The 57,671-nt window shown below is 42.0% G+C and carries 46 protein-coding genes (2 of these 46 only partly in view); 22 read left to right on the plus strand and 24 right to left on the minus strand.

What is annotated here, in order from left to right; translation table 11 throughout:
• From AK825_RS06765 to AK825_RS06780, 4 genes are all read right to left on the minus strand, one after another.
• A protein-coding gene (locus AK825_RS06765; RefSeq protein ID WP_068035684.1) for an aldehyde dehydrogenase crosses the window boundary here: on the minus strand, positions 1–667 show its 5' end (the start). 845 nt of this gene lie to the left of the window's left edge; the window shows 667 of its 1,512 coding nt (coding positions 1–667); the start codon lies at positions 665–667; the stop codon falls past the left edge of the window.
• Positions 668–778: 111 nt separating this feature from the next.
• The gene (gene dapA / locus AK825_RS06770; protein ID WP_068035686.1) at positions 779–1,645 is read right to left on the minus strand and encodes a 4-hydroxy-tetrahydrodipicolinate synthase; all 867 of its coding nucleotides are present in this window, start codon (positions 1,643–1,645) and stop codon (positions 779–781) included.
• Between the two features lie 103 nt (positions 1,646–1,748).
• On the minus strand, positions 1,749–2,996 hold the full coding sequence (locus tag AK825_RS06775; RefSeq protein ID WP_068035688.1) for an FAD-dependent oxidoreductase: 1,248 nt from the start codon (positions 2,994–2,996) through the stop codon (positions 1,749–1,751).
• Positions 2,997–3,109: 113 nt separating this feature from the next.
• Complete coding sequence (locus tag AK825_RS06780) at positions 3,110–4,132, minus strand: proline racemase family protein (RefSeq protein WP_068035689.1); 1,023 nt, start codon at positions 4,130–4,132, stop codon at positions 3,110–3,112.
• 447 nt (positions 4,133–4,579) lie between these two features.
• Between AK825_RS06780 and AK825_RS06785 the strand changes: the two genes are divergently transcribed.
• On the plus strand, positions 4,580–5,392 hold the full coding sequence (locus AK825_RS06785) for an AraC family transcriptional regulator (protein WP_227514130.1): 813 nt from the start codon (positions 4,580–4,582) through the stop codon (positions 5,390–5,392).
• A gap of 39 nt (positions 5,393–5,431) precedes the next feature.
• Here the strand turns inward: AK825_RS06785 and glcF are convergent, their stop codons facing one another.
• The 5 genes from glcF to AK825_RS06810 all read right to left on the minus strand — a co-directional run bounded on the left by glcF (position 5,432) and on the right by AK825_RS06810 (position 12,114).
• Positions 5,432–6,643: a glycolate oxidase subunit GlcF gene (gene glcF, locus AK825_RS06790; protein ID WP_068035691.1), complete on the minus strand. Its 1,212-nt coding sequence runs from the start codon at positions 6,641–6,643 to the stop codon at positions 5,432–5,434.
• Positions 6,644–6,655: 12 nt separating this feature from the next.
• Entirely contained in the window at positions 6,656–7,714 is a 1,059-nt protein-coding gene (gene glcE, locus AK825_RS06795; RefSeq protein ID WP_068035693.1) for a glycolate oxidase subunit GlcE, read from the minus strand.
• Entirely contained in the window at positions 7,711–9,192 is a 1,482-nt protein-coding gene (locus AK825_RS06800; RefSeq protein WP_068035695.1) for an FAD-linked oxidase C-terminal domain-containing protein, read from the minus strand. Before AK825_RS06800 ends, glcE begins: the two co-directional genes overlap by 4 nt.
• A 52-nt stretch (positions 9,193–9,244) precedes the next feature.
• A complete protein-coding gene (ggt, locus tag AK825_RS06805) occupies positions 9,245–11,173 on the minus strand; it encodes a gamma-glutamyltransferase (RefSeq protein WP_068039138.1) in 1,929 nt (642 codons plus the stop codon).
• Between the two features lie 398 nt (positions 11,174–11,571).
• Positions 11,572–12,114 carry a Spy/CpxP family protein refolding chaperone gene (locus AK825_RS06810; RefSeq protein ID WP_068035696.1) on the minus strand — a complete coding sequence of 181 codons (543 nt, stop codon included), beginning with the start codon at positions 12,112–12,114 and terminating at the stop codon, positions 11,572–11,574.
• A 266-nt stretch (positions 12,115–12,380) separates the two neighbouring features.
• On the opposite strand from AK825_RS06810, the gene AK825_RS06815 reads away from it, so the two are divergent.
• Together AK825_RS06815 and AK825_RS06820 are read left to right on the plus strand one after the other, a co-directional pair.
• On the plus strand, positions 12,381–13,067 hold the full coding sequence (locus AK825_RS06815; RefSeq protein WP_068035698.1) for a response regulator transcription factor: 687 nt from the start codon (positions 12,381–12,383) through the stop codon (positions 13,065–13,067).
• The gene (locus AK825_RS06820; protein ID WP_068035700.1) at positions 13,067–14,770 is read left to right on the plus strand and encodes an ATP-binding protein; all 1,704 of its coding nucleotides are present in this window, start codon (positions 13,067–13,069) and stop codon (positions 14,768–14,770) included. The genes AK825_RS06815 and AK825_RS06820 overlap by 1 nt, the downstream gene beginning before the upstream one ends.
• Positions 14,771–14,871: 101 nt before the next feature.
• Here the strand turns inward: AK825_RS06820 and AK825_RS06825 are convergent, their stop codons facing one another.
• On the minus strand, positions 14,872–15,528 hold the full coding sequence (locus AK825_RS06825) for a hypothetical protein (protein ID WP_068035702.1): 657 nt from the start codon (positions 15,526–15,528) through the stop codon (positions 14,872–14,874).
• Positions 15,529–15,871: 343 nt separating this feature from the next.
• Here AK825_RS06825 and AK825_RS06830 point away from each other — a divergent pair, with 343 nt between their 5' ends.
• From AK825_RS06830 to ppc, 11 genes are all read left to right on the plus strand, one after another.
• Positions 15,872–17,023 (plus strand): acyl-CoA dehydrogenase family protein, encoded by a 1,152-nt coding sequence (locus tag AK825_RS06830; RefSeq protein WP_068035704.1) that lies wholly within the window; start codon positions 15,872–15,874, stop codon positions 17,021–17,023.
• Positions 17,024–17,092: 69 nt separating this feature from the next.
• Positions 17,093–18,298, plus strand: a complete 1,206-nt coding sequence (locus AK825_RS06835; RefSeq protein ID WP_264753654.1) for an acetyl-CoA C-acetyltransferase — start codon at positions 17,093–17,095, stop codon at positions 18,296–18,298.
• Between the two features lie 57 nt (positions 18,299–18,355).
• Positions 18,356–20,542 (plus strand): 3-hydroxyacyl-CoA dehydrogenase NAD-binding domain-containing protein, encoded by a 2,187-nt coding sequence (locus tag AK825_RS06840; protein WP_068035709.1) that lies wholly within the window; start codon positions 18,356–18,358, stop codon positions 20,540–20,542.
• On the plus strand, positions 20,535–21,647 hold the full coding sequence (locus tag AK825_RS06845; RefSeq protein ID WP_227514131.1) for a CaiB/BaiF CoA-transferase family protein: 1,113 nt from the start codon (positions 20,535–20,537) through the stop codon (positions 21,645–21,647). Before AK825_RS06840 ends, AK825_RS06845 begins: the two co-directional genes overlap by 8 nt.
• A gap of 457 nt (positions 21,648–22,104) precedes the next feature.
• The gene (locus AK825_RS06850) at positions 22,105–23,130 is read left to right on the plus strand and encodes a histone deacetylase family protein (protein WP_068035711.1); all 1,026 of its coding nucleotides are present in this window, start codon (positions 22,105–22,107) and stop codon (positions 23,128–23,130) included.
• Between the two features lie 87 nt (positions 23,131–23,217).
• A complete protein-coding gene (locus AK825_RS06855) occupies positions 23,218–24,645 on the plus strand; it encodes a sodium:solute symporter family protein (protein WP_068035714.1) in 1,428 nt (475 codons plus the stop codon).
• A 175-nt stretch (positions 24,646–24,820) separates the two neighbouring features.
• Positions 24,821–26,095, plus strand: coding sequence for a divalent metal cation transporter (locus AK825_RS06860; RefSeq protein WP_068035716.1), 1,275 nt, complete (start codon positions 24,821–24,823; stop codon positions 26,093–26,095).
• A 64-nt stretch (positions 26,096–26,159) separates the two neighbouring features.
• Complete coding sequence (locus tag AK825_RS06865; RefSeq protein ID WP_203226497.1) at positions 26,160–27,812, plus strand: thiamine pyrophosphate-dependent enzyme; 1,653 nt, start codon at positions 26,160–26,162, stop codon at positions 27,810–27,812.
• A gap of 181 nt (positions 27,813–27,993) precedes the next feature.
• Entirely contained in the window at positions 27,994–28,917 is a 924-nt protein-coding gene (locus tag AK825_RS06870; protein WP_068035719.1) for a LysR family transcriptional regulator, read from the plus strand.
• 161 nt (positions 28,918–29,078) lie between these two features.
• Positions 29,079–30,146, plus strand: coding sequence for a maleylacetate reductase (locus tag AK825_RS06875; RefSeq protein ID WP_068035721.1), 1,068 nt, complete (start codon positions 29,079–29,081; stop codon positions 30,144–30,146).
• 380 nt (positions 30,147–30,526) lie between these two features.
• Positions 30,527–33,307 carry a phosphoenolpyruvate carboxylase gene (ppc, locus tag AK825_RS06880; RefSeq protein WP_068035724.1) on the plus strand — a complete coding sequence of 927 codons (2,781 nt, stop codon included), beginning with the start codon at positions 30,527–30,529 and terminating at the stop codon, positions 33,305–33,307.
• Positions 33,308–33,489: 182 nt separating this feature from the next.
• On the opposite strand, the gene AK825_RS06885 is transcribed toward ppc, so the two are convergent.
• From AK825_RS06885 to AK825_RS06895, 3 genes are all read right to left on the minus strand, one after another.
• Positions 33,490–34,335, minus strand: coding sequence for an IclR family transcriptional regulator (locus AK825_RS06885; protein WP_068035725.1), 846 nt, complete (start codon positions 34,333–34,335; stop codon positions 33,490–33,492).
• A 213-nt stretch (positions 34,336–34,548) separates the two neighbouring features.
• Positions 34,549–35,814 carry an MFS transporter gene (locus tag AK825_RS06890; RefSeq protein WP_068035728.1) on the minus strand — a complete coding sequence of 422 codons (1,266 nt, stop codon included), beginning with the start codon at positions 35,812–35,814 and terminating at the stop codon, positions 34,549–34,551.
• A 147-nt stretch (positions 35,815–35,961) separates the two neighbouring features.
• Entirely contained in the window at positions 35,962–37,116 is a 1,155-nt protein-coding gene (locus AK825_RS06895) for an acyl-CoA dehydrogenase family protein (protein WP_068035729.1), read from the minus strand.
• Between the two features lie 304 nt (positions 37,117–37,420).
• Between AK825_RS06895 and AK825_RS06900 the strand changes: the two genes are divergently transcribed.
• The 6 genes from AK825_RS06900 to AK825_RS06925 all read left to right on the plus strand — a co-directional run bounded on the left by AK825_RS06900 (position 37,421) and on the right by AK825_RS06925 (position 44,862).
• On the plus strand, positions 37,421–38,197 hold the full coding sequence (locus AK825_RS06900) for an enoyl-CoA hydratase (RefSeq protein WP_068035731.1): 777 nt from the start codon (positions 37,421–37,423) through the stop codon (positions 38,195–38,197).
• Positions 38,198–38,286: 89 nt separating this feature from the next.
• A complete protein-coding gene (locus AK825_RS06905; protein ID WP_149038753.1) occupies positions 38,287–39,900 on the plus strand; it encodes a 3-hydroxyacyl-CoA dehydrogenase in 1,614 nt (537 codons plus the stop codon).
• An 83-nt stretch (positions 39,901–39,983) separates the two neighbouring features.
• Complete coding sequence (locus AK825_RS06910; protein WP_068035734.1) at positions 39,984–41,186, plus strand: 3-oxoadipyl-CoA thiolase; 1,203 nt, start codon at positions 39,984–39,986, stop codon at positions 41,184–41,186.
• Between the two features lie 153 nt (positions 41,187–41,339).
• Complete coding sequence (locus tag AK825_RS06915; RefSeq protein WP_068035736.1) at positions 41,340–43,124, plus strand: fatty acid--CoA ligase; 1,785 nt, start codon at positions 41,340–41,342, stop codon at positions 43,122–43,124.
• A gap of 109 nt (positions 43,125–43,233) precedes the next feature.
• The gene (locus AK825_RS06920; RefSeq protein WP_068035738.1) at positions 43,234–43,704 is read left to right on the plus strand and encodes a thioesterase family protein; all 471 of its coding nucleotides are present in this window, start codon (positions 43,234–43,236) and stop codon (positions 43,702–43,704) included.
• A 156-nt stretch (positions 43,705–43,860) separates the two neighbouring features.
• Positions 43,861–44,862, plus strand: coding sequence for a hypothetical protein (locus AK825_RS06925; RefSeq protein ID WP_227514132.1), 1,002 nt, complete (start codon positions 43,861–43,863; stop codon positions 44,860–44,862).
• 189 nt (positions 44,863–45,051) lie between these two features.
• On the opposite strand, the gene AK825_RS06930 is transcribed toward AK825_RS06925, so the two are convergent.
• The 8 genes from AK825_RS06930 to AK825_RS15025 all read right to left on the minus strand — a co-directional run bounded on the left by AK825_RS06930 (position 45,052) and on the right by AK825_RS15025 (position 51,760).
• Positions 45,052–45,852 (minus strand): hypothetical protein, encoded by an 801-nt coding sequence (locus AK825_RS06930; protein ID WP_068035740.1) that lies wholly within the window; start codon positions 45,850–45,852, stop codon positions 45,052–45,054.
• Positions 45,853–45,991: 139 nt separating this feature from the next.
• Positions 45,992–47,686: a HAMP domain-containing sensor histidine kinase gene (locus tag AK825_RS06935; protein ID WP_068035741.1), complete on the minus strand. Its 1,695-nt coding sequence runs from the start codon at positions 47,684–47,686 to the stop codon at positions 45,992–45,994.
• Positions 47,649–48,308 (minus strand): response regulator, encoded by a 660-nt coding sequence (locus AK825_RS06940; protein ID WP_068035743.1) that lies wholly within the window; start codon positions 48,306–48,308, stop codon positions 47,649–47,651. Before AK825_RS06940 ends, AK825_RS06935 begins: the two co-directional genes overlap by 38 nt.
• A gap of 295 nt (positions 48,309–48,603) precedes the next feature.
• Positions 48,604–49,371: a PAP2 family lipid A phosphatase gene (locus tag AK825_RS06945; RefSeq protein ID WP_068035744.1), complete on the minus strand. Its 768-nt coding sequence runs from the start codon at positions 49,369–49,371 to the stop codon at positions 48,604–48,606.
• 47 nt (positions 49,372–49,418) lie between these two features.
• On the minus strand, positions 49,419–49,811 hold the full coding sequence (locus AK825_RS06950) for a diacylglycerol kinase (RefSeq protein ID WP_227514149.1): 393 nt from the start codon (positions 49,809–49,811) through the stop codon (positions 49,419–49,421).
• A gap of 464 nt (positions 49,812–50,275) precedes the next feature.
• On the minus strand, positions 50,276–50,872 hold the full coding sequence (locus AK825_RS06955) for a PepSY domain-containing protein (protein WP_068035746.1): 597 nt from the start codon (positions 50,870–50,872) through the stop codon (positions 50,276–50,278).
• Between the two features lie 364 nt (positions 50,873–51,236).
• The gene (locus AK825_RS15020) at positions 51,237–51,527 is read right to left on the minus strand and encodes a cytochrome b/b6 domain-containing protein (RefSeq protein ID WP_346243088.1); all 291 of its coding nucleotides are present in this window, start codon (positions 51,525–51,527) and stop codon (positions 51,237–51,239) included.
• Positions 51,503–51,760 carry a cytochrome b/b6 domain-containing protein gene (locus tag AK825_RS15025; protein ID WP_346243089.1) on the minus strand — a complete coding sequence of 86 codons (258 nt, stop codon included), beginning with the start codon at positions 51,758–51,760 and terminating at the stop codon, positions 51,503–51,505. Before AK825_RS15025 ends, AK825_RS15020 begins: the two co-directional genes overlap by 25 nt.
• 300 nt (positions 51,761–52,060) lie before the next feature.
• Between AK825_RS15025 and AK825_RS06965 the strand changes: the two genes are divergently transcribed.
• Entirely contained in the window at positions 52,061–53,041 is a 981-nt protein-coding gene (locus AK825_RS06965; RefSeq protein WP_068035747.1) for a CorA family divalent cation transporter, read from the plus strand.
• Between the two features lie 84 nt (positions 53,042–53,125).
• Positions 53,126–53,809: a DUF1345 domain-containing protein gene (locus AK825_RS06970; protein WP_158511267.1), complete on the plus strand. Its 684-nt coding sequence runs from the start codon at positions 53,126–53,128 to the stop codon at positions 53,807–53,809.
• Between the two features lie 37 nt (positions 53,810–53,846).
• Here the strand turns inward: AK825_RS06970 and AK825_RS06975 are convergent, their stop codons facing one another.
• From AK825_RS06975 to AK825_RS06985, 3 genes are all read right to left on the minus strand, one after another.
• A complete protein-coding gene (locus AK825_RS06975) occupies positions 53,847–55,193 on the minus strand; it encodes a HAMP domain-containing sensor histidine kinase (protein ID WP_068035751.1) in 1,347 nt (448 codons plus the stop codon).
• Positions 55,194–55,292: 99 nt separating this feature from the next.
• Positions 55,293–55,979: a response regulator transcription factor gene (locus tag AK825_RS06980; RefSeq protein ID WP_068035754.1), complete on the minus strand. Its 687-nt coding sequence runs from the start codon at positions 55,977–55,979 to the stop codon at positions 55,293–55,295.
• A gap of 44 nt (positions 55,980–56,023) precedes the next feature.
• Positions 56,024–57,671: the 3' portion of a phosphoethanolamine--lipid A transferase gene (locus AK825_RS06985; protein WP_068035756.1), read on the minus strand. The gene runs 50 nt beyond the window's last position; the window shows 1,648 of its 1,698 coding nt (coding positions 51–1,698); its start codon lies off the right edge, out of view; its stop codon occupies positions 56,024–56,026.

Genomic DNA, 57,671 nt, shown 5'->3' on the forward strand with positions numbered 1-57,671 from the left:
GCAGCGCTTCTCTGGGCACGCCAGCTTCATAGGCAAGCTCGGTTAAACGGTAGGCAGATAAAGAGGTCAGCTCAGCGGGTTTAACAATGACGGAGTTGCCCATAATAAGAGCAGGGGCGACTTTCCAAGCGTACATTTGGGCTGGAAAGTTCCAAGGTAATACCGCACCAACGACACCAATTGGCTCTTGCACAATAAGTCCTAAAGCTGCGTTACCTGTCGGCGCGACTTTACCAAATACCTTATCAGCTGCTTCGGCATACCATTCAAAAGTCTCAATAGTCGCTGGCATGTCAGTGTTTAAGCATTCGGTAATCGGCTTGCCCGCATCCACACAATCTAATGCTGCCAGCTCTTCGAAATGCTCATGCATTAGTGCACACCAGCGCTGCATAACAGCCTTACGCTCAGCTGGAGCCAGACGACGCCATTCACCACTTTCAAAACTATCGCGGGCGATTTGCACGGCAGTATCGACATCATCGCTAGTACCCGAGGCAATCTGACCGATAACACTATTATCAATAGGCGTGTAATTGTCTAAAGTCGCTTCTGATAAATTATCAGCCGCTATTAAATGTCCAGCCCACAGCTGTTGCTGTTTTGCTTTCTCAAATACTTGCTCTTTAGTGGTTTGTTGTTTAGTAGCTTGTTCTTTAGTGCTCATTTTTCTAATCCTTGTCTGCTAAGTTTGATGCCATCGATTCGAATTTTGAATACGGCATCAAATTTAGCGTTGGTTATCCTTAACTTTGTTTTTACTAAGCTGAGCTGAGTGCTATTTAGACAGTAGGGCTAAAAACTCTGCTTTTTCGTCTTCTGGCATGTCAGTTAATGGCACGCGCACTGAACCGACATCCATGGTGCCGTTTAAGCAGCCCGCTTTGGCCTTTTGGTTGTAGTTGCCAGATTCCATAGAATGAATAGCAGGATAAATCTCGCTCATAATTTGCTTGGCTTTATCCCAGTCGCCTTGCTGGGTGGCGTTAAATAATGCAACTTGCTCTGCTGGGAACACGTTCGCTGCGCCCGCAATCCAGCTTTTTGCACCCCAAAAGAAGAAATCAACGGGCTGATCATCACAGCCACAAACCACCTCAAAGTCATCAAAATTAGCTTGCAGCATGCGTAGCGCATGACTAAAGTCGCCGCTACTTTCTTTTACGCCGACGATGTTAGGGTGCTTAGCTAGATGAGCAACAGTATCAAATTCAATGGCAACGCCGACACGATCTGGGAAGTTGTACATAATAATCGGCAGCTCACTGGCATCCGCGACTTTTTCGAAGTGAGCGATGACACCATCTTGTTCGGGTAGGCTATAAGGAGGTGCAGATAGCATAAGGCCGTCATAACCTAGTGCTTTGGCTTGTGCGGCAAGCTCAATAGAGTGGTCAGTCGATAAACTATTGATACCAGCGATGAGGGTGACCTTATCCTTTGCGGCTTCGGCGATAGTGGTCAACACCAGCTCACGCTCTGCTGCCGAAAACGTGTAATATTCACCCGTGGTACCGCAAGCAACGATACCGGCTACGCCTTTTTCAATAAAGGCTTCGACCAGTGTCGTTAATTTTTGCGCATCAACGTTGCCGTTATTGTCAAAAGGGGTGACGATTGGGACTAAAATTCCATTTATGTTCATGAGACTATCCTTATTGGTGTTGATATTGTTGGTGATTTAATGGTTAATGGTTAATGATGAATCGGTTGATTTTTGCTTGGTTCATAACCGTTTAATAAATAGCTTATTTAAAGCGGGCCAGTTGATACGGTTTTGGATCGATAGTATGGTCTTCATCAAAATAGTATTCGGCAATCATTTGCGCACTAATGACGGCTTGCGTTAAACCTAAATGCTGATGACCAAAGCTTAAAAACACACGCTCGATTTTGTCGATGACGGGTAAGGAGTCTGCGGTTGATGGACGAAAACCCATCCATGACACGCTATCGCTAGCATCTAATGGAGCTTTTAACATAGGCTGCGCATGTTGTAGAAGTATTTGTGCTCGCTGCATATTGGCAGGTGCGTCAAGTCCTGCGTACTCCACCGTACCCGCCAAACGTAGTCCTTCTTGCATCGGGGTCATGACGAAGCGCCGATCCAAACTCGATACGGGAATCTGTAAGCGCGCGCTTTCATGAGGTAGCATCAAGTGATAACCACGTTCGGTATCTAAAGGGATGTTGACGCCTGTTAGTTGCTTGGCCAAGGCTTTAGAGTGGGCGCCTGCTGATAGCATCACTTTGGACGCTGTCATATCACCTTGACTGGTCGTTAAATGAATACCCTCTGCATCACTGGTCGCAGCAAGGACGAGGCAATGTTCAATGACATGACCGCCTAACTGTCTAAAGGTATTATGAAGCTGATTAATGACGGCTTTTAAATTGGTGATATGTCCTGTATTTGGGAAAAATAACGCTGCTAACTGGTTATCCTGTAAAGCAGGTTCACGCTCTAATAAAGCCTCTTTGCTCAGCAGCTCATTGCTCACATCAATGTCATTGAGACGCTTACCGTGTGCTGTTAATAGCTCAAGACTACTAGGCTTTTCAACCGTTAATAACGAACCTTTCACTTCAATCCAGTTATTCAGCTGCCACTGCGTCGCAAAGTCTTGCCACGCTTGCAGGCTGTTTTGATTTAAGCTTAGCAATGCTTGATGAATCCGCTCAAATGGCTCAGGGCGCATATTCATCAGCAGCTGCATTGCCCACGGCATCAAACGAGGCAGATAGCGCCAGTCTATGCGCAGCGGTCCAGTCGGATTCAATAACATGGCGGGTACATGACGGAGCATGCTGGCATCAGCAATGGGGAATACTTGCTCGGTAGCGATATGACCGGCGTTACCTAATGATGCGCCTTGCCCCACTTCATTGGCGTCCAGCAGTGCAACCTTTACGCCTCGCGCTTGCAACGTCACCGCAGCCGCTAGACCGATAATGCCGCCTCCAATGATATGTAAGTCGAAGTTTGAGGTAGTCATAATTTTTCTCGATTACGTTCTTCTGATTAAGCACTCTTAATAGTGTTTACGCGTTTATCAATATATATGTCACTAATAAATCATTTCGCTTAATAAATAATGCTACGAATCAGCTAAGATCGAATTCCCCATTTAAAGGGATCATTTTCTTGCACAATGAGTGTGGTCTCAGCACAAACATAAGCATGACCACAAATCGTTGGGATAATGGTCTGTTCAGGATAAGCTATGCCAACTGCATTATTGAGTTTAGTACTAAGATCAGTATTGAGCTCAGTATTAAGTTCAGTTGCATACTGATAACTGCCAGTAAATACGCTGCCGACTACGCCTTGTTGCTGCCAAAGTTGTTCAGGTGCTAGACGGTTGTCAGCAGCTAGGCAAGCAAGTTTGGCGCTAGTACCGGTACCACAAGGAGAGCGATCGTAAGCTGAACCTGGGCATAAAACGAAGTTTTTACTATCGACTTGCGTATCATCGCTATCGGCAAATAACTCGATATGGTCAATCTCGCCGCCGTTTTTGCCAGTGATATTAGCAGTGATTAATGCTTGCTTAATTTGCATGGTTACTTGAGTCAGTTTTTCGACATTATTTGCTTGAATGTCTTGTCCATGCTCACTGACTAAAAAGAACCAGTTGCCACCCCAAGCGATATCACCACGGATAAGGCCTAATTCAGGAACTTGAACCTCAACTTGTTTTTTATAACGATAAGAAGGTACGTTTTGTACACTGCAGCTGCCATCATCATGTAAGGTTGCTTTAACCAGACCTACAGGAGTCTCTAGCCAGTGCACTCCTGCCGATATCTTCTGTTGATAAGCTAATGAAACAATAACGCCAATCGTACCGTGCCCGCACATGCCCAAATAACCAGCATTGTTAAAAAAGATAACGCTCGCTGTGGCTTTAGGGTCAGTTGCAGGAAAGAGTAGCGCACCGACAAGGACATCATTGCCGCGTGGCTCTAAGATGATACTTTGACGCAGATGGTCAAAGTTCTGCTTGAAGGATTGCAGCTTATCTTGAATAGTATCGCCGACGAGGTCAGGAAATCCGTCATAGACCATACGAGTAGGCTCACCGCCCGTATGCGAATCAATAATTTTAAAATTAAATAATGTAGAAGACATGACCGACGCCCTAATTCATCCGTGAAAAAGTTACATTCCGTTTTTTATGCATGAGACCTAATGGTTTTAACTTAACAGCCAATAGTTGGCTCTTATTTGTTAAGGTCTATGTATAGAGTGGACTTTTTTAGAGAGAGCGTCTTGCTGTTTTTTCATGGATAAATGCGTATTTCTGCATAGTGGCTCAGTGTACACTAGAGAAGTCTGTGCCTATAAACTGGTAGTAAAATAGTCAGTTCGAAATAAAGTCGATACGTTAATAGCCAAGTGCTGCTGCGATAAATTTTTTGCAGCCTCTGTCACGCTTGCGAACAGCACGCAAGAAAAATTTACCGCATCAGCACTGTATCGGTTTTAAAGTGGATCAACTATAGATATACGTAAAATAGTCTGCGAGTTATTAATGTTTGGCTGAGTGTAAAATTAATATGACAAGGATGACATACGATGACAGATGTAATAACAGATGTAATAGAAGATACAGCGCTTGCTATGCTTACCACGTCATTGCAGCAGAATATGACTGCTTACTATCCCGACAGTAGCGAGGCTTTTATTGGTAATGTCTCATTATTGCTGCCGCTGCTGAATACTTTGACCAATGTGGTGTTTTTTGTGAAAGATGACCAGGCACGTTATCAGCTGGCAAACAAAACTTTGTTAAAACGCTGTCAGTTGAGTCAGCACGAAGATATCGTAGGGTTTACCACAGAGGAGGTGTTTTCGCATCGACAGAGTAGGGATTATATTTTGCAAGATATGAAGGTATTACGAGAAGGCAAGTCTATCGTTGATAACTTAGAGCTGCACAGTTATGCGTCTGGTCAGTTAGGTTGGTGTATTACCAATAAACTGCCCATTTATAATAAGAGTCAACAAATAATCGCGATGGTTGGTATTTCGGTCGATATTGATGAAGATAACGAGCGCGTTTTGCGTAAACACGCTCGCTTGGCTGAAGTGTCTCAGTTTGTACGAGGGCATCTTGATCAGAAAATCAATATCGCCCAATTGGCTGACTTGGCTAATTTGAGTGTATCGCAGCTAGAGCGTACCTTTAAGGCTGTACTGAATATGTCGCCATTACAGTTTGTGCAAAAGCTGCGCTTAGAATATGCGATTAAGCTCTTGGCGATGCCTGAGATGTCAGTTACTCAGATATCGTTGAACTGCGGTTATAGTGATCATAGTGCTTTTAGCCGCCAGTTCAAACAGTTCACGGGAATGTCGCCTACTCAGTTTCGCCAAACTTACCTATAATTAAAAAACTAACTTAATAACTTATTACTTTGGATCTAATTACTGCGGATCCAACAATTCAATCCAGTGCTTCACTGGTATGCTTGATCGGCTACTTAGATGTAGTTGGCAACCTATGTTAGCGGTCACTATCTGCTCTGGATGACCAATCGTCAAGTCCGCAAGCTTATTAGTTAGTAATTGCTCACTCAGCTTAGGCTGCAGTATCGAGTAGGTTCCAGCAGAGCCGCAGCATAAATGTTTGTCTTTAGTAGGCGTGAGCTCAACACCTGCCTGTTGCAAAATCTGTTCAACTAAGCCGCTCAACTGCTGAGCATGTTGCAATGAGCAAGGACAATGTACGGCTGTTTTGCGCTCTTTATCTTGCAATTGTAGCTGACTCAAATCTTCCTTAACTAATATTTCCCCAAGATCACGGGTAAGCTCGCTAACCCGTTGTGCTTTAACGGCATAATCTGGATCATACTGTAGTTTTTCGCCATAGTCTTTGACCATCGAGCCACAGCCAGAAGCACTGATAACAATGGCTTCTACGCCCGCCTCAATATGGGGCCACCACGCATCGATATTGCGGCGCATGAATGCCAGTCCCTCTTCATGGGCTGGCATGTGATAACTGACGGCACCGCAGCAACCAGCTTCAGGTGCGGTAAATAAGCTAATATCTAGTTTATCGAGTACCCGAGCGGCCACAATATTGGTATTTGGAGTTGCTGAGGGCTGCGCGCATCCTGCTAATACCAACATCCGGCGCGTATGCTGCTGGGTCGGCAATGCGCGCTTAATTTGTTTAATCGGTACTTGTTGCTTTAAATCATGAGGCAAAAAGGATCGAACCAGTTGTCCTAAGCGTAATAAAAGCCCGAAGCGCTTCGGATAGGGCAGGACTTGGCGTATCAACCAGCGCAGTAGCTTCTGCTGTAGTGGTCTCTCTAATTGCTCCTCCATGATGCCGCGACCTATTTCAGCTAAGCGCCCGTATTTTACGCCAGAAGGACAAGTGGTTTCGCAACTACGACAGGTTAGACAACGGTCTAAGTGCGTTTGCGTTTTTTCGCTAACGTCACCGGTCTCAAGCAACTGTTTGACTAAATAAATACGTCCACGTGGGCCATCTCTTTCGTCGCCCAATTCTTGATAAGTAGGGCAGGTCGCATTACAAAATCCACAGTGTACGCAGCTGCGTAAGATGGCATCCGCTTCTTTGATTTCCGGATGATCTAGATACTTCACATTAATTTGGGTACGCATAATATTTTCCTATTACATCCAACTATAGAGACGACCTGGATTAAAAATACCTAGCGGATCAAAAGCATGTTTGAGCCGTTGATGCAGTCCGCGCAGTGCCTCGGGTTGAGTATGAAATACCTCTTGTAGTCGATCACCACCACTATAAAGACTCACTTGACCGCCCATACTGTTGGCAAGTGCTTCCAATGATTCAGTATCGAAATCACCGCGCAGCCAACGTTGGCTGCCACCCCAATCCACCAGCCACTCTTTATCTGGAAATACATGCTCAGCATTACTATTGACCGAAAACCGCCATAAAGGAGCATGACCTGAAAAGTAGTCTAACTGCTGCTCGCGTAGCTGCGTCCATAGGGTGTCTGATTCTTCTAGAATTTTACCTTGCCACTGCTTAACGGTGCTCTCGACTGCACTACGCGCGCCCTCTAAACGTAAATAAAGATGATTCTCAAACCAACAAGCGCCCGTCAAAGGATTTGGTAAACCTGCCAAACGGTTCATCTCTTTGATAGCCTGCGTTGCCTCCATTTCACGTTTGAGAGTCATAGTAGCAGCAGGTTTGGGCATGACCTTTAAGCTGACCTCGCTAATGACACCTAAAGTCCCCATCGCTCCAGCCTGCATTCTTGAGACATCATAGCCGGCTACGTTTTTCATCACTTGACCACCAAAGCGCAGCGCTTCGCCTCGACCATTAATCAGGCGAATACCGAGGACGTGATCTCTTACCGAACCATTCCAAGGACGTCCTGGTCCTGACAGGTGACATGCTAGCGTGCCCCCTAAAGTCGCCTGCCCATCAAATAGCGGCGGCTCAAACGCCAATCTCTGATTGTGTTCACTCAAAGCGTTATTAATCTCAGTTAACGGAGTACCTGCTCGTGCAGTCAACACCAGCTCAATCGGCTCGTAACTAACAATACCACTGTGCTCAGCAATGTTAAGCGGGACGCCCTCGGGCGTGCGACCCATAAATTCCTTGCTACCACCGCCAACTATTTGCAATTTGCTACCATCACTACTGGCCTGTTTAATTCGCTCAATCAGTTCAGCACTTATATCTTTCATGCCGGTGCTCCCTGTTGTGGCGGCTGACTCACTGAATCGTCCATTATCTTATCAAGCGACCGATATTCCTGACAATTTTTTAGGACAGGAATGCCTTTACCTGGATTAAGCATACCATCAGGATCAAAAGCAAATTTAATAGCATGAAATTGGCGTAATTCCTGCTCATTAAATTGCACACGCATTTGGCGGATTTTTTCTATACCAACACCGTGCTCACCAGTGATACAACCACCTACCTTGACACAAAGCTCTAAGATACGAGCGCCAAATTCCTCAGTTTTTTCAAGCTGACCAGGCATATTGGCATCGAATAATATCAGAGGATGCAAGTTACCATCACCCGCATGAAAGACATTGGCCACGCGCAAATTATAGTGCTCGGAGAGTTTTTGCATTTCAGTCAATACATGCGCCAGTTGGCCGCGAGGAATAGTGCCATCCATGCAATAGTAGTCGGGTGAGAATCGGCCTACCGCTGGAAAGGCAGACTTACGACCTTTCCATAACAAAGCACGTTCCGCCTCGCTTTGAGAAACTCGAGTTGAGGTGGCACCTAGTTGAGTGAAGAGCTGTTCAACTTCGATGATTTGTTCTTGAACCTCAATTGCCGTACCATCTAATTCACATAAAAGCAGCGCCTTAGCATCGGTAGGGTAACCCGCTTGCGCAAATGCTTCGGCCGCTATAATGGCATAGCTATCCATCATCTCAAGCCCCGCTGGGATAATCCCTTTAGCAATGATTTCGCCTACGGCATCGCCTGCCGTCTGTACGTTATCAAAACAGGCCATAATGACCTGCGCCTTTTCGGGGCTGGGTAATAATTTGACCATGACTTCAGTAACTATTCCTAACAATCCCTCAGAGCCAGTTATCAAGGCCATAAGATCAATGCCGTTACTATCAAGTCCTTCACTACCAATGCTTATCAAATCACCTTCGACCGTCACCATTTCTACTTTTAATAAGTTATGTACCGTGAGCCCATACTTGAGGCAATGCACGCCGCCGGAGTTTTCGGCGACGTTGCCTCCTATCGTACAAGCAATTTGGGAGGAGGGGTCCGGACCATAATACAAGCCATGTACGGAGGCCGCCTCACTAATGGCTAAGTTACGTACGCCTGGCTGCAAGCGTGCCGTGCGGGCTAGAGGGTCTATCTCGAGAATATGCTTAAAACGAGACAGTACTAACAGCACGCCATCAGGATTTGGCATGGCACCGGCACAAAGACCTGTGCCTGCTCCGCGAGCTACTACTGGAATCTGATAACGATGGCAAATACGCATGACTTCTTGTATCTGCTCGACCGTATCGGGCAAGACGACTAACAGCGGCATATCACAATAGACAGACAGCCCATCACACTCAAAAGGCTTTTGGGTTTCCTCATCACTGATCACATATTCAGGCTCAATAAAAGCGCGAAACATAGCCACTAATGTGGCTTTATCAGGTCTTTTGCTCTCAATCATATGGCTCTCCTTAGCGAAATGAATGAATTTTAATACCTAATCTAATACTCAATCAATATCCAACCACTGCCGCATCGACGATACGCGGATCAGAAGAACCGTAAACACCCTTAGGAGTCAACATAATTGATTGTGTTGAGCCCATTGCTGCTTGCGGGCTAACCGTATGGCCCATGGATTCTAGTTTTTTAATCGTATCGACATTGAGCGCCTTTTCAATACGAATCTCATCAGGTAACCATTGGTCATGAATACGCGGAGCATGAGTGGCCTCAGCGATATTCATATCATGGTCGATGACATTTGAGATGATTTGGGTGACGGTAGTAATAATACGACTACCACCCGGGCTACCAGTCACGATAAAAGGTTTATTGTCTTTAAATACCAAGGTAGGACTCATAGAAGATAATGGACGTTTATTGGCTTCAACGGCATTTGCCTCACCGCCTAATAACCCATAACCATTAGGCACACCGGGCTTGGCAGAAAAATCATCCATCTCGTTATTAAGTAAAATGCCCGTACCTTCAGCGACAAGGCCAGTGCCGTAAGAGAAATTAAGCGTATAAGTATTGGCTATCGCATTGCCGTCTTTATCAACGATAGAGAAATGCGTGGTTTGATCGCTCTCATAGGGTAGTGGGTTGTTGGCTTTAATCGTCGCCGCTGGCGTGGCTTGGTTTGGATTAATTAATGTACGCAGCTTATTTGCATACGCTTGAGAGGTTAAGCCGCTGGTCGGCACATCAATAAAGTCCGAATCTCCCAGATACTCAGCACGATCTGCATAGGCCAATTGCATGGCCTCAGCCATCAGATGGATGGTTTGCGCACTGTTTTGTCCGTAGTCTTTGAGCGGATAGCCTTCTAAGATGTTTAAAATCTGCACGATATGAATACCACCAGAAGAAGGCGGCGGCATAGAGACAATCTCATAACCACGGTAGTCTCCTTTGACTGGCTCGCGAGCGATGGCTTCGTAATTGGCTAAATCCTGCAAGCTCATGCTACCGCCAGCGTCATTAACGGCTTTGACTAATTTAGTCGCGGTCTCACCTTTATAAAAGCCATCAGCACCTTGTGCAGCAATTAATTTTAGCGAGCGAGCCAGTTCCGGCTGTTTTAGGCGTTCACCAGGTTGATAAGCGCTACCGTCAGGTTTAAAGAATATCTTCTTGGTGCTTGGCCATTTTTGCAGGCGATCGGTTAATGCGGTGAGCGACTCAGACAAGCCAGCGGTAACTTCTATACCATCTTCTGCTAATGCTATTGCGGGCGCCATCACTTGCCCGCGACTCATCGTGCCATGATCTTCTAACGCTTTTAACAGTCCTGCTACCGTTCCCGGCACCCCAACGGCTAAGCCGTGATAACGGGATAAGTCACTAACCGCGTTACCCTCAGCATCGAGATACATATCACGAGATGCGCTACTGGGTGCTTTTTCACGGTAATCAAGTGCCACTGTTTTGCCTTGCTTGGCATCATAAATCATCATAAAACCGCCACCGCCGATGTTGCCAGCGCGAGGTAAGGTAACTGCTAAGGCAAAGCCAACAGCGACCCCAGCATCAACAGCATTACCGCCGTCTTTTAGAATCTTTAAGCCAATATCGGAGGCGAGTGCTTCTTGAGTGGCGACCATGCCGTTCTTAGCCCATACAGGATGGTGAATAGCATCTTCAGAGTAGATGGCTTCATCGACTTTGGCATTGCTAGTCGTTGACGTAAGCGCATTGGTTTTCGCTCGTGTAATGCGCTTGGTTTCAGACAGTACGGTAGGATTATCAGCCATAATTGCTAGATTAATCGCACTGGTATTAATTGAGGTGTTATTTATCGAATTGGCATCAGTTGGGGAAACGGGTTCAAGTGCGTGAGCAGATACGGACAACAACAACGTACTGCTAATCAGCAACATAGCAGACTTTAGTGTTGTTTTTACTAATGTTTTATTTTGAGGGTTTTGAGCGCGCATAACATCGTTACAAGATTGAGAAGATAGTTTTGGCATCGCAAAGTCCTTTTTACGAGTGGGTAGGAAATCATACTGAAGTACTAAAGAGAACGATTATATAGTTAGATAGTAACGAATATAGCAGCGAGCGCAAAGCTGTTTATCAACTTTTATTTTTTGATATTACTAGGACGTGTCCTCAGTCTGAACGAGTTAACCTCTAATGGGCTAAAAATGGCTATATTTCCGTACCATTCTTACAGAAAGAATTTTTAAAGTTAATTAAAATATCAGATTGATTTGAACGTAAATGTGGAGAACTAAAAAGCGCACCGTTCATACGATGCGCTTTTTTATATTTTTATACCGAGTTTTATAAGACATTAAGTCTTAATATAAATCTCTCTATTAATGACAAATTACATGCCTTGGCGTTGCTGTTTATCATGCCCTTTACGGTTTTGTGAATGCTGACGACCTTTTTCTTGTTTTTCTGACTTAAGTTGTTCCATCTTGGCACGCTGTTCAACAGTTAAGACCTGCGAGATGGCGTGTTGAGTTTGAACGCGTTCAATAAAACGTTGTTTTGCTTTAGCCGCTTGCTGATCAGCCAAACGATTGACAGCTGCGTTGTTTAAGGTGCTCGCATTGGTTAATGCTTGCATTTGTTGATGCATTTGCGCACGTTCTGCTTTATTTTTTGTACGTTCAGCTTCGCGATCGCCATGCTTTTCTTGCATGATCGCTTTGATTTGTGCCTGCTGTGTGGCCGTCAAATCTAGCTGCGACATTGGACCTCTCATGCCACCTTTATGCATGCCTTCTTTCATACCCGCTTTATGTTGCTTTTCCATTTTGCTGGTCGTTGGTGCTGTATCAGTGGTTGCGTTGACACTAGTACAAGCTGTAACCGCAAATACGCTAGACATTGCTAATACTGAGCCCATTAATAATTTTTTCATTATCATTACCTTAATTTATGGTGTAAACGTTATTGGTTGTGAAACATTCAGTTTTTATCTGATCAGCCTATGAATGGTAAGTGTCCCGGATAGCCACTATCCATCACGGCTTGTCATCAGTATTTGTCGCTGATAGACGCTATCTTACGACAGTTAAAGGTTGCGAACATTTATGAAGTATTAAGAAAGGTAACGTTTATAGCCTATTGATAAGCACTTGCCTGATAATATGGGTAATAATGCTATTAAGGCTCAAGGAGACAGATGTGCCAAATATATTGCTAGGCGATGATGACGAAGAGTTGACCCAGTTATTACAAGAATACTTGCACAATCATGGTATTCAATGTGACTGCGTTCATGATGGTGAGGCAGTCCTGCAGAAGCTTAAAACCGCATCTAGTGATACTTCTGCTTATGATTTGCTGGTACTTGATATTATGATGCCTAAAATCAATGGGCTTAGTGTGCTACGTCAATTGCCAAATATTAGTGATATTCCAGTCATTATGTTGACGGCAAAAGGTGAAGAGATTGATCGTATTATTGGGCTTGAGCTTGGCGCTGATGACTACATTACCAAACCCTGCAATCCGCGTGAGTTGTTGGCACGCATCAATGCCGTTATCAAGCGTACTAATGCGGCGGCATCAGAGCATACTCTGCTACCAGAGAGTCGTTTGCATCTGGATCAAAATCAGCGAATTTGTCAGATAGATGGTGTAGAGCTACAAGTGACGGGGACAGAATTTGATTTGTTAGTCGCGCTACTCAAACAAAAAGGCGAGGTGGTGAGTAAGGCGTGGCTATCAGAGCATGTGTTGCAGCGTGAGTTACAGCCGTTCGATCGTAGCCTTGACGTACATGTGTCGCGCCTGCGAAAAAAACTACAACCTTTCCACGATGAGCCTATCAAAGCTATCCGTGGTAAAGGCTATCAGCTGGTGCTGTAATGACGGACTCATCGATGAAAAATGCCAAGAAAAATATTAACAATAAAAGTCTTAATCAAGCGCCTAAATTTAAGGTGCGAATCACGCTGTTTTGGCGTTTGTTTCTGAGCCTGTTATTAACGATTCTGATTACCTCTATTTCATCTATCGTAGTGGAGCGCTGGCTGGTCGAAAAAGCGCTGAATGCTCGTATGGATGTGCAAATTGATAGTTTGTTAATTAAGCGTCAAGAGATGGTTGAAGCGTTACAAATAGGTGATTTAACTACCGTTAGGCAAATGTATCGTGAAGACCGATGGCTTATGAATCAAATCAGAGTCTATGACGAGCAAGGCGCCATTATATTTCCGCGTTATCGTGATAGAGATGAGCGTAGACAAGAACATAGGCAGGAACGGATGCCAGATGAAAGGCAGACAATGAGGCCTTCATCAATGCCACCAATGCAGTTAATGCCCAAGCCTAATAATGAAATGTCTGTTAATAAAATGTCTGATAATGAAATGCCTGGTAGCAACGACGATAGAATATTGGATAATGAGCCGTCACTTTTAAATAATATCCTGTCACCGATGACAGCGAATCGTGCGAATATAGCTAATCCCGATAGTCGTCCTGAGTTGGCTGACGTGACGGTCGTCTTACCAGATGAGCAGGCAGTCATTGTACAATTGCGTCCGCATCTGCGTTTTGCCGACGTTGTAGCGCTGCAACGCGGTAATTTTCCGATACGTTTATTACTGATTATCCTCTTTAGTGTCTTAGTTTGTATTTGGCTGAGTCGTACGCTGACCCAGCGTATTCGCCGGGTACAAAACACAGTCCATCGTATGATTGACGGCGATTATCAGGCTAATCCCAATCTATCTAAAATGGGAGATGATGAGCTTGGTTTACTCGCGAAAGACGTAGCCAAGCTATCAACACGACTGGCGGAGAGTGAGCTGGCACGCAAGCAGATGCTCAGTGACATCTCGCATGAGCTACGCTCGCCATTGGCACGGCTTGACGTTGCGACTGAGCTGACGCGAGACTTTGCGCCGAATGCCAATCGTTATCTTGATCGTATTGATAAAGAATCTGCGCGGATGAATGAGCTAATCGAGCAAATCATTCATATTCAGTCCCTGCAAATGCAGCAATATACGATTGATAATCTAGAAAATGAAGCAGTTGATATTGCTGAGATTATCAGTGAGATTGGACAAGATGTCTGCTTTGAGTTTCAACAGAAAAACGTACACTGGCAATGGCAGCCGAATGATTCATTATTGACAGATACCTCATTAGCCATGCATTTATCAGCGACTTCTCCAGAAACTCCTTGGACAGTGCTAGGCAATCAAGAACAGCTACACAGTGCGCTTGAGAATGTCATTCGTAATGCGTTTATGCACACTGCAGCTGATTCAACGGTTATTGCTGAGATTAAACAAGCAGAGATAGATGGTAAAAGACCTGCTATTCAAATCAGCATAATAGATGAGGGCGGCGGCGTTGCGGATGAAGATTTGGAGCGTATTTTTCAGCCCTTTGTAAGGCTCGATTCTGCCCGTCATCGCGAAACTGGCGGCTATGGATTAGGATTGGCAATTGTCCATGCAGTTGTGATGGCACATAAGGGTCAGATCAGTGTCTATAATCGACAAGATGGTATTCAAGGATTGGTGGTGCAAATAGTGTTGCCTGCCTATTCTACGTAACTTGCACAGCAGTTACCTGCACAGCAATAAAAATTGTCTTACTAGCAGAACTTATGGCCATTTAATTGAATGGCCGTTTTAGATAAGCTATTTTAAAAAAGCTATTTAAGTGCAATCGTATAGCTCTGTGGCTTGTCTTGCAAATTGTAAGCTTCAATGGCTTGTAATTTGAATTCGTTACGATCGTAAAGGTCAGGGTCCTCAGCAGCTCTCGATTCAAGCAGATCCATGATGGAGTAATAATTTTCATCTGAAAAATCACCAAAAAGATTTTTGGCGATATAGTTTAAGTACTTTTTATTGTAGCCCCGTATTTCAAACTCCGTATAGTAGCTGTCTTTTTCACGACTGATGACGAGATTATCGGTTATCTCTAGCCGTGATGGACAGTTAAAACATCCTGGAACAAACTGCACATCTTTGATATCGACTTGACTGAGTAAATCCTGTGTTTTGGTTGTTTGACTATTATAATTCACATTGGACTTAGTCGTATATTTGCAGGCCTCATCATCTATTATTCTAATTCGGTTAATCTGATTCTTCTTATTTGTTTCTACATGAAGACTGCAATCCGCAGATTGTTGATTGCTATAACCGCCTAAACTTTGCTTTTTTAATCCTAAGTTATATTTCTTATTTAGGGTGTTTATGCTTTTACCCAAAGAGCTTGGTTTGATAAAGTTTTGATAATCTGCTGCATGGACAGGTATAGAGATAGTAGCGATTAAGCTGGATATTAATAACGTTTTCTTCATAACTTATACCTAAATTTCGAGAGCATTAGCTGACTTAGTATAACCATCAATGATGCGTTTTAAGCCAACTCTGTAAGCTTAACGCAATTATAGTCAACTTATTATCTGAATGCTATAACCATAAAAAAGCCCCAATACGGGGTTTTTGCGTAATTATGGCGTTAGAGAACGGGTTAAGATAATGATTAAAAACATAATAACATAACTTGTGATTAACGATATTGACTAGTAATCAGCAAAGTTAATGACCTAGTAGTTCATGAGCTTTGGTTTGGCAGTCATTGTATAAACAAGTATAGTGAATAATCAAACTACCTAGTAACCAAAGACCAAGGATGGATCAATGACTATTGCATGCTTTAAGCCGAAATGGATGGACGAAGAGATTGATATGCTGCACGAGAGTGCGCTCAAAGTATTTAAAGATTGGGAGGCCCATGATGAAAAGTGGCGTGAAAACGGTATGCTCGATCGTGAGGCTTGGTTAGAAGCGGGCGAGATGGGTTTTTTGTGTGCTTCAATGCCAGAAGAATATGGCGGGGCAGGTGGTGATTTTCGCCATGAAGCGGCGCTGATTTATGCGCAATCTGAAGCCAATCAAGCGGGCTTCGGTGGCTTTTTGCATTCAGGCATCGTCGCCCCTTATATTTTGCATCATGGTACTGAAGAGCAAAAGCAAAAGTGGCTACCCAAAATGGCAACGGGTGAGTTAATCGGCGCGATTGCTATGACTGAGCCAGGCACAGGCTCAGATTTGCAAAACATCAAGACTTACGCAGTCAAAGAAGGCGATGATTATATTATCAATGGTTCAAAAACTTTTATTACTAACGGTCAACTGGGTAATCTAATCATTGTTGCCTGCAAAACTGACCGATCTCTTGGCGCTAAAGGCGTATCGCTCATAGTTGTCGAAACCGATAATGCTCCGGGGTTTGAGCGTGGCAAAAAGCTTAAAAAACTTGGTATGGCATCACAAGATACCTCAGAGCTGTTCTTCAATAACATGCGTGTGCCGCAAGCCAATTTATTGGGTACGGTTGAAGGGTTAGGTTTTGCGCAATTAATGCAAGAATTACCGCAAGAGCGTTTGATTGTAGCACTGGCAGCAATTGGGGCGATGAAATTAGCACTGGACTTGACCATTGACTATACCAAAGAGCGCACCGCTTTTGGCAAGCCGGTATGGAGCTTTCAAAATACCCGCTTTAAGCTAGCAGAATGCAACACGCATTATATTGCCTCAAGCGCCCTATGTGATGCTGCTATTGAAGCATTGGTCGAAAATGAGCTCACGGTGCAACATGCTGCTTTAATCAAATATTGGGTGACCGAAAAACAATGCATCGTGATGGATGAGTGCGTCCAGTTATTTGGTGGTTATGGCTATATGATGGAATATCCGATTGCACGTTTATACGCTGATGCGCGGGTACAGAAAATCTATGGCGGTACCAATGAGATTATGAAAGAGCTGGCGTCACGCTTTATGTAAGCGACTCGTTTATAAATAATTGAAAATTCCATTAAGACCATTTCATTAAGACTATAAGGATATAGCATGATTCAGACGGCTTATATTTACGACGCCATTCGTACCCCTCGCGGTAAAGGCAAAGCAGGTGGCAGCTTAAATCAAGCGACCCCCATTTGGCTGGTACGCACCTTACTTAATGCCATGCAACAGCGCAATGATTTAGACACTAGCTTGGTCGACGATGTCGTGCTCGGCTGTGTGACCCCAATCGGTGAACAGGGCGCAGATATTGCCCGCATTGCGGTGCTTGATGCGGGCTGGCATGAAACTGTCGCTGGCGTGACATTGTCGCGTTTTTGCGCCTCTGGCCTTGAATCAATTAACTTGGCAGCGAGTAAAATCATGTCAGGTATGGAGGATATGGTCGTTGCAGGCGGTGTGGAATCAATGAGCCGTGTAAAAATGGGCGCAGATGGTGGCGCTTGGTTTATGGATCCGCGGGTAAATTCTGTGACTGGCTTTGCCCCGCAAGGCGTTGGTGCCGATACCATTGCAACACTTGAAGGTTTTAGTCGTACAGATGTTGATGCCTTTGCTACCGAGTCGCATAACCGTGCTGCTAACGCATGGGCTGCTGGTTACTATGATAATGCAGTGATACCTGTGCATGATTTGAATGGTCGGTTATTATTAGATAAAGATGAAACCATCCGTCCCGATACTACGGTCGATACCTTAGCAGGGCTCAAACCTTCATTTGCATCGCTTGGTGCTATGGGCTTTGATAGCGTCTTGCTAGACAAATATACCAGTATTGAGCGTATCAATCATGTGCATCATGCTGGTAATTCCTCTGGTATCGTTGATGGCTCTGCGCTTTGCCTTTTAGGAAGCGAGGCTGCGGGTAAAAAAGCAGGATTGCGTCCGCGTGCGAAAGTCATTATGGCGTCGGTTATCGGCTCTGAGCCCTCTATTATGCTGACCGGACCGACACCTGCTTGCCAAAAAGCGCTCAAAAAAGCCGGTATGACGGCAGCCGATATTGATCTATGGGAAATCAATGAAGCGTTCGCCGCGATACCGATGAAGACAGCGAAAGATTTGGGTGTCTCATTGGATAAAGTTAACGTCAATGGTGGCGCTATTGCCATGGGTCATCCGCTAGGAGCTACCGGAGCCATGTTACTCACCACTGTGCTTGAGGAATTAGAGCGCCGTGACCTAAAAACGGCAATGATTACCTTATGTGTCGGCGGCGGTATGGGCATCGCCACTATTATTGAGCGTGTATAAGCTATCTGTAAGACGATGATTAAATAATAAGTTTGAAATTATAAAAAAGGAATAGTAATGAGCATGGATTGCACCCAAACGATTAATGAGTTGGCAGATTTTTCTGCTGAGCGTGACGTTGACAATATCGTAACAGTCACTATCAACCAAACTGACCGTAAGATGAATGTGATTGATGATACTTTTAATCACTCATTTGCGATATTGGTCGATGCTTTTACAAACGATGAGACGGCTAAAGGGCTTATCTTAACGTCAGGTAAAGAGTCTTTTATCGTTGGCGCTGATATTGATCAGCTTGCTAGTATTCAAACCCACGAGCAAGCGTTTAAATTGGTTGAGTCGCTCAAGGCAAGCCTACGTAAGCTTGAGAAATCTGGCAAGCCGGTCGTTGCAGCAATGACAGGTTCAGCGCTTGGTGGCGGCCTAGAAGTTGCGTTGGGCTGTCATTATCGACTCGCCATCGATTCACCTAAAACCAAACTTGGATTGCCCGAGGTGAAATTAGGCTTGCTACCCGGTGGCGGTGGTACTCAGCGTCTGATGCGCCTACTCGGTATGCAAAAGTCGCTTGAGATGATGACCCAAGGTAAAATTGTTAGTGCTAACGCTGGCAAAGAGAGTGGGTTTATTGATGCGATAGCCAGTGACACAGACGACATGTTAAACCAAGCTAAAGCGTGGATTAAGGCCAATCCTGATGCGCAGCAACCGTGGGACAAAAAAGGCTTTAGCATTCCTGGTGGCAATGCGAATAATCCAAAGAACGCGCAAATGCTATCTGTTGCGCCAGCCATGGCATATCAAAAATCACACGGCAATTATCCTGCCATCACCCATATCATGTCTTGCGTATTTGAAGGTAGCTTACTTGATATCGATGCTGCACTTGAAGTCGAATCGAGATACTTTGCAGCTTGTGTACTCTCGCCTGAATCCAACAATTTAATCACTTCTATGTGGACGCAATTAAACCAGATTAAAAAAGGACAATCGCGTCCTAATGGCTTTGATCGACAAAAAGTAAATAAGGTTGCGGTACTTGGCGCAGGCATGATGGGTGCTGGGATTGCATATGTCGCTGCCAAAGCGGGCATCAATGTGGTGCTATTAGACACCAGTATTGAAAATGCCAATAAAGGTAAACAGTATTCAGAAAAATTGTTAGACAAAGCCATCAATCGCGGACGCTCAAACGATACCAAAAAACAAGCGTTATTAAGTAAAATTCAAACCACCACCTCTTACAATGATATTGAAGGTTGTGATTTAGTCATCGAAGCGGTATTCGAAAACCGTGATATCAAAGCCAAGTGTACCGAGCAAGCAGAAGCCGTCATTGCTGAAACGGTCGTCTATACGTCTAATACGTCGACCATTCCCATTACGAGCTTAGCCATTGCAAGTAAACGTCCGTCTCAATTTATCGGGCTGCACTTTTTCTCACCAGTCGATAAGATGCCTTTGGTTGAGATTATCATGGGCGAGCAGACTGATGATGAAACCTTAGCAAAAGCCTTTGATTTCGTTTTACAAATTGGCAAAACGCCTATCGTCGTCAACGACAGTCGCGGCTTTTATACCTCGCGCGTATTTGGTACGTATGTCTCAGAAGGTATTGCGATGTTAGGTGAGGGCGTGCATCCACGTCGAATTGAAGTGGCAGGTCTCAAAGCTGGTATGCCAATGCCGCCGCTCGCGCTGCAAGATGAAGTGTCGCTTGATTTATCTATGCATATCATGGAGCAATCCAAAAAAGATACGCTCAGCGAGGGCAAAGAATGGGTCAGTCATCCATCTGCTGCAGTACTTAGTGTGATTGCAAAAGACCACGAGCGCTTAGGTAAAAAGGTCGGCAAAGGCTTTTATGATTATTCGCAGAGTTCAGAGGGTAAGAGTGATAAGCACTTATGGCCAAAACTTACTGAGCTGTTTCCACCCGTTGATGAGCAGCTAGACATGCAAGAGCTGATAGATCGACTGCTCTATATCCAAGCCAACGAATCGGCTCGTTGTTACGAGGAAAACGTCTTGCGCTCTGTTGCGGAAGGTAATGTAGGGTCAATCTTTGGTTGGGGTTTTGCTCCGCATCAAGGGGGTACACTACAGTTTATCAATGCGACAGGTATAGAACAGTTCGTTGAGCGTAGTCTTGAGCTGGCCGCTAAGTTTGGTGCGCGTTTTGAGCCTGCACAAATTCTGATTGAGATGGCAAAAAAAGGCGAGGTGTTTTCAGATGACTGATAAGAATTCAAGACCGGACAATTCGATATCAAATATTGCGAAAGACATGATGGCTGACAGTCTAAACGGGCTCAAGGTTGTGGATCTCACGCGTAATCTCCCCGGTCCATTCGCGACACGCTTACTCGCGGATCTAGGTGCAGAAATTATTAAGATTGAACCAGAAAACGGCGACCCAGGACGTGCATTTGGCGAGTTATTCAAAGCTTTAAATCATGGCAAACACTGCGAAAAGGTGGATTTTCGTAGCAAAACAGGCATCGAAGCAATAAAAGCGCACATCAAAGATGCAGACGTGATGCTTGATAGCTTTCGCCCTGAGGTCCTTGTTGGAATGGGTTTAGATGCCGCTACTTTACATGCTATCAATCCAAAACTGGTGATGATTTCCATCACAGGCTATGGTATTCCAGAGGCGCTTGATGCTACAGGTAAGTCTTGGACAGCAAAGGCAGGGCATGATATCAACTTTATGGCAATGAGCGGCACCCTCAATCAACTCAAAACAGCCTCAGGCGACCAAGCCATGCCCAATATGCAATTTGCAGATTTGGCTGGCGGTAGCGATACCGCAGTGATTGCCTTGCTGGCAGCGGTATTTGCCGCTAAGAATACAGGACGAGGGCGACACATTGCCTTGAGTATGACGCACAGCTTGTATCATCATCTGGTCATGCCAAAAGCAACGGCCGATATGATGGAAAACATAAATGGACATCGCCCAGAGCCACATCAAGACTTTTTAGGGGGATGGTTGCCGTGCTATCGGTTATACACAACACAAGACGGTCGCCATATGGCAGTCGGTTCATTAGAGTTTAAATTTTGGCGATTACTATGCGAGACGTTAGACTTGTCTGAATACGTTGATGCTCATTGGCAGCGTGGATCAATGCCTAATACGAAAGAGAGCCAAGCGGCAGAAAAAGCAATGACAGAGAGATTTGCTAGTCAAACGATGACGCATTGGCAAAAGGTATTCGCAGAGGTTGATGCTTGCGTAACCCCTGTACTTAATTTGACAGAAGCTCAAAACCATCCTCTGTTTGCGCATCAAGACGAGCATCAAGCAACGGCAGCATGGCAGGTTATTGCTAGTGTATAAACTCAATTAAACGTCATTTACATCCTGTAGCAAAGAGTTAACCATAAAAAGGCCCCGATAAGGGGCTTTTTCGCATCTTTAATAAACTTTTATGTCATCTCTTTAATTTCTAGTAAGCACAATTAGCTCTTGATAGTCCAAATATAAATAGTGTTATTTAAACTTTCAGAATATCTCTGTTTTTTTCCGTATAGTCTTATATTTATAACAATATATCTATGGGTATTAGCTGTACTTATGCATAGTATTATTTTATATCGTTTGACTGCAATTATATAGCGCCATATATTGAATGTCTGCCGGAGATGACTGGTCTAAGAATAGATAGTTGATATTTTTTCAACTGTCTATTTATTTATCATTAGTATTTTTAATATAAAAACACCTATTAGCTGGTATTAATGGGCCGATAACTATTATTTATATAGAAATTATTTATAACAAGGGACTGTTTAGAATGAAAATATATAGCCATGAAAACCAAATGCTCCATCATCCAAAAACATATTTTTCTCGTGGACAAATGCGTGAACCACAAGAAAAGCCTGAGCGTTTAACGGAGTTACTAAAAGCGCCAGAAGCGATGGGATTAGAAGTTATCACTGCCAAAGATATAGGTATTGATCCAATATTGGCTGTACATGCCTTTGATTACGTCGAGTTTTTGAAGCATGGACATGATGAATGGATGGCGGTAGATGAGGAGATGGGAGAGGAGGTTCAAACGACCGTTTATATCCCAAATAATCCTGGTCTTGGAATCTTAGCTAAAGCAGCTAAATATCAAGCTGATGGCAGCGCACCTATTGGTAAGCATTCATGGACATCGATCTACTGGTCTGCCCAAACGGCGCTTAATGCTGCAGATTCATTATTGGACGATGCGACAAGTCAAAACGCTATCCAAGTCTGTATCACTAGACCTGCAGGTCATCATGCGCGCAAAAGTGCCGCTGGTGGCTTTTGCTATCTAAACAATGCGGCAATTATCGCTGAGCACCTCCGTCAAAAATACCAAAAAATAGCCATCATAGATACTGACATGCATCATGGTCAGGGTATTCAAGAAATATTTTATAACCGTAAAGATGTGCTCTATACCTCAGTACACGGCAGTCCTATTAATTTCTATCCAGTAGTTGCAGGTCATGAGCATGAAAGAGGTGAAGGAGAGGGGTATGGGTATAACATTAATTTTCCCATGCCTCATGGTACGGATGAAGCTGGGTTTTTTGATCAAGTCGATAAATCAATAGCATCTTTAAAATTGTTCAATCCTGACGTGATCGTCCATGTCTTAGGATTCGATGTTTATAAAGATGACCCTCAAGCTAAATGTGAAGTCAGTACGCAGGGTTTTAAAACTTTGGCGCAAAAGCTCAAAGCATTAAGCAAACCAGTCATTGTCTTAGTAGAAGGCGGTTACTGTATAGAAAAGCTTAATGAGAACCTACAGGCATTTTTATCTGGATTCACTGAATAAGAAAGTAGCGATTAATAAGTAAATAAGAAACCTCTGTTGAAAGGACTTCAACAAGCAAGATGTATGAAAATACAGGGAGAGTTAACTATGTATGATTCGCAGGAACGTTTAATTTTAGGCTTTTTAATTGTTATATATTTCTTTTTCTTATTTGGTGTATCACTTTATATCAACAAAAAGAGCATTAAAACCTACGATGATTTTAACGTTGCAGGAAGGTCGGTATCCCTATTCCCACTTATACTAACCTTCGTAGGTACTGCGGTTGGTGGTGCTACTCTTTTAGGATTTATGGAAAATGGTTTTTTATTTGGAATGGGTCAGCAGTGGTTAAATTTTTCGATTTTCCTTGCCGGTGTGGTAATGCTTGGGTTCTTCTTAAAGAGAATTCGTGCGCTTGGTGAAAAGTATGAAATGGTCACTATTGCGGATTTTACGGTCTTAAGATTTGGCGAAGGTGCTAGAATTCCTACGGTAGCCAGTACCATGGTTGCTTATAGCGCAATAACAGGATTACAGTTCGTAGCTATTGCTACTATCATCAATTTAACTATGGGTCTTGATATAACCACGGGTATTTTAATCAGTTGGGTGATGCTGACATTGAAGACCTATTTTGGTGGTATGAAATCAGTCATTTGGCAAGATGCATTTCATGGCACGATACAGACAATCGGCATCTTTATTCTATTTGTCGTCGTTATTATAGCTTCTGGTGGTTTAGAGGCAGTGCAACTTAATGTAGCAGCGTCTGATCAACCTGATTTTTTGAATATCATGGGTATTCCACCTTCTGAGGTGTTCGTTTATCTGTTGACTATTGGTGCTTACCAAATGGTTAGACAGGATTTATGGCAAAGGTTCTGGGCTGCTGGAAGCGCTAAAACAGCTAGAACTGGGTATTGGATTGCTATTATCTTAGGTGCTGTAACCGCTTTTATGATTATTGCCATTGGCGTTATGGCTCGCTTTGGACTCAATTTGGGAGAAATTGATTCAAACTTGACTTACTACGCAGTAATTAGTGATGTATTTAGTTTCCCAATGGTTGTAGTAATGATTATTGCCCTGCTCGCAACGGTTATTTCAACAGCAGATTCGTTCTTTATGGCAGGCGCTTCTTCAATTGCAAACGATATTATTAGACCAAGGCTAAAAGAGACACCTGATCTTGATAAGCGGTTATTAAAATACAGTCGTGTATCTGTCATAGCAGTTTCTGTCCTCTCACTTCTACTTGCCCTTTATATCCCTCAATTGGTTAGTTTATTTGTGACAGGTGCTGCTATGTTAGTGTCAAGCTTATTAGCACCAGTTGTTGCTGGTTTATTCTGGAAAAAAGCCACTCGATTGGGCGGTACAACCGCAATGTGGGTCGGTTTAATTGTAGCTGTCATTTGGCAAGTGCTTGGTCATCCATTTGGTTTACATCCTGTATTTGTAGGTCTGCCAGTTTCGATGCTACTAGTTGTTTTTGTGTCATTAGCAACAAGCGATTCAAGTAGTGAGATTTAGATCTTTTAATTGAGTGAAGTTGGCTAAGTTTTGTTCAATTAAAAACAACAAGGATGTTTGGTATGAGGATTTCGATTCTAAAAGTGCTCGTGCTCGCTTATGGCGACATTTATTCCAAAGTAATGAGTGCGACTAATAGTCAGATTAAATTTTCTATTATTAATGTGAGGTTTCTATGTCTAAACAATTAACTTCTATTCTAAATAATAGCGATGTGCAGAAAAATTTTAGCTGGCGTACGATTGGTCCTGGTATTTTATTGGCATCGGCAGCTATTGGCGGCTCGCATTTAATATCCTCTACTCAAGCTGGAGCAACTTATGGTTGGCAGCTTGCAGGTCTCATAATTATAACTAACCTATTAAAATATCCATTTTTTCGCTTTGGTACCGATTATGTCTATGGTACCGGTGAGTCTTTAATTGCTGGTTACTATAAAAAATCAAAAGTTTACTTGGGTGTTTATCTATTTTTATCTATGTTTGCATCAGTAGTAGGCACGGGTGCTGTTGCCTTGCTTTGTGCTGCTATTTTAGGATTTATGTTGCCTGACAGCCTTGGGCTATCGACTATTACGCTATCTGTCATTGTCATGGGCATCTCTTGGGTATTTCTGGTCGCAGGACATTACAAGCTGCTAGATAGCGTTAATAAGTGGATTATCATTGCGCTAACGTTTGGATCTTTAATAGCCGTTATTGTCGCTGCTGGAAAACCTACCGTGATGACAGCAGATTTTGTAGCAACGTCACCTTGGGATTTAGCGACTTTAGGATTTCTTGTTGCACTGATGGGTTGGATGCCTGCGCCAATGGAGTTTTCTGCTATTAACTCGATGTGGATATCGGCAAAAATTAAAGCCGAAAATACGACGCATCGCCAAGGGCTTATTGATTTCAACGTAGGTTATAGCGTCTCTACTATTCTAGCACTGGTATTTTTGGCATTGGGTGTATTTGTTCAATACGGCTCTGGTCAAGAGATTCAAACGGCAGGTAGTGATTACATTGGTCAATTAATCAATATGTACACAGCTACTATCGGTGAATGGTCAAGATTCCTCGTCGCTTTCGTGGCATTCATGTGTATGTTCGGTACTACACTCACCAGCGCAGATGGAACAGCGCGCGCAAATTCTGAATGTTTACGACTTTTTAAAGGTAATAAAGAGATTACCAATAAACAGATATTTTTTTGGACAACCTACGCTATTGTTGGAGGATTGATCATCATCATCTTCTTTACTGGTCAACTGGGCTCAATGCTTAAATTTGCAATGATAGCTGCCTTTATTGCAGCACCCATTGTCGGCGGGTTGAACTATGTATTGATTAAAGATCATAAAAAATTATCCACGCTAATGAACGTATGGGCAATCTTGGGATTAATATTCTTAACAGGAATTGCTTTGCTATTTATCGCTAATTTATTAGGACTTTTTACTATTTGATATTTGAGCAAATAAATAGTGTTCTTACCTGATTCTCAAAGAAAATAATATTAAGGAGATTAAAATGAGTAACATCATTCATGGTGGTCAAGCAATCGTAGATAGCCTGCAATTGCACGGAGTCAGTCGAACGTATGTTGTTCCAGGTGAGAGTTACCTTTCAGTATTAGATGGATTATATGATGTTGATATCCAGACGGTCGTCTGTCGTCACGAAGCTGCCTGTACCTATATGGCAGATGCTCATGGCAAGTTTACCGGTCAGCCAGGTATTGCTATGGTGACACGTGGGCCGGGTGCGGCGCAAGCCTATACCGGTATTCATACTGCATGGCAGGATGGCGTTCCTCTTATATTATTCGTTGGTCTCATCCCTGTAGCTGATAGGGGTCGGGAGTCTTTCCAAGAATTTGACCCTAATCAGTGGTTCTCCAGTCAATGCAAGCGTGTCTTTATATTAGACGAAGTATCAAGGGCGTCTGAAATTGTGGCTAAGGCTTTTCATGCAGCATTAGAAGGACGGCCTGGTCCTGTTGTCGTGGGATTACCTGAAGATATTATCCAGCAGGAGTTCCATGGTCAGATGCATCCGGTGATACCGGTAGCTGAGGGCTGTATCGCTGCTGACAAGCTTGATATTATTAGAGATACTTTGTCAAAGGCTTTGCAGCCATTGATTTTTGCTGGAGGTCAGAATTGGTCTTCTGATGCATCCAAGCAACTAACCAAGTTTGCAGAAGATAATCATCTGCCTGTTATTCATGATTGGCGCGCCTCAGACCGAGTTGCTTTTGACTCTCCAGCACATGCAGGCTACCTAGGTTATGGACGTTCCGATGACTGTGCAGCTTTAATTGAAAATGCTGATATATTGCTCACGATAGGTACAGTGTTGGGCGACGTTGCAAGTGATGGGTATCGTCTACGACAGTCTTTTGATAAGCCTAATTATATTGTCAATCTAGATACCAGTTTACGCGGTCATAGTGGGTCAGTTACTGAACATATTGTCGCTAGTCCCATTAGCTTCGTTGAAGCTATTAGTAAGTTGGAGATAGGAGGATCAGATTCTCGTAAAGACTGGTTTAATTATTGCCATGAGCAGCAAAGAAAAGATTGTGCATTTCCAGAGGTAAAAGCTGAGCAAGATGATACTTCTCAGTCTTATGCCAATATGACAGAAGTTATCCGAGAGCTTACTAAGCTCTTACCGAAGGATGCTGTGTATAGTTTTGGGGCGGGCAATCATTGTTTATGGGCTCAGCGTTATTTACCCACTCATACCTTTCCAAGTCAGCTTAGTACTAGAAACGGTGCGATGGGTTATAGCTTGCCAGCAGGTATTGTCGCGGCGTTAGAGTCACCAGATCGTCTGTCAGTCGTAGTAACTGGAGATGGTGAATTCATGATGAATGAAGCAGAGTTATCAACCTCCATACGCTATAACGCACCTGTTTTAATTATCCTCATGGACAATCAGCAGTTTGGCACTATTCGCCAGCATCAAGAAGCACATTACCCTGATAGAGTATCGGGTACGCAGCTACAAAACCCTGACTTTGCTGCATTAGCAAATGCCTTTGGTGCACATGGTATACGAATCGATAATAATAGAAATATTAAGTCCAGTGTAGATGAAGCAATGCGAGTAGTCCTAAAGGATAAAAAAACAGTGTTACTGCATGTGCTTACTGACCCTGAGGAGCTTATGCCCTAAGTTTAATGTAGGGTGTTTCTAGTAAAAAAACGGGAGTTTTTTAGAACATACTGGGATTATCCTCACTATCTATTAGCTTATATTGTATTATGATTTAGACGTCATAATTAAAAGCTGGCTATCTAGATATAGATAGCCAGCTTTTAAATCATTCGATTACTCATATAGGCTTCAAAAGGTCATGATGCAGAAAAAATTAGCAGATAGTCTAAATTGGGCGCTACTTCACGTGTTGATTATCATATATGAAGAGGGAAGTATTAGTGCTGCTGCTGATCGATTAAACATTACCCAGTCAGCTGTTAGTCAAAATCTCAAAAAACTTGAAGAACAGCTTGAAAGCCAGCTTGTTATTCGCAATACAAAGCCTCTAGAGTTGACACCTATTGGTCGTTACTGCCTCCAAATTGCTCAGACGATGTTTACAGAGATTACCTCTATTGAGGCAATGAGAGGCAGTAACTCCCATCTTTTAGAAGGTGTGGTCAAACTATTGGTAGTCAGTCGCATACACAATCCAAAATATAATCAATTTTTAGTGTATTTCAAAAAAAAGTATCCCAATATTACGTTAGATTTAACTGTCAAATCTAGTATGGATATATTGAATAACTTAAACCAAAAAACTCCTGCTATTGGTATTTGTTTGGCTAGACGTATTCCTGAGAACCTCAATAAAGAACTACTATTCAATCAACGCTATTATCTATACTGTGGCTACCATCATCCTTTTTTTTTAGAAAAAGAATTGAGCTTTGATAGTTTATTAAAAGAAGATTTTATTGCTTTTAATAGTGAAGATATCGGTGATGTTCTCTCACCAATCACTGTGTTTAAAGAGAGTCATGATCTAACAGGACGTATTAGTGCCTATACTAATAATCTAGATGAGGCAGTGCGTCTGATTTATACAGGATATGGTATTGGCGCTTTGCCTGATCAATTTATTGCGGCTACTCATCTGGAGTCTAAACTTAGACGTTTGCCACCTAAGGAAGGTATTGCCGATGTTCCTGTATATATTTTCTGGCATGAACATCGTCATTTATCCCTTCTTGAAGCAAAATTTATTGAAGAAATCGTAGCGTTTGATATCTCTCTTTAGACGTAGCTTTAAGCTAATTGCTATTCTTAAATACATCAATCATGTTTAAAAAAATGGTCGAGGTTTTGATAAGACATTGAAAGTAAGAAGATTGATACTTCATACTAATGAGATTCCAGCGTATTTTCAGTGAGAGTTGTTTTCTAAATCAGGATGATATTATGAAAGATTTTCATTACCAAGCTTTACCGCTCGACGTTCATTTTGGGAACGGTAAATCAGCTGAAGCCAAAGATATTTTGATACAGCATGGTTATCATAAAGTTTTGGTAATTACGACACCTGGTCAAAAAGAAGCGGGTCAGAAGTTATCGCAGCAATTACAAGAGATTTCAGTAGGCGTGTATCCGCACGCTGTGATGCATGTTCTGGTAGAAGTCGCGGACAAGGCGGTAGCATTCGTCCAATCAAACGATATTGATTGTTGTCTGGCTTTGGGCGGTGGCTCTACGATTGGGCTTGCCAAAGCCATTGCTCTAAAGACGCATTTGCCGATAGTCGCCATACCAACTACCTATGCAGGTAGCGAGATGACGACTATTTATGGCATCACTGAAAACAATCTAAAGACCACTGGTAAGGACATTCACATCCTACCCAAAGTAGTGATTTATGATCCAGAGCTAAATCTAACCTTGCCTGCGCAAATCTCAGCTTGTTCAGGTATGAACGCCATGGCACATGCGGTAGAAGCGCTATATGCTGACGATAAAAACCCAATCGTCAGTCTCATGGCGATTGAATCTATCAAAGCATTAAAGTCTGCTTTGCCTGTAATTGTAAAGGACTTGACGAATATTTCAGCACGTCAGAGGGCAACCTATGGCGCTTGGTTGGCAGGGGTTTGTCTAGGTTCGGTTGGTATGGCCATTCATCATAAGATTTGCCATACCTTGGGTGGCACATACAATCTTCCACATGCTGAAGCCCATGCTATTACGCTTGCGTATTCGGTGCATTACAACCGTAATGCTGATATTGAAGCCATGGATCGATTGGCAGAGGCTTTAAGTGTTAGTAGCCGTGAAGAGGTCGGTTTAGAAATCTATCGTTTAAATCAATCTTTAGGGATTCCGTTGGCATTAAAAGACATTGGCTTACCCGAAGAGGGGCCAGCTGAAGTAGCGCAAATTATTTGTGATAGTCCTTACTATAATCCTCGTGATTATGACTATGAAGAATTAAAAGATTTATTAAATAAAGCGTATCAAGGACTGCCTCCTGCTTAGAAGTTGCGTAAGAGTTGTCATTTAAAAGCGCTATTTTTTAGGCTTCAATATCGATGCAAAAGTATTAGACGATTTCTTAAACTTATATTGACTTAACTGGGTGTTGCATTTTATGTGGATAGTCCATTAGGTTAGTCCTGCTAGCCTAGAGCCTTTTGTATATCATTAAGGTTCGATAGTTTTGCTATGATTAATGTGGTAAATTGCTTGAGCTGCTAAAATAATGAAAGTGGTTGGTTTATGACAGTAAATAACAATAAGTTAAAAAATTAAAATTGTGATTTTTAACGACGATAAACTGTTATGACAGAAAACTGCAGAAAGATTACCCTCAAAGCAGTGTGACTATTTTGCCAATTAATTCTATGAGAAGGTTAAGGATGATGATAGATAACAACGTATTACGTGAACGCATGAGCTTATTGGGTTCATTCTTAGGGGCTGCGATTTCTCGCCAGTCTGGTGAACAGACAGTGCATACCATTGAAACACTGCGTAAAGGTTTTATCCAACAACGCCGCGAGCCTAATGAAGCACAGAAGCAGGAGCTTATTGACTTCATTGCCTCTTTAGATAATCAAACCTTAAAAAACGTCATACGTGGCTTTTCTATCTACTTTTTCTTAGCAAATTTAAGTGAAGAAAATTACTTACGTGAGCAACGTCATACCTTGCGTGTCCAATCTGAACAAAGCTGGGAGGGGTCGTTTCGTCGTACCCTGCTTGAGTGTCGTGAACGCAATATTGAACCTGCTCAGATGCAAGAGCTGATTGATCAACTCAAATTTATTCCTGTATTTACCGCACACCCTACTGAAGCTCGCCGCCGTACGACGATGAATATCTTGCAAAGTCTATTTACTCATAGCGATGCTTTAAATAATCTTAATGAAGACAGTTTCGCCTACGAGCAAGCGAAAGAACAAACGGCGCAAACGATTGATTTGTTATGGTCATCTGATGAAGTACGTACACGTAAGCCTTTGGTTTATGACGAGATAAATAATGGACTGCATTATTTTAACGCCAGTTTATTTAATGCCATTCCAAAGGTTTATCGTAATATTAAAAGAGCCATTATCGATATCTATCCAGAGCTAGCAGACTACCCATTACCAGCATTTATGAGCTTTGGCTCTTGGATCGGTGGTGACAGAGATGGCAATCCATTCGTGACTTTTGAGACCACAGAGCTTGCCGTACTAATGCATGCTGATACCGTGTTGCGTCACTATCAAGTACTACTCAAAAAACTGCGCCGCCAGCTCATTCATAGTGATACGATTGTGACGGTCTCAGCTGAGGTCTATGCCAAGATCAAAAGTTACGATGAGCTCGACAGACGAGTCTTTGATTATAATCTAGATGATTATGGCAATGAGCCTTATCGTAGATTACTCTCCTTAATTCTTACTAAAGTTAACGCTACTAATCGCCTTATTCAAAGTAAGGGCAGTGATAGTGACGCTAAAAAAGATGCCTACGCCGACCCAGAAGAGCTGTTAGAAGATTTACGCATCATTCGTCAGAGTGTGAATGGCCATGACACTGCCCATGCAGAAGGGTTATTACTCGATATGATTCGTCTGGTAAAAACTTGCGGCTTTCATTTAGCTGCGCTCGATATTCGTCAAGAGTCGTCTTATCATAGTGAGGTGATTGCCGATATTTTTGCCAGTGCCTCTAATTTGCCGGATTATCAAATGCTGGGTGAAAGTGAGCGCCAAGAATGGCTCACTCGTTTGCTTGAAAAGCCTGGTACACCGCTCATCTATACCGATAACTTGACTGATAAAACACGTGAACAATTGGCATTGATGAACTCTGTGGCGACATTACGTAAGCTGGTTGGGCAAGAGACCTTTGGCAGTTATGTTATTTCGATGACCAACAACGCCAGTCAATTATTAGAAGTATTGCTATTAATGCGGTTTGCAGGCTTGTGCAGGGTTGATGATGCAGGTCAACTATCTGCTGACTTACCAGTTGCGCCGTTGTTTGAGACGATCGAAGACCTTAAAAATATTGACAAGATATTACCTGCCGTGTTGGATAATCCACTCTATCGAGGACTGCTCCAACACTCAGATAACACCCAAGAAATCATGCTAGGCTATTCAGATTCATCAAAAGATGGCGGCATCATTACCTCTGCATGGCAGCTTTATAGTGCGCAGCAAACCATCAACCGTATCGCTGAGGAATACGGTATCAAAACGCGCTTGTTCCATGGGCGTGGTGGGTCAGTGAGTCGTGGTGGCGGATCAACACATAACGCGATCGCAGCGCAACCAGCAGGTACACTACATGGTCAGATTAAAGTAACTGAACAAGGCGAAGTACTCTATGCCAAATACGCCAATACCGATACCGCTGTATTCGAGCTGACCATGGGTATTACGGGTACCCTGAAAGCCTGCTCTACCAGATTCGTTGTGCAGCCCGCTGAGCTGCCAGATTATGAAGCGCTCTTTGCACGTTTGGCAGATGCAGGTGAGCAGCGTTATCGTGAACTGACTGATAATACTGAAGGGTTCTATCAGTTCTACTCACAGGTGACCCCTGTGCAAGAAATCTCTTTATTAAATATTGGCTCACGTCCAGCGCATCGCAAAAAAGGCTTGCCAAGCAAAACGACTTTACGGGCCATTCCTTGGGTATTTGGTTGGTCATTGGCGCGTTTTACCTTACCTGCTTGGTATGGCGTTGGCAGTGCTCTACACAGCGTCAAAGAAGACGAAGAATTAATGAGGGAGATGAATAAGCATTGGCCATTTTTTAGCGTATTTATCAGCAATATCGAGATGGCTTTTACCAAGTCTGAGATGAATATCGCTCATGCCTATAGTCAGTTATGTGAAGATGAGGCTTTGCGTGAACAGATTATGAAAGCGGTCATCGATGAGCACGATTTGACCTATTCAGGCCTAAATTCTTTGCTTAATCAAACGTCTTTGTTATCTAATCAGCAAAACCTTGCCGCCTCACTACAGTGGCGAAACGCTTATTTAGATCCGATTAACTATATACAAATCGAGCTGTTAAAACGTGCCAGACAAAAAGACGTTACAGGCGTCGTCGATCATGATGAGCTTGACGTTGAAGATCCATTAATCCGTAGTATCAATGCCTTGGCCGCAGGTCTACGCAACACGGGTTAATGGCTAGAGCAGCATATTGGTTGATTAAACATAGTAAAGCGATACAGGAATAATCAAAAAGCCCTTCAAGCTATAATATATTAAGGCTTGAAGGGCTTTTTTATGTTTTAAAATTTTGTTCAATAAATTCGTAAGCGGTTTTTCTGAATTTTTAAGATTGTTTGAGCTAATTAGAAAACGCTTTAGCTTATATAAATGTTGCCCTCGATATTATTCTTCATATGCAGCAACCGAGGAGCGATGTCTTCTTCTAATTTAGTACGGCTAAGAACAAAACTTGGCGCGCCACAATTAAAAGTCAGTAAGCCCTCAGTAGGGTGCATCATTGCAGTGGCGACGGCATTGACATCTTTTTGCCATTCGCTAATCGAAAAACAATATCCATAATCCTCATAATCTTTAAAGGCTTTATCCAGTCCTCGCCTAATCTTTAACCAATCATCTTTGAACTTACTACGAATGGCATCAAGGATGAATTCTTGCTCAGCAGGTGGCATACTGGCTAAGCAAGCTCGTCCCATGGAACTTAAATGAATGGGTAGGTATGAGCCTACATTGCGTCGCATGGTAGTCGTGCCAGACCCTTGCACTACATTTAGATACACCATCATCAGACGATCACGGGTTGCCATAGCAACTGCACTATTGGCATAATCCGCTAACTCCTCCATGTACGGTGTGACTAAATTGTTGATAGAGATATTCGCCATCATCGTATAACCAAACCCTAACACACCCGCAGAAAGCTGATATTTACTACTGTTGGTCGATTGCTTTAAATATCCTAATTTGACTAAGGTATAAGTAAGACGCGTAATCGTCCCTTTAGGGAGCCCCGTCAATTGACTTAGGTCTTGATTGCCGAGATAAGGACGTTGCGGGGTAAAACAACGCAGCAGCTCTAATCCTCGGGCCAAAGCCGTGACAAACTGCCTGTCGTTTTTATCTCTCATGTCACTAATCGGCTCTAATAGCTCAATATGTGTTGATTCATTAGAGTTTTCGTCAGCAAGGGTATTAGTAGTCATACAAAGTTTATTAGTCTCGATTAAGTTAATGTGAACATTATAAAGAATACACTACTTAGGGTGTTTTATAAAAAACAAAAAAAAGGTTGTATGCTAATAGTAGTTTGCACCTTTAATAAGACTGTCTTAAAGATGCAGTATTAAAAGTGCAGTGAAATTCTTAACACAGCTATTATAAGCTATTTCGCTATGCGGTATATATATTGAATAATATTACGCCTTTTGTGGGTCATACTGTTGCTCTTTGATGAACAAAGTTGGAATAAGACCACATAAGAAGTACGCGCCTGCCATAAGTAATAAACCTGCACCGATAGAGTTTTGCATGGCCATATAACCAATGGCGACAGGTGCAATAACTGAACCAAGGCGTCCGATATTGAATGCGCCGCCAATAGCAGTACCTCGAATAGCGGTAGGGAAGCTTTCGGTTAAATAGGTGGCATTGATTGCATAAGGGATACCATATAAGAAACCAAAGGTTATCATTAACCAACCGATGTTTTCTGGAGTATGCATATAGACCAATATTGGAATAAACAGTGCGGTGCCCATCGTACCGAAGGCAAATACTATTTTACGACCAATTCTATCAGCCACTAGACCTGCCACTACTTTAGCAAACATCATGGTCAAATAGGTACCCGCCATATATAGAGCCATCTCTTTAAACTTAATACCCAGTTCAGTTTCTAGATAAGAAGGTAGCCAGTTGCTTACCCCGAAATAACCAAACAGTAAAAGTCCTGAACTCATTGACCATAAAATGAACATGATGCGATGTTTTGGATTTTCAAATATTGCTTTATAAGGATTTTCAGGTTTTTGCAGCGAGTTTTTCGCGCCACTGAGTTTCAGTGCACGTGCCTCTTTCCAAGAATTTGGTTCAGGTATAAGAAAGTACATTGCTATCGATAGAATAATAGGTAAAAACGTCAACAGGTATAGTGTGCGCCAACCATAACTAGGAATAATCCAAGCAGAAACGCTAGTGATCACTAAAGACCCTAAAGTAAAACCTGTCATCAACATCGCAAGCACAGTCGTTCTATGTTTGGTAGGTACCATTTCAGACATTAAAGTATTAGTGGCAATATATAAACTACCAAGACCCAAACAAGCGGTAAACCGTAATGCTATAAACTGCTCATAGCTCTGCACAAATCCACTAAAACCAGATAGCACGGAGAAGAGCGCTGTCGCAATCACGATAACACGTACTCGTCCAAAACGATCACAGGCCCAACCGCCGAAAAATCCACCGATTGCCATGCCAAACAATGACCAACTGCCTAAAGCACCAGCTTGTACATTGGTCAACCCAAACTCTAGCTTTAGACTTGAGAGTGTAAAGGCGAGAATACCAATATCAGCTCCATCACATAATAGAACTAAAAAACAAAAGAAGAAGGCCAATTTCCAAGGTTGCTTCTGGACAGAGCTTAAGCTTGAATCTGAAGTTATAGCGGCACTTTTCACAATTTATATCCTTATTGTTGTGAGAATGAAAGACTATAGTCATGGTGACGTGACTTAGGTATCTGCGTCCTAGCAAATACCTCAATACGCTTTGAGAATGTAAATATTCTTTAGTAATCAAATAACCAGTAAGCGAATAAACGACAACTACTCGCTAACTTCTTTGATCATATTGCGGGCGATAATAATTTGCTGGATTTGAGTAGTGCCTTCATACAAACGATATAAGCGCACATCACGATAAAAACGTTCAATGCCATAATCCGCAATATAGCCCGCACCGCCATGAATTTGCACGGCTCTATCAGCAACTCGGCCGCACATTTCGGTCGCAAACATCTTGGCACATGATGATTCAGTAACGACATTTTTACCTTCATCGCGCAGACGTGAGGCATCTAGCACCATAGATTTAGCCGCATAAATCTCTGCTTTTGAATCAGCGAGCATGGCTTGAATAAGTTGAAAATTGGCTATCGGTTGACCAAACTGCTTACGCTCAACGGCATAGTGTAAGGCATCATCTAACATTCGACTTGCTGCGCCTGTACTCGCTGCAGCAATATGTAGACGTCCTTTATCTAGTACTTTCATAGCGGTTTTAAAACCTACACCTTCTACACCACCAATCAACGCATCAGCAGGCACTACGCAATTATCAAAGATAACATCACAGGTATGCGCGCCTTTTTGGCCCATTTTTTTATCAATTTTACCCAAAGTAATACCAGGGGTATCGCTCTCAACGATGAAGGCTGAAATACCACCCGATCTTTTATTTTGTGGATCAGTACGTGCCATCACAGTAAATATGCCGGCTTCAGGGGCATTGGTAATATAGCGTTTAGTACCGTTGATAACATAAGTATCGCCATCTTTAATAGCAGTGGTTCTTAATGAGGCAGCATCTGAACCTGATTCTGGTTCGGTCAAACAAAATGAGCCGATAATTTCACCACTGGCGAGCCTTGGTAGGTATTTTTGTTTTTGCTCTTCGGTACCATCAATGACTAGACCAGATGAGCCAATACCATTATTTGTCCCGATTAGTGAGCGAAACGCAGGAGATGTGCGCCCTAATTCAAATGCCAGTGTGACCTCTTCTTCCATAGTAACGCCAAGCCCGCCGTAAGCTTCGGGAATAGTAAGTCCAAACAGCCCTAACTCACGCATTTGATTAATGATATCGTCTGGAAGACGATCGTTTTCTGCTACCCAATGTTCCATTGGTATTAATTGGTTGCTAACAAATTGGCGGATAGTTTCGGTGATTTGGTTAAGAGTTTCCCTATCTCTGATCATGTGATTCTTCCTTGTTTGATTAATACTTAGATTGATAGCGGCTTCATAATTGCCTTGAACAAATAGCATAATTGATAGTTTATTAAATTACAACACTTTTGGTTTAAATAACCGCAATGCGGTATTTATTAAAAAATAATAGTTCAATAAGTTCGTTTATTTTTAAATTTAACTGAATTTCACCCTTCACAAAGGAAAATAAACAGTATATATTGGTCTTAAATATCGCTATGCGGTATTAATTATTAATATATTTTAAAGATTGCGCTATTTTATCTAACGACATTATTTAAAGGACAGCATCATGGAAGATCAAATCATTATTTGTGAAACATTAGAAAATGGCGTTAGTGTAATAAGACTGAATCGTCCCAAAGTTCGCAATGCTTTAAACACTGAACTACGCGAAAAAATGGCAGAGATTTTCATTAAATTAAACGATGACCCAAAGACCAAAGCTATTGTATTGACTGGTGGCGATAAGGTGTTCGCGGCTGGTGCTGATATCAATGATTTCTTAACCGCAAAAACGGTTGATATCTATCTACGTAATAGCGAGCGTTATTGGGATGCCATCACCAATTGTCGCAAGCCGATTATTGCAGCGGTCAATGGCTATGCGCTTGGCGGCGGCTGTGAGCTCGCTATGCATGCCGACATCATCGTCGCTGGCAAGTCTGCTAAGTTTGGACAACCAGAAATCAAAATCGGATTAATGCCTGGAGCAGGGGGCACGCAGCGGCTGTTTCGTGTGATTGGTAAACATAAAGCCATGAAGCTGATATTGACGGGCGACATGATAAGTGCAGATGCAGCTGATCAAATGGGGCTGGTCTCTGAAGTGGTCGAAGATGAGGCGGCTATTAAGCGTGCTATTGAAATCGCTGAACAACTAGCAGGTTACTCGCCTATTGCTTTAACCCAAATAAAAGAAGTCGCTAATCTCGGGGTAGATATGCCATTGCAAGGCGCATTGGCTTTGGAGCGTAAAGCCTTTCAGATTTTGTTTGATACCGAAGATCAAAAAGAAGGCGCGAAAGCCTTTTTGGAAAAACGTGACGCGAATTATAAAGGTCAGTAGCTTGTCAAAGCATAGAGAGAAAAAGCAACTATAGTTTGAAAACGAGACTATTCAACAAAAGCATATAAATTAACAAGACCATATAAAGGATTATTATGACTGTTAACTCATTGGCCATTATTGGCACCGGTATTATGGGCATGGGTATTGCCCAAATCGCTGCTCAAGCGGGCATTCAAGTGCTGTTATTTGATGCCAAAGCAGGAGCTGCTGAGCAGGGTCGTCAATCCCTTCAAGCGACACTCGAAAAACTATCGGCTAAAGGCAAATTTACCGATGAGCAGCTACAGTCTACTTTATCGAATCTAACCGTGATTGAAGATGTAGCCAAAATTGCCAATGTAGATGTCGTTGTTGAAGCCATTATTGAGAATTTAGAAATAAAACAACAGCTTTTTAAACAGTTAGAAAGCATCGTGACAGCCGAGACAATTTTAGCAACTAACACTTCATCGCTAGCGGTGACCGCGATTGCCTCCGATTGTGAGCACCCAGAGCGCGTGGCAGGATTTCATTTTTTTAACCCCGTGCCATTAATGAAAATCGTTGAAGTGATTCCGGGTATCTCTACTAAATCTTCAGTGGTTGAGACGCTTACGGATTTAGCCAAACGCATGGGGCATTTAGGGGTCGTTGCAAAAGATACCCCAGGGTTTATTGTCAATCATGGTGGCAGAGCTTATGGCACAGAAGCCTTAAAAATACTAGGCGAGGGGATCGCTAGTTTTGAGGATATCGATCGTATTTTACGGGAAGGGGCTGGCTTTCGGATGGGACCATTTGAGCTGCTTGATCTCACTGGCATCGATGTGTCGCATCCAGTTATGGAATCGATTTATAACCAATATTACTTTGAGCCTCGCTATCGCCCCCATCCTTTAACCCGTCAAATGCTAACGGGTAAAAAGCTTGGTCGTAAAGTGGGTGAAGGATTTTATCACTATAAAGACGGTCAAAAATCAACAGTGGGTACGTCGCAACAATCATCGCCTGAAGCATTAGGTTCTAAAGCTAAATTTTCTAAAACAGGGTCTGATACCTCAAACCTAACGGTTTGGATTGGGGCAGATTTGGCAGAAGATAAACAACAGCTGGTTGAGTATCTAAACGCTAACGACATTACTATCGACGATAACGATAAGCCAAACTCTGACAGCTTAATATTGCTGGCAATCTATGGTGACGATACAACCAATGCGGCTATTCGCTATCAGGTTAATCCTAAACAAGCGGTTGCCATCGATATGCTGACTGACTTATCCAAGCATCGTACGTTGATGCCAAGTATCGTCACCCAAGATAACTTTGTAGCGCAAGCTTATGCCATATTTGGTAGAAATAATAAGTTCGGTAAAAGCTCGGATGAGGGTTCAAATGTTGCTGTCGATGCCACGCTAATTGCCGAAAGCACTGGTTTCGTGGCGCAGCGAGTCGTTGCGATGGTCATTAATTTAGGTTGCGATATTGCGATGCAAGGTATTGCCACACCAAAGGATATCGACAATGCCGTCAAGCTTGGATTAGGTTATCCGTATGGTCCTATCTCATGGGGGGACGAGCTTGGTGCCGAGCGTATTTTACTTATCTTAGAGCGTATTTATGGGTTAACAGGTGACCCACGCTATCGTCCTAGCCCATGGTTACAGCGCCGTGCCAAGTTAGGTATCTCATTATTTACTCAACAGAGTAATTGTCAACGCTAGATTGCTGATGCTAAGAGCTAGACCAATTTAATAAACGCTATATTTCAATAATGCAAATTCTCAAAACACAACAAGGAACAGTTATGTTAGACGCCTATATTTATGACGGATTAAGAAGCCCTTTTGGTCGCCATGGTGGAGCATTAGCAACCGTGCGCCCTGATGACTTAATCGCCACAGTGATGAAGACTCTGGTCGAAAAGCACCAATTACCTAGCGATATCTTTGATGAAGTACTGATCGGTAACACCAATCAGGCCGGTGAGGACTCACGCAATATTGCTCGTAATGCTGCATTGCTAGCGGGACTAGATGTCACAACGCCTGGTCAAACCGTCAACCGTCTATGTGCCTCAGGGCTGTCTACCGTCATCGATGCTGCCCGTAGTATCACTTGTAACGAGGGTGACATATTTTTAGCAGGTGGGGTTGAGTCAATGACCCGTGCACCATTTGTCTTTGCTAAGACCGAGCAGCCTTTTAGTCGTGAATTTAAAGTATTTGATACCACTATTGGCAGCCGGTTTCCCAATCCTCTTTTGACTAAAGAATTTGGTAGCGATAGCATGCCGCAGACGGGCGATAATGTCGCTCGCAAATACGGTATCACTCGTGAAGAGGCGGATAAATTCGCAGCAGCCTCGCAAGCTAAATATCAAACCGCCAAACAAGCGGGGTTCTTTGATGAGGAAATAACGCCAATTATGGTATCGCAAGGTAAGAAGTTACCCGAAAAAGCGATAACAGAAGATGAGCATCCTCGCGCCAGCTCTACTGTTGAAGCGTTACAAAAACTGAAACCTTTAAATAACGATGGTGTCGTCACAGCAGGTAATGCGTCAGGTATTAACGATGGAGCGGCTGCGCTAATTATTGGCTCAAAGCAAGCAGAAGAAAAGTTAGGCTTTAAGCCTATTGCTAAGATTCTCTCATCTGGTGCGATGGGTGTTGAGCCAAATATTATGGGCGTAGGCCCTGTTGAGGCGATTAAACTGGCATTGAAACGTGCCAATTTGTCCCTTGATGATATGTCCATCATTGAGATTAATGAAGCATTTGCCTCGCAGGTTCTGGGTTGCCTTAAGGGTTTGGATATAGATTTTGATGATAAACGCGTCAACCCCAATGGCGGGGCGATTGCCGTCGGACATCCGCTTGGCGCATCAGGCGCAAGACTTGCGTTGAGTACGGCGCGCGAGCTACAGCGTACGGGCGAAAAATACGCGGTAGTTAGTTTGTGCATTGGTATCGGGCAAGGGCTTGCCATGGTGATTGAACGAGTCTAACTCTTTCTATAGTCAATCCACTATAAAAGAGTGACAGCGTTAACCTCGTTTGAAGTATTACCTATACATCTGTACTCGGTTGCCTTGCCCCTCTTTTAAATTGAATCAACTATATGACCACGCCATAATATTTTATTATCAAGGACGACAATAATGACTACCATACTCAACCAACATGAAGATTACCAACAAGCCGAAGAAGCGTACGGTTTTCCTTTGATTATCAAACAGCTGCTAAACCGTGCAAAAGTTGCCTCTACTCAGCAAACCATTAGTTATGCCGATAAGGTCACTTATACGTATGCTGAATTTTTTAAGCGGGTTAACCGCTTGGCAAACGTACTTAAAAACATGGATTTGCAAGCAGGTGATGTGGTTGCGGTTATGGACTGGGACAGTCATCGTTACCTTGAAGCGTATTTTGCCGTGCCTATGTCTGGCATGATTTTGCAAACCGTCAATGTACGCTTGGCTGAAGATAAAGTGCTGTATACCATCAATCATGCTAAGCCTAAAGCCTTGTTATTAAATGCTGAATTTGAGCCAATGGCGAAAAATTACCGTCATGAAGCCCCTTCTATTGAGAAAATTATCTGGCTTGATGATGCTGGTTTCGATGACATTGGTTTTGAAGGTACTGGTTTTGAAGGTACTGGTTTTGAAGGTACTGGTTTTGAAGGTACTGGTTTTGATGATGCTGAGTATAGTGAAGACAATATAAAAGCTAAGCAAGTTAGCATGCCAGATTATGTCGAAGGTGAATATGAAGCCATGCTAGCTGCGGCCAGTGATGAGTTTGATTTTCCAGATTTCGATGAAAATACCATCGCCACCACATTTTATACCAGTGGCACGACGGGAGACCCAAAAGGCGTCTTTTTTACCCATCGACAGATCGTATTACAGACGCTATCGAGTACCCTTGCATCTGCACTCAGTGCCGAAGGTCAAGGTGCTCGCTACAATGATGTCTACATGCCGATGACGCCATTATTCCATGTGCATGCATGGTGTTGGCCGTATGGGGCAACCATGATAGGGCTAAAACAAGTGTATCCAGGCCGATATGTATCCGAAGTATTGGTTGATTTAATTGAACGCCATAAAGTCACGCTGTCACATGGTGTCCCAACCATTTTACAAATGTTAATTAAAGAGATGGCCACCCGAGGTCGCAAGTTTAACGGCCTTAAGTTATCAGTAGGGGGTTCCAAATTAAACGAAGGCCTGGCTGAAGCCGCTCTTGAAAGTGGAATAGAGTTTATCTCGGGGTTTGGGATGTCAGAGTCATGTCCTGTACTCGCCAGAATGGCATTCGGTGATCAGACAAATGCGATGACAACGACAGAAGAGATCAATTATCGTTGTCTTTCTGGCTCACCAATTATGCTGGTATCGATGGAGATTTGGGATGCAAACGGCAAAGCTTTACCAATGGATGGTGAGTCGACAGGGGAGCTGGTTGTGCGAGCGCCTTGGCTGACCCAAAGCTATTTTAAGAATTTAGATGCTGGCAATGAGTTATGGCGCGGTGGTTGGATGCATACCCAAGACATTGCCTGTATTGCCCCTGATGGCACGCTAAAGATTACCGATAGACTCAAAGACGTCATCAAGTCAGGTGGCGAATGGGTATCCTCACTTGAAGTCGAAAATATTTTATCCTTTCATCCGAGCGTTGCTGAAGTGGCCGTCATTGGAGTAGCGGATGAAAAATGGGGCGAGCGTCCTTTAGCATTGGTCGTCTTGAAACCTGAGCATGTCGATATCAAAGCGGACGCTATTTTAGCGTTAGGTCATCAAGCGGTTGAAAAAGGCTATTTACCAAAGTATGGCGTGCCAAGTGAAATAAAATTCTTAGTAGAAATGCCAAAAACCAGTGTGGGTAAGCTCGATAAGAAAAAGATGCGCATGATGTACGCAGAAAAATTAATTTAATCCAAAAAATTCTATTGATGATTGCGAAAAACAATCATTTGAGCTTGCTGATGATTTTAACGTTTATTAATAATACCTGTGTTAATTGGCATTACTAGAGGAGAAAACTATGAAGGCTTTAGCTATATTACCGGAAATGCAAGAGACGCTGAATAAAGACAAACACCATCCCATGCATGGTTTTGCGGTTATCTATTCTCAACAAGTAGAATGGGGCGATATGGATTCTTTTGGTCATGTCAATAATGTGGTCTATTACACTTATGCCCAAAACGCTCGTATTTACTATAACAGTCAATTAAATCTATTCAATGAAAAGACTTTTTCAGTCATGGCAGCGTCATCCTGTCAATATTTCAAACCAGTGACTTATCCCGATACCTTATGGATTGGGGTTCGAGTTAAGAAAATTGGTAATGCCAGCGTGATTCATGAATATACCTATTATAGTACGGCTATGAATACTATCGTCGCTAGCGGTGAATCAGTACTGGTATATCTTGATAAAGCCAGTGGACAAAAGAAAAATATCGATGAGTCAAAAAAAGCCGCGATTACTGCTTTTGAAAGTTTTAACTAAATTAGGAGGCAAGTTTCTTTATATAAGGAGATGGTACTGGTATTTATAAGATTAAAAAATACGGTAGCAATATAAATTCAAAGGGATTTAAATGGATTTTAAATTAACACAAGGAATGTATAGATCATGCTTTATATAAAAAAGTTGTCTTTTGGTTTGGCGGTTCTGGGGGCATGTGTACAGGCACAAGCAATAGATCTTGTCACCAATGGAGATACTACTTTAAGTATCGGTGGGTATGTTAAAGCGGAGGGTATATTTTATTCTCCAGATGAAGGGGAGTCTGAGTTCAAAGGAAGTGGACGACAATCTCGGATTAATCTTAAAACCACGAAGAACGTAAATGATAAAAAATTAACGGGTTTTATTGAAGGGGATTTTTATGGCAATGCCGCGAATGGCGGTTCAGACTTGCGGCTTCGTCATGCTTATGCTCAAGTCGATGATTTGACCGTAGGTAAGACATGGAATGGTCAGTTCTTAGCGGTCTACCCACTTTTGACTGATCAGCTTGACTTTCGGGGCACGGGTTTGGGCACCATCTCTGGTGGTGGCGCTTATATTCGTCCAGATTTGACTGTGCATTACGTTCATAAAGGGCTTCGTTTTACGGCTCAAGAACCTGTTGATGAAGAAGCTAATTTGCCGGATATGGTTGTTAGCTACAAGGATAATATATCTGATCTTAGCTATAACTTGGCTGTTACTGCTCGTGAGGCCAAAAATGGAGAAGATTCGGATATAGGCGTCGGTGTCTCTTTGGCTGGTAAACTAAAGCTGGGTAATGATTCGCTACATGCGAGCGTATATAACGGTAAAGGGATGGGCGTTTATTCCACAGTATGTGTTGGAAGAGTCCTTGGTGCGACTAGCGATTTAGATTGTGATGCCGAAGACGGTAAGCTTGTGTCGCAAACTGGCTTCACTGTAGGGTATAGGCATAAGTTTACAGAGAAACTGATGAGTAACATGCGTTATGGTGAGATTAACGTAGATGATGAGGTAGATACCTCTGTGAACGTAAAAAGCATCAACCTTGTCTATGAGTATTTACCAGATCTGGATATTGGTATTGAGTGGAGAGATCGAAGCGATAAGACCACTTTAGAAGTGAGAAAAGGTCAGCAAGTTGAAATAATGGCTAAATATAACTTCTAAGCTGAATAGTTAAGTTTAGAATTGACAGTATAATTTATGAAGCTATTCTAGATAGGTAAAATAATCTAGGATAGCTCTTAACTGATTCTATTTGGTTGGTAAGTTGTGAAAGTAAATTAAAGGCTTTTATTGAATTACGGCTCATATAGTTCAGTACTGGTAAATTGCAATTAAATAGACTTACATTTATCAATGCGCTTTAGTACTAGCCCGCTGTTTAAACACTAATAAACAGACAATGATAAAGCCTAATAGTGCTGCGGAAGCGCCAAAGCGACTCAATGCAAGACCACCATGATCAATAGGCTTATCTAAGAAGTCACCTAATACCGCTCCTAAAGGGCGAGTCAAAACGAAGGCACTCCAAAATAAAAGCGTTTTTGATATTCTAGTGCCAAAATGCATCAAAGCAATAAGCACCAATAAAGAGCCAAAGATGATAGCACTCGTTGTGTAGCCCATGCCTTTGGTATCTGCGACCCAGTCGCCTAATGCGGTACCAAGCGTCTGCGAAAACATAATAGTCGTCCAGTAAAACACCTCCGCTTTGGGTTTACTAATACTGTCGACGGCAATGCTCCCCATCGTTTTTTGCCATATAACTAAACACATCACAAGTAGAGCGACTAGTAACGCTGAGCCGCCAGCGTAGCCAATTCCTAATGATCTCGTCACATAATCTGCTATCGTTGTTCCTAAAGTCGTTGTCGCGATAATCGTCGTCCAATATAACCATTTATTAAACGAGTTCGCTTTAATTTGGGTGGCAACCGCTATGCCAAATAGGACAGCGAATATACCAGTACTGACGATGTAGCCTAGGTTGAGCGACATTGATAAGGCGTCGCCTGCTGTCTCACCAAGTGTCGTAGCAGCAACTTTGATTATCCAAAAAAGTAAGGTAACCTCTGGAACTTTGGATAAAGCATTTAATACTGGATCGTTATCTGAAACGCTGGATGAGTATTGAGCTTTTAAGGTTGTATTCATGGATGGATTCACTCTATCGATAAGCAAATTTAGTGTCCTGTTGTAGACATTACTAAACTATCAATAGAGGTGTTAAGAAAGTGTCAAGATACAACTATTTAGATCTGGAAAGCTTCCATGAAAAGTTCAAATTATTGATTTAGAAAACCAGCGTCATACAAAGCCCTCGATTACTATTCTGGCTTGAAGTTGCCGAAGTGGAGTCGTTCATAAAGACATCTATACCTGCCTGCTCGCAAATTGACTTGACGATAGAGAGGCCTAGTCCAGTGCCTGCTATTTCTTGTGATTTCTTGCTGGCACTATCTGATCTTGATGCGCTTATATTATCGCTGAATTGATCAGCTGTACTTGGTACTTGATTAAGCCTTACAAAGGGCTCAAAAACATTCTCATAATCACTAGGATGAATACCTGCGCCTGAATCTATTATCTGCAACACCAATCTGCCACTTAAGGTTTTGGATAAATTATTTAATTTTCCAGAGTGAATCACATGTGAGCCAAAATTGTACTGAGCATTTAAAGCCGATTTATCCAAACTGCCTGAGTTTTGCTTAAGTTGATAGAGTTTAACCATGACTTGACCATTATCTGGTGTATAAATAATGGCGTTTTGAATCAGGTTTTTGATGAGCATTAATAACGAAGTCTCATCTATATCTACTTTGCTATTAGGTTGCAAGTCAACGGTCAGCTCGATGCTTTTATTATCAGCAATGGGAATGAGTAAGCCAATGACTTGTTCGATAATGAAGTTAACGCTGGTTGGTGTTTCTTCAGGATCGAGCGCTGTATTGATATTGCCAGCTCTAGCGAGCGTTAATAACTGCTCAACCAAACTTTGATTGCGTTTCAAGCGAATAGCCAGTTTATCAAGACCTTCTGACATAACGGTGTCATTACTAATACGCTGTAGTCGTTGTAGCTGTAATGAGATAGCAGTGAGCGGCGAGCGCAGTTCATGGGCAGCATCAGCGATAAAGCGTTGCTGACGTTCAATACTAATTTTTACTAAAGCCAATAGTCTATTTAAAGATGCTGCTAGTGGCAGCAATTCAGAGGGCAGTCTACCAATCGATAAAGGACTTAGGTCATTCTCATTACGTGCGCTTATCTCATAGTGTAATTGGCGCACAGGTTTCATCATTCGCCACATGATAAAAGGGAGTAAAAGCAGTAACAATGCTATACCGATAATAAGGGGTAAAAAAGACTGTAAGGCACTGGCTTTGGCTAAATCGTCTTGTAGATCCGTTTGTTGGCGTAAGATTAGGGCTACTTTTTCATTAGTATTCAAAGACTCAATCTTGACATTACTTCTATAAGTTCGCCAAGTATGGTCATCAATGTCTTGATCACTTATTCCTATTGGAATATTAGTTAATAATGCCATCGGTATAGGTTCTGAGTAATCATGCTCGTCATCACTTTGATCGTTCTGATAATCTTCTACCCCGTTACCGTTACCGTTACCGTTACCGTTATCGAGTGAGGCAGAGAGTATGACTATATCAACGGTGATAGCACCATCATCGTCATCGGTATCAAAGTGAATGTTGCTGCGGGCATGCTCGTCACTGTATGAATAAGCAGCATTATTATTTAAACCACTAATATTAAGCGACTGCTCTAACAATGCCGCAGTATTTTTTAAGTTATCATCTTGAAAGTCATTTATCTCGTTATAGCTGTACCAAAATCCATAACCACCAGCGACTATTGCCAATAGCAATAATGACAAAACAGACCAAAAGATAAGTTGGAACTGTAGTGAGTTAAAGAGGTTACGGAATTTAGGCATTGCTGATGTACCACCCAAGCCCACGAACATTCTTGATTCTATCTTGCCCGACCTTTTTGCGTAAGTTATGAATCAAAAACTCAATGGCGTTACTCTCAACTTCACCGCCCCAACCATATAACGAATCCTCAAGTTCACTTTTGGACATGACTTTTTCAGGTGACAACATAAAGGTAATGATGAGCATATACTCTTTTGCGGTTAAATCGATAGGATTGCCATCCATCATGACTCGTTTGTGCGCGGTATCCAGACTGAGATTACCAACCGTCACTTGATTGTCAGCCTTGCCTTGAGCTCGGCGAATAAGCACTCTCATGCGTGCAAAGACTTCTCCTAACTCAAAAGGCTTGACGACATAATCATCAGCCCCTGAGTCTAATCCTGCAATTCTGTCTTTTAATTGATCACGCGCGGTGAGTATCAACACTGGTGTTTCAATCTTGGCATCGCGAATAGCAGTCAACACGCCCATGCCATCAACCTCTGGTAAGCCTAAATCTAATAAGATGATGTCATAAGGTTGCACCCTTAATGTCAGTATGGCTTGACGACCGTCTTTGACCCAATCAACTGTATAAGCCTCATCTTGCAAGGCTTCACTCAGACTCTCGCCAATCATCAAGTCATCTTCGACTACCAATACTCGCATGGGATATCCTTATAGATGTGGTTTAATGCCGCTATTTTAGTCATCGTCGTCTAACTGACTACTGATAACTTGACCTGTCATGCTATCTATAATTAAACCATAGTTCTGTGTACCCTTGGCAATTTCAATTTCGCAAAAACGGTTGTCAGCGGTTTCGATATGAGTCCATCATACAAAATAAGATATAGGAGAAGCTTAGCGCAGATTAAGCATTTGATTAGAAGTTCAAATTCACTGGCAAAAAAAGACCCTATAATTTATAGGGCAGAAGCATTAGGTAGGTTAGTGCTAATAGCTATTTAACTGAGTCTACTGTACTGTTTAAAATAAGATTACGTTCTTTGATAATAGCTGCGCTTTTAAAAAATACGCTGGCAAGCGCACAAGCTATCGTTAGTGAGAGTAACATCGATACTAGTGTATGACTAAAGAAATGATCCCCAAACAGCATCTTGTACATTCCCATTGTCCATCCTAAGGCAGTAACTATTGCAAGTATTTTATAGCGATACTTATGCAAAGTGGGTAAAAATGCTAATCCATATAAGGAAAAACCTGCGCTAGCATGTGCCGCTGGGAAGCATTTGGCTGGCGTTTGGGCGACTATATTTTGCCAGAGATTAAGATAAGGAAGATCACCATTAAATAATGTTAAGTGATTGGGGCAACTAACATGGGTGACACCTTTTAATAGTGCAATAGAGCTTGGCACTGCAATCAAAATAATAAGTAAGTAACCTATTTCACGAACTGATAAAGGAATAATAAATCTATCGAGCTTACTACGGTTAATGGTAGAAGCAGTATTCGAAGGTTGTCTGTATTTGATCATTAACACGGTTATCAAATACATTGCCACTAGGATCAAAAGTGCTTTAGGTCCATCATAAAAGATAAAAGCGTAAGGCTGAGCGCCTTTTTCTAGAAACCATTGCCCATTGGTATAAAAAAGCTCACTAATACCAACATCAAACCGACTATGCTCAAAAGTTAGACTCGCAATGACAGTTAAGCACAAAAGCTTAAGCCACGTCCAATTAGCTGAGTTATTTTCTAAAGTCATCAAGACACCCTACTCAATTTATTAGGTTGTAAAAGCTTAAGTGTTGTTCAATGTAAAAGGCTTAATAACGCCATTATCCATAAAACAAATAACATTAATAACGCCAAAAACTGTGCAGCAGAACCGACATCTTTCGCTATTTTAGCTAATGGATGTTGCTCCATCGAAGTATGATCGACACTCGCTTCAATACCAGTATTAATGAGCTCAACGATAAGGGATAAGAAGGAAGCGATCACAAGCATCATTTTGATACTGATGCCAAAAGGCATAAATATAATGACCATGAACAATATTAGATTAAGCCAAAAAACCTGCCTGAATGCCGCCTCGAACTGATAAGCCGCTTTAAAACCATCTATAGAATACCCCGTGGCTTTTAAAATACGAGCCAGACCTTTTTTACCCTTAACATTATTTGCAAAGTTATCCGCTACCATTAAAGTATCAGGTGTTTTTTGGTTGTCAGGATGGGAGTTTGTGTGGTCGTTGTCGAAAGTAAGGGGTTCGATATGGTTCATATTGATTGCTTAATAGTTATTAATATTCGGGTATGTAGCAGGTTTTAAGAAGCATGTTAAATACTTAGTAAAATCAGCAGACTTTGAGTATATGACAGAAGGGGTTAAGAAAGCGTTAAGGTAAAACTAATATCTGTTTTTATACATAGCAAAAAGCAATAGCTGACACCTTGTTCTATTATGGTATCGGCTACTGCTGCCTACTAACGTTGAAGTTAAAATATAATGTAAGTGCAATCATCGATATAATTATTTTTCTAATGATCCCAGCTAGGAGAAGGTCACTGGTTAGCACTTAAATCTTAGTATGGGCTTAGCGCTGTTAAGAAAACGTTAAGATAGGATAATAGCTAAATTTGAAACTCATTCTTTTGGCTCGTTCTTTAGTCATCATCCTCCACGTCAAATTGACTACTTAACACCTTACCAGTATTGGCATCTATGCTCACATCATATATCTGATTGCCTTTGACGACTTCAATGTCATAAACCGATTGACCTTTTTCTAGCTCGAACTCAGCACTAATGACTTTACCATTCACACTTTGTGCTGCTTTTTGCATGGCCCTAGTTAGCGTAACTTTAGCCTGCTTCATAGCACTGTATTCAGCCATGTCCTCTTTATCTAGTTTTTCTTGCTCAGTCTTGAGAACTTTACCCGTATTGGCATCAATCTTTACTTCATAAGCCGTACCGTTTGATACAAACTCAACTTCATATTCGCCCGTTACGGCACCCTTGCCATTATCATCATCGTCGTCATAATCAAACCCTGCACTAACCAGATCACCTTTGGCATTTTGTTTGGCTATCTCAATTGCCTGCGATAGGCTGATTTTACTTTGCATGGCGCTGATAGCTTCACTTGACTCAGTTACCGCTTTGGTATTGGCGGCAGGGGCGGCTATAGCGGTTGCACCTACACCTGCAATAGTAAGGGCGACAATCATTGATTTGGTTAACACTGATAGGTTTTTCATAAGATTCATCCTTTTTATTAAGTCAATTTCTGACACACCGTTAACGGTTTTGTCAGCTACCTTGTGGGTATGAATCTATAATACGAGAAACGACATAGGAGAAACTTAGCGGGAATTAAGGGTTTAGTTAGCGAGTAAAAATAATAAAGGTAGATGGTCACAATACTTAAAGCACCAAGATGGCACTGAACGCCTAAACACTAAGGTTGCCATTGGAGAACGTTTAAGTAGTCGTCTGACTCTTGATTGTACCTACAAGATAAAGCTCAAGAGATTGAAATAGTTAGTACGCCTATTAACAGCTCAATAAAAAGTGCTAAGCCCATAGATCTAGCCCTTTTACTAGACCGGCGAGTGAAGACAATTACTTCATACGATTGATCAGCTTATCTTTTAAAATAAACTGATGATAGAGTGCTGCACAAATGTGCAATAATGTAAAGGCTATAATCATCGACCAAATAATATTAGTATGTATATTTTCATAAAAGCGTGCTGAACTACGATTAGGGTCTACAAAAACAGGAATTTCAAACAGTCCAAACATATCAACTGCATGACCACCATAGACTGACGTCAGTAGCCCTGCCACAGGCATCGCAATCAGGAGGCCATAAAGAGCAAAATGAGTCAACTGCGATATTTTTTTTGCCACTGCGGCATGACAACGGCTGCAGGCACTTTGATTAATAAGCGATTGAATCCACGAGCAAGCATCCAAAATAACACGCTGATACCAAAGGCTTTGTGTAAATTAATATATAAGTCCTGATCAGTATTTTGGTATATCACCATTAGTATCCAAGTTACCAGCAACAAAATCGCACTTATCCAGTGAAATATTCGGCTGCTAATTGGCCATTTTTGCACTTGCATTACCTTATCCATATATCACTTCATTTATAAATACATTTTGTTATTATTAGGCTTGTCAGAGGCAGCTTTACGTAGCGCTTTTTGTAGATGGGGTAAATTTCTAAGCGAGTTCAACAATTATTTTATGCTCAGTCTGAATATATTGATTAATAGTCATTAGAATCGAAATAGAAAGGCATTGGTTGACACTTGGATACCAGTATAAGGTTGGTGTGGTTAAGAAAATGTTAAGATAGAATCAATTTATAGAAATTATTAAAAAAGATAGTGTCAATTATTTTATGAAAATATAAAGTAAGCAAAGGAACAAGGATGTCAGAAAAATTCTTACAAAACACGACACTCATCGCGTATTCATCCTCACGAGTATCAAAACTACCTTGTGATGACATTACCAAGTTGAACTTTGAGACACAGGGTGACGAGGTTTTTTGGCTCAATACCTATGGGCTGAGCGAATTAGACGAGATGAGACAAATTGTCATCCAAAATCAGTTTGATGACTTTTTAATTAAATTACTCCAAGATGATGACCATGCCAACAAGGTTATCGAGCTGGATAACGTATTGTTCATCGCTTTAAAAGTATTGAAAACTGATGATAAAAATTTAGATAATGAACAACTGATTTTTGTTGTATCGTCAAATATGTTATGGAGTTTGCAAGAGAATATTGGCGACCATTTTCAGTGGATTCGTGATCGCTTGATTCAAGGTAAAGGGCAAGTACGAAGCAAAAGAGTCGATTACTTAATCTTTCTTTTGATTGAATCACTGATAGCAAACTATGAGGAGACGTTTGAAAAATTATTGAATGCTGACAGTGACTCTATAAAGGTGACGAATATTAATCCAACACCTTATTTTACTGAAAAGGTTGAGGAGCAAAAACGTCGCATGTTAAATTTTAAGAAAGCAACGCTAAGCTTGCGTAATACGATTGTAAAACTAGAAACAATTAACATTATCGCTATGGAAAGCAAATATTTCATAGAGCTCAAAGAGCAAGCAAACAATTTAATTGATGAAATTGATTTTGAGTTGTTTGAACTTGACAGTAAAATCAACCTAATATTCTCAATTCAGGGACATCGTTTGAATGAAATCATGCGTACCTTGACTTTGGTGTCAGTGGTATTTATACCATTAACATTTTTGGTAGGCGTTTACGGCATGAATTTTGAGTACATACCTGAGCTAAAGTGGCACTATGGTTATTTTATTTTACTTAGTTTGATGGTAACGATAACAGTGAGCATTATTATGTATTTTAAGAATAAAAAATGGTTTTGAAACATTCCTATTGATGATGTAAGTTAATACCACTCAGTATAGTTGTATAATCTGAATCCTCATTGATAAGGTATGATTAAAATTATGGCACTATCATCAGATACGTTTCTTAGTCATTGGCGTTTGCTAGGTAGTCTGTTGATGGGGCTTATCGTTGGGATATCAGCAACCAGTATTTGGTCGTTGTCTTTTAGTACCAGCTTTATTATAGGATGGGACTGCGCCATTCTTGTTTTTCTGAGCACTATCATAATCATGCTACGAAAAGATACGATGCACGAGCACTTAAATAGTGCTAAGCAAAGCAAGTTTTCGATTTTAAGCTTGATTATAGTTTCAAGTTTCATTTGCGTTTATGCCATCGCTAAACAAACTCAAATTGGTAAGAACTATCAAGACCTTATGTTTGCTCTAAGTATTAGTCTGACTATTGGGACGATATTCATTACTTGGCTGATGATTCAAATTATTTTTGCCATGCAGTATGCCTATTTATATTTTTCTGAGGCGCAAAAAGGTCATATTTTACCCTTAGCTTTCCCTGAAACAATGATGGAGACTAACGCTGATCGGAGGACACCAATTGACGTCAGTTTTGAAGATTTTTTCTATTGTGCAGTTGCTATCGGTACTTCAGGTCAGACCGCTGATATTGTCTTTACCTCTAGAATAGGTCGGAATCTGGCTACTCTTCACAGTATCATTGCCTTTGTCTTCAACTTAGTCATTATTGCCTTACTGATTAACATCATTGCCACTTACTTGTAATACATTAGGACTTTTAAAGGCAGTCTCTTAGTAGACGTTATGTATAATAAATACTAAAGGTACTGCCGCCTGAACCATTGGCTTGATGGGTAAGTTGCCAGCCCATATGCGCCATGATGCGTTGCACGATGCTAAGACCCAACCCTGTGCCTTCAACTTTATAGCTAGAGTATCCTGTTGAAACTAAATTCGTATTCAACAGCGTATCATTATGCGGTTGCTCTAGACGCTCAAATCTCTCATAAAGCAGGGGCATCAAAGCTTCAGGAATACCCAGACCTGTATCAGTGACGGTTATTTTTTTATCATCAATCGTAATAACTACTTCACCCTCATCCGTGTATTGAAAGGCATTTTTTATTAGATTCCCCAGTGCCATTTTTAGCAGTTCAGGTCGTACATAGGCGAAATACTCTTGTTCAGCCACGACTGTGCAAGTCACCGTCTTATAGCGCAGCAAGTACTTTAAGCGCTCTACTTCATTTGAAGCAATATTGTTGATAGAGGTTTGCGGCGTGTCTAGTTTTTCAGGCGCACGAGAGAGCAATAATAAAGCGCTGATAATCTCAGAGGTTTCTTTGGCAGTATTGCTAATGCGATTGGTAAATTCGTTCAAATGGCTGTCGCTTGCTAATTGTGAGGCCAACACTTCTGACGCACCCATGATAATCGTTAATGGCGTGCGCAGCTCATGGCTAACATCACCGGTAAACAACTGCTCGCGCTTTAGATACTGCTCAAGCTTATGGTTTTTCTCATCAATGGCTCGCGCTAATACGCCAACCTCCGATGGCAAATGAGTCAATTCGGTTAAATTTTGATGATCGGTTTCTACTGCTTTTTTTAAGTCTAATAAAGGTTTAGTAATTTGCCTAGAGGACAACTGAGAGAATATTGCGGCAATTAATAAACTTAGAATAACGGCGACTCTTAAGGCATTGGCAAATATATCTTCTAAGTGTTCAAATATCGCCAAAACAGGGTAGTTACCCATCACCATCTCGGTGCCTTCTAAGTAGGTCAAAATATATTTCTGTTTATCTTGTTGATGGATAAAGAAATGAAGGTTACTTGCATGTGAACCCGATTCCGTATTTATCGTGATAGAAGTTTCCTGTACCGTTTCGGTCGCTATAGCTTTCAAACTTTCAGGCGCATTGCCATAGCGATAAATTTTTATGCCTGGATCTGCGACATAGATAGTTTGCTCACCCTCTTTTTCTCGACTAAGCTCTAACTGTTGTAGCAAGCGAGCTTTGACCAAATCTTGCTCTATTCTGACTTCAGCATACATAAAAATACTGACGAAAGTTGCGCAAAGCAATATTGCGAATAAGAAATATGATATTCGAAACTTGTTAACGATAGAGTCAAGACTAAACATGGCATTTACTTCGTAGGGAAAGACAGTAAGAAAAGTGATAATAATTACGAAAAATACTACTTATAATAAGAATAAGCAGCTAAAGCCTATTATCGGATTTTATACCTTGTCTGGGTCAATAATCTGATAACCAACACCGGGTACGGTGATTAGCATGGTTTTAGCAAACGGTTTATCGACTTGTGCACGCACACTATGCATATGGGTACGCAATGCATCGCTACTTGGAATATCCTCACCCCATACCTTTTCCTCTAATTCATTCTTGCTGACCACTCTAGGTGCAGCACACATCAGTGTATTTAATATTTTAAACCCTGTTGGGGTGAGCTTTAATGATTGGCCTTCTCGGCTAATCGTATGCTCCTCAGTATTCAAAGACAGTTTGCCAATCTCTATACTGTGCCCAAAGTGGTCATCTTGATGTCGACGTATGAGGGCTTTGATACGTGATTCTAGTTCAACGAGTGAGAAGGGCTTAACTAGATAGTCATCGGCACCACTATCGAAGCCTGCAACTTTATCCAAAATCGTATCGCGAGCTGTCAGCATCAATACTGGGGTTTTATTATGCAGTTCTTCTCTCAGCTTTTTACACAGTTTTGTACCATCCATGCCAGGTAGCATCACGTCTAGTAAAATAACGTCATAATAATTATTTGAGGCCAGCGTTAAGCCACTAATCCCATTATGAGCGTTATCTAACTCAAAGCCCTTTGGTTCAAAAAAAGCATAAATATTGGCCACGATATCGGGATTGTCTTCAATAATAAGTATCTTATACATAGGTGTCTCGTGCATAAATGCTAGCAGTGCTTGGGTTAAAAAGATTAATTAACAGTTTTAAAAAAGGTTGGTGCTGCTTTTACTTCATCGGCAGTAATACCGAAGAAGCCTAGTAAAGTAGGGGTAATAAAGTCGTGTGATACGGGCTGATCAATCATGCTGGCGAGACTGCTTTTATCCATACTGTTGCCATCAATACCATTGCCAGTAGGCGACCAGACAATCACAGGCACCTGTTTTTGGGCGTCTGGCGCAATACTATATGGTAGACCATGCAGGTAGATATTATTTTCGCCCAAACTTTCTCCATGATCGCTGATGTATACCATCACCACATCATAATCCTGCTCATAAGCTTTTAGCGTATTGATAACGTTATTCAAGAAGTAATCAGTATAGCGAATGGCATTATCATAGCCGTTGATGACGGACTGATCGTCGCACTTAGATAGCTCATTGGTCATACATACCGGCTGATACTCTTCAAACTCTTTAGGGTAACGTTGGTAGTAAGCAGGGCCATGATTGCCCATTTGATGCAATAAAATAAGCGTATCTTTAGCAGGTACGTCTGATTTTACCAGTTCATCAAAGCCATTGAGCATGCCGATATCACGACATTCGCCGTCACAACTAGGATTAACATCTGACGTTTTATAATCCTCAAAAGTGACTCTATCCGCAACCCCTTTAGAGCTTGAGTTGTTGTCTCGCCAAACGACGTTGACGCCTTGTTTATGAAGAGTATCAAGCACGTTTTCATTATAATCCGCACTACTGGCATCATAATCCTTTCTATCAGCATAGCTGAACATGCAAGGAACGGAATAAGCGGTAGAGGTGCCGCAAGAGGTTGCATTATTGAAGCTATAAATATCTGGCTGGCTGGCCAGTAGTGGCATAGTCTCGCGCTGATAACCGTTTAAACTAATATGGTCAGCGCGAACCGTTTCACCGACGACAAATACCATCAATTTGGGTTTTACTTTACTAGTGCTAGTGACGGGTGTTATACGTTTGGCATCTGTCGCATGAAGTATTAGGGTATCAGGACGGCGCAATTCATCGACGTAATCGGTACTCAGTTTGATGACAGAGTAGATAGGAGTAATGGGGTTGGTATAACTACGAACCACTTTATGCTGGCGAAAAAAAGTGGCGTATTGATCACCAAAGGGTAATAGACAAACTGCTATTAAGGCAATAGAAAGAATTAAAGTAACTGCTCGTTGCCATAATGCTCGACGTAAAGGAAGTCGCTTTATACGAATTTTAGCAATAATAATAGCAGGTATAACGCCTAATAAAACGACACGAATAAAAAAACTTGGCGCCATTAGTCCCATCGCTTCTGCTTGGTCGGTTTGCAAGCTATTGATCAGCATACTACTATCGAATATTGTCCCATACCCATCGGTAAAATAACTACACACGGCAGCTATCATTACCATAGCAATTAGGACTGGTTTGGCGATTGGTCGATAACACAATAACTGAAAGAGTAGCCACATCAAGCCGAACAGTAAGCCTGTGATAGAAACTATAAAGCCAATATTTGTGCTAAAAGGATAAATACTTAGCACTTGCGCAAAAAAACCAATATTCGCGGTGGCTACTAAATAAAGGGTAACAATGATAATCAGATAATTAAGATTAATCTCGTAATTAAAGATTTTACTTATATGGCCTTTT

The organism is Psychrobacter sp. P11G5, assembly GCF_001593305.1.
Lineage (GTDB): Bacteria > Pseudomonadota > Gammaproteobacteria > Pseudomonadales > Moraxellaceae > Psychrobacter.

Excerpts from the sequence above, each read along its gene's own strand:
- dapA (WP_068035686.1), bottom strand. The coding sequence starts at position 1,645 with ATGAACATAAATGGAATTTTAGTCCCAATCGTCACCCCTTTTGACAAT.
- AK825_RS06775 (WP_068035688.1), bottom strand. The coding sequence starts at position 2,996 with ATGACTACCTCAAACTTCGACTTACATATCATTGGAGGCGGCATTATC.
- AK825_RS06780 (WP_068035689.1), bottom strand. The coding sequence starts at position 4,132 with ATGTCTTCTACATTATTTAATTTTAAAATTATTGATTCGCATACGGGC.
- AK825_RS06785 (WP_227514130.1), top strand. The coding sequence starts at position 4,580 with ATGACAGATGTAATAACAGATGTAATAGAAGATACAGCGCTTGCTATG.
- glcF (WP_068035691.1), bottom strand. The coding sequence starts at position 6,643 with ATGCGTACCCAAATTAATGTGAAGTATCTAGATCATCCGGAAATCAAA.
- glcE (WP_068035693.1), bottom strand. The coding sequence starts at position 7,714 with ATGAAAGATATAAGTGCTGAACTGATTGAGCGAATTAAACAGGCCAGT.
- AK825_RS06800 (WP_068035695.1), bottom strand. The coding sequence starts at position 9,192 with ATGATTGAGAGCAAAAGACCTGATAAAGCCACATTAGTGGCTATGTTT.
- ggt (WP_068039138.1), bottom strand. The coding sequence starts at position 11,173 with ATGCGCGCTCAAAACCCTCAAAATAAAACATTAGTAAAAACAACACTA.
- AK825_RS06810 (WP_068035696.1), bottom strand. The coding sequence starts at position 12,114 with ATGAAAAAATTATTAATGGGCTCAGTATTAGCAATGTCTAGCGTATTT.
- AK825_RS06820 (WP_068035700.1), top strand. The coding sequence starts at position 13,067 with ATGACGGACTCATCGATGAAAAATGCCAAGAAAAATATTAACAATAAA.
- AK825_RS06825 (WP_068035702.1), bottom strand. The coding sequence starts at position 15,528 with ATGAAGAAAACGTTATTAATATCCAGCTTAATCGCTACTATCTCTATA.
- AK825_RS06830 (WP_068035704.1), top strand. The coding sequence starts at position 15,872 with ATGACTATTGCATGCTTTAAGCCGAAATGGATGGACGAAGAGATTGAT.
- AK825_RS06840 (WP_068035709.1), top strand. The coding sequence starts at position 18,356 with ATGAGCATGGATTGCACCCAAACGATTAATGAGTTGGCAGATTTTTCT.
- AK825_RS06845 (WP_227514131.1), top strand. The coding sequence starts at position 20,535 with ATGACTGATAAGAATTCAAGACCGGACAATTCGATATCAAATATTGCG.
- AK825_RS06850 (WP_068035711.1), top strand. The coding sequence starts at position 22,105 with ATGAAAATATATAGCCATGAAAACCAAATGCTCCATCATCCAAAAACA.
- AK825_RS06855 (WP_068035714.1), top strand. The coding sequence starts at position 23,218 with ATGTATGATTCGCAGGAACGTTTAATTTTAGGCTTTTTAATTGTTATA.
- AK825_RS06860 (WP_068035716.1), top strand. The coding sequence starts at position 24,821 with ATGTCTAAACAATTAACTTCTATTCTAAATAATAGCGATGTGCAGAAA.
- AK825_RS06865 (WP_203226497.1), top strand. The coding sequence starts at position 26,160 with ATGAGTAACATCATTCATGGTGGTCAAGCAATCGTAGATAGCCTGCAA.
- AK825_RS06870 (WP_068035719.1), top strand. The coding sequence starts at position 27,994 with ATGATGCAGAAAAAATTAGCAGATAGTCTAAATTGGGCGCTACTTCAC.
- AK825_RS06875 (WP_068035721.1), top strand. The coding sequence starts at position 29,079 with ATGAAAGATTTTCATTACCAAGCTTTACCGCTCGACGTTCATTTTGGG.
- ppc (WP_068035724.1), top strand. The coding sequence starts at position 30,527 with ATGATGATAGATAACAACGTATTACGTGAACGCATGAGCTTATTGGGT.
- AK825_RS06885 (WP_068035725.1), bottom strand. The coding sequence starts at position 34,335 with ATGACTACTAATACCCTTGCTGACGAAAACTCTAATGAATCAACACAT.
- AK825_RS06895 (WP_068035729.1), bottom strand. The coding sequence starts at position 37,116 with ATGATCAGAGATAGGGAAACTCTTAACCAAATCACCGAAACTATCCGC.
- AK825_RS06900 (WP_068035731.1), top strand. The coding sequence starts at position 37,421 with ATGGAAGATCAAATCATTATTTGTGAAACATTAGAAAATGGCGTTAGT.
- AK825_RS06910 (WP_068035734.1), top strand. The coding sequence starts at position 39,984 with ATGTTAGACGCCTATATTTATGACGGATTAAGAAGCCCTTTTGGTCGC.
- AK825_RS06915 (WP_068035736.1), top strand. The coding sequence starts at position 41,340 with ATGACTACCATACTCAACCAACATGAAGATTACCAACAAGCCGAAGAA.
- AK825_RS06920 (WP_068035738.1), top strand. The coding sequence starts at position 43,234 with ATGAAGGCTTTAGCTATATTACCGGAAATGCAAGAGACGCTGAATAAA.
- AK825_RS06930 (WP_068035740.1), bottom strand. The coding sequence starts at position 45,852 with ATGAATACAACCTTAAAAGCTCAATACTCATCCAGCGTTTCAGATAAC.
- AK825_RS06935 (WP_068035741.1), bottom strand. The coding sequence starts at position 47,686 with ATGTTCGTGGGCTTGGGTGGTACATCAGCAATGCCTAAATTCCGTAAC.
- AK825_RS06940 (WP_068035743.1), bottom strand. The coding sequence starts at position 48,308 with ATGCGAGTATTGGTAGTCGAAGATGACTTGATGATTGGCGAGAGTCTG.
- AK825_RS06945 (WP_068035744.1), bottom strand. The coding sequence starts at position 49,371 with ATGACTTTAGAAAATAACTCAGCTAATTGGACGTGGCTTAAGCTTTTG.
- AK825_RS06950 (WP_227514149.1), bottom strand. The coding sequence starts at position 49,811 with ATGGTAGCGGATAACTTTGCAAATAATGTTAAGGGTAAAAAAGGTCTG.
- AK825_RS06955 (WP_068035746.1), bottom strand. The coding sequence starts at position 50,872 with ATGAAAAACCTATCAGTGTTAACCAAATCAATGATTGTCGCCCTTACT.
- AK825_RS15025 (WP_346243089.1), bottom strand. The coding sequence starts at position 51,760 with ATGGATAAGGTAATGCAAGTGCAAAAATGGCCAATTAGCAGCCGAATA.
- AK825_RS06965 (WP_068035747.1), top strand. The coding sequence starts at position 52,061 with ATGTCAGAAAAATTCTTACAAAACACGACACTCATCGCGTATTCATCC.
- AK825_RS06970 (WP_158511267.1), top strand. The coding sequence starts at position 53,126 with ATGGCACTATCATCAGATACGTTTCTTAGTCATTGGCGTTTGCTAGGT.
- AK825_RS06975 (WP_068035751.1), bottom strand. The coding sequence starts at position 55,193 with ATGTTTAGTCTTGACTCTATCGTTAACAAGTTTCGAATATCATATTTC.
- AK825_RS06980 (WP_068035754.1), bottom strand. The coding sequence starts at position 55,979 with ATGTATAAGATACTTATTATTGAAGACAATCCCGATATCGTGGCCAAT.